The organism is Arthrobacter crystallopoietes, from assembly GCF_017603825.1.
Classification (GTDB): Bacteria; Actinomycetota; Actinomycetes; order Actinomycetales; family Micrococcaceae; genus Crystallibacter; species Crystallibacter crystallopoietes_B.
This window is the reverse complement of sequence record NZ_CP072014.1, coordinates 1-55464: the sequence shown is the minus strand read 5'-3', so window position 1 is coordinate 55464 and position 55464 is coordinate 1. Positions and strand designations below refer to the sequence as shown.

The following is a 55464-nucleotide window of genomic DNA, read 5'->3' as shown; positions in this document are numbered from 1 at the left end:
GATGCGGGAGTTCCAGGACTGGCGGTATTGGGACGAAGACCGGCTCCATATGTCCGCCGCTGGCCACACCCTCATGGCCAAGCGGGTGCTGGAGACGTTGCAGGCCGATGATCTCATCGAGCTTCCGGAGCTTCCGGCCCTGGGCACGCTGACGCGGCGTGAATCGCTGGTGGCCAACGCCCGCTGGGCCCGGGAGTACGTTGGGCCCTGGATTGCCCGCCGAGTGCGCGGCGTTTCCTCCGGCGACAGCCTGGCGCCGAAATACCCGCAACTCGCCAGCCTGGATTTGCGGGTGTAGCCGCGCCGCTTCGGTCAGGTTCCCGGGATCTGGCACCCGCCGCCGGAGCAGGGCTGAAAAGTTGAATCATCAAGTATGTGGCAGAATAGAGGTATGACTTCTGCACGTTGGCTTGATCCCGAAGAACGCCAGGCTTGGCTCGCCTTGCTGGCTGTCACCACCCTGCTGCCAGGCAACCTGGACGGCGCTTTGCAGCGTGAGGCCAAAGTCACGCTCTTCGACTACAACGTCCTGGCCATGCTCTCCGAAGCGGAGGACCGTTCATTGCCGATGAGTGAGCTGGCTTCACGCACCTACTCGTCCCTGTCCCGGCTCTCCCATGTGGTCAAGAAGCTGGAACTGCGCGGCTGGGTCAAGCGCAGCCCCTGCGCCGAGGATGCCCGGGTGACCATGGCCACCCTGACCGAAGACGGCTACTCCGCTATCGAGCAGCTTGCCCCGGCACACGTCGAGTCCGTTCGGGACGCGGTTTTTGACGGGCTCGACCACAAGGATGTTGCCGATCTGGAGCGGTTGGGTAAGAAAATCGTCCAGCGGCTGGAGCCGAGCAGTTGGGTACTGCGCGAACCCCGCATCAACAGCTGAGCCCGCAGGCACCGGACGCGTATCACCTGAAGTGTCCCCGGTTTGGCTGAAACGCCGCTGGGCCCTAAGATGGAGTGGTGTTAAGTCACGCAACCTGCGGGTTGCCCGTGTCGGCTGGGCAGGAATGTGCAGTTGGTCCAGGTCAGTCGGTAAGTTGCGTGAATTCCCGTGTCAACCTAGAATTTAAGGCTGTTGCTGAGCCGGTCCCTTCGGGGACCAGCGGTAGGCAGCGCCTGGACTTCACCGTCTTCCCCGCGGCGAGGCACTTCGGCTGGATCTCACCCCGCCTGGTTCACCTCCGGAAAGTCGCAGTAATAACGGTGTCAAAACTGGTGACGGGCGCTCTTACACGCAGATTCAGAGGCAGCTACACCGCTGTATCTGTGCAGGTCCGTCAATATTTACTAAAACTTGGAGGAGAGATCATGGCAGCTCATTGCCAGGTGACCGGAGCCGTACCCGGCTTTGGCCACAGCATTTCGCACTCGCACCGCCGCAACAAGCGCCGGTTCGATCCGAATATCCAGAAGAAGCGCTACTGGGTTCCGTCCCTGCGCCGCAACGTCACGCTGCAGCTTTCTGCCCGCGGCATCAAGACCATCGACGTCCGCGGTATTGACGCCGTCGTCGGCGAACTGATCGCGAAGGGTGTGAAGCTCTAGTGGCAAAGGACAAGGACGTACGTCCCATCATCAAGCTGAAGTCCACTGCGGGCACCGGCTTCACCTACGTCACGCGGAAGAACCGTCGTAACGACCCGGACCGTCTGGTCCTGAAGAAGTACGACCCGAAGATCCGCAAGCACGTCGAATTCCGAGAGGAGCGCTAAGACATGGCAAAGAAGTCCAAGATTGCTCGCAACGAGCAGCGCAAGGTCATCGTCGAGCGCTACGCCGAAAAGCGCCTTGAACTGAAGAAGACCCTGGTTGACGAAAACGCAACCGACGAGGCACGCGAAGCAGCCCGCCTGGGCCTGCAGAAGCTGCCCCGCAACGCTTCTCCGGTCCGCCTGCGCAACCGCGACCAGATCGACGGTCGTCCCCGCGGCACCCTCCAGAAGTTCGGCATTTCCCGTGTTCGCTTCCGCAACATGGCGCATGCCGGCGAACTGCCGGGCATCAAGAAGTCCAGCTGGTAAAAACCGGCAGGCAATAGCCTCATGAAAGGCGGCGGTCTTCGGACCGCCGCCTTTTCGCGTGTTCAGCCCGGTTTCGGCAGGTGATTATCGGGCTGAACCGACCAAACGTCGCCAAAACTGGCAGATTCCCCACAATTTCGGGGAAAAATCGCCAGATCACGCGGAATTTGCCGGAACTTGGCGGCGTAACTGGTAAGTTTTCGGACAGAAGCTTTTCACGACCGTGCAAGGCTCTAATAACCGAAGTAGTCCAGGAGGACATAAATTGGCTATCAACCGTAGTGAACTGGTCGCAGCAGTAGCAGAGAAGGCTGGCACCAGCCAGACTGCAGTGAACGGCGTTCTGGACGCTGTCTTCGACATTTTCGCAACCTCCGTTGCCAAGGGTGAGAAGATCACCATCCCCGGCTGGCTCGCCGTTGAGCGCACCGACCGTGCAGCCCGCACCGGCCGCAACCCGCAGACCGGCGAAACCATCCAGATCGCCGCAGGCCACAGCGTCAAGCTGACCGCAGGTTCGAAGCTGAAGGCTGCCGTCTCCAACAAGAAGTAGACTAAACGGACTTCTTACAAGGCCGCTGCCGGATCCCGGCGGCGGCCTTGTCATTTAAACCCAAGGACCGGAAGGTAGGGTGCTGCTGCGCGCAGATTGGCCGAAATTCTACTGGGGGTAGAGAATGGATACCGTGTCAGCACCATCAGCAAAGCAGTCTTCCCAGCAGCCCGCCGCCGGGGAGCCGCCGCGTCCTGCCGCGATCACGGCCGAGGGTATCGGCAAGCTATGGCTCCTTGCTGCAGCCGCAGTCGTCGTGCTTGCCCTCGTCGCCGCCCTGATCTACTCCGGTGCCGCAGCTACCCGCCAGCTCTCGGACCCTGGAGCGCTCACGCGCTGGGGTCTGCCCGCGGCGAAAGCTGTCCACAACCTCGCGCTGGCGGCCGTGATCGGCTCTCTGGTGTTCGCGGTGGCCATTGTGCCCAAGCGCCTGCGACGCTCGCGCAAGTCGGACCATGAGGACGACAGTCCGGAGCACCCGGCGTTCACCCGCGTACTGGCCCTTGCCGCTGGAGCGGCAATTGTGTGGACGCTGGCCGCCGTCGCTGTGCTGGTGCTGTCCTTCTCCGATATTTCCGGTTTGCCGCTGAGCGGAGATGCCGGATACACCTCGGCGCTGGTCGGCTACATGACGGACATCGCCACCGGGCAAGCCTGGCTTGCCATTACGATTGTCGCCGCGATCGTGGCCACCCTGACCTTCGGCGTCCGCTCGCTGACCGCACTGGCATTTACACTCGTGCTGGCGACCGTAGGCGGCCTGCTGCCCATGGCACTGACCGGCCACTCCGCCGGCGGCGACGACCACTACGGCGCGGTCAACTCCATCGGCCTGCACCTGCTGGGCGTCTGCCTCTGGGTGGGCGGGCTGATTGCCCTCGCCTTCCTGTCTGGCACGCTTGGCTCCAAGGACATCACCAAGCAGGTGCTCAAACGCTATTCGGCGCTGGCCCTGATCAGTTTCTTCCTGGTCTTCTTTTCCGGCCTGATCAACGCGGGCATCCGAATTACCTCGCTGGACCAGATCGCCAGCGACTATGGGGCCCTCGTTGTCTTCAAGACGCTGGCAACGCTGCTGCTGGGCGCCATTGGCTTCATGCACCGGCAGTGGATCGTGCCGCAGCTGGGGACCAAATCAGCGGCGCGGGTGCTGTGGCAGTTGATCGCCGTCGAACTGCTGATCATGGGCGCCATCTCCGGCGTGGCCGTCGCGCTGGCCAGGACCGCGCCGCCGACACCCGAGGAACTGCCGCCGGACGCATCGCCGGCCCGCATCCTGACCGGCTACGATCTTCCGCCCGAACTCGCTGGCTCCGCGTGGATCACCACCTGGCGCTGGGACTGGCTCTGGGTGGCCTTCACCTTGATCGTGGGCATCGCCTACCTCATCGGCGTGGTGCGGGTCCGCCGGCGCGGGGATTCCTGGCCGATTGCCCGCGCTGCCAGCTGGATTGTGGGACTGCTGGCGCTGACGTACGTTACCTCCGGTGCGCCGGCGGTCTACGGCATGGTGCTGTTCAGCGCCCATATGCTGGACCATATGGCGCTGACCATGGTGGTGCCGCTGTTCCTGGTGCTAGGCGCGCCGGTGACGCTGGCGCTTAAGGCCCTGCCGCCACGGCAGGACGGCAGCCGGGGTCCGCGCGAATGGATCCTGTGGCTAGTCCACTCGACCTTCTCCAAGGTCATCACGCACCCGCTCTTTGCCGCCGCCAACTTCGCCGGCTCCATCATCATCTTCTACTACTCGCCGGCCTTCAGCTTCGCCCTGCACGAGCATGTGGGACACGAGCTGATGAACGTCCATTTCCTGCTCACCGGCTACCTGTTTGTCCTGTCGATGATCGGCCAGGACCCGGTGCCGTACCGCGCGCCGTTCCCGCTGCGGCTGGTCCTGCTCTTCGCGACCATGGCCTTCCACGCGTTCTTCGGGGTTGCCCTGACGAGTTCGACGTCGCTGCTGCAGGCCTCGTGGTTCGGCAGCATGGGCCGGGACTGGGGACTTTCGGCCATGGAGGACCAGCGCCTCGGCGGCGCCATCATGTGGGGAGTCGGAGAAATACCGACGCTCTGCGTGGCCATCGGCGTGGCCCTGATGTGGTCACGAACGGACGCACGGGAAACAAAGCGTAAAGATCGGGCCGCTGACAGGAATAAGGATGCGGAGCTGGCTGCTTATAACGATATGTTTGCCAGACTGGCACAGCGGGACGAGCAGGTAACACGTACCCCGTCCCAGGCCCCCACAGATTCCAGCCGGAACCAAGGAGATACCCCATGACCGAGGCAGCCGAGACGTCCATCCGCACCAATTACCGCGTGCGGGCGTCCGAACTGGTGGGCCGCAACTGGCTCAATACCGGCGGCAAGCAGCTGGGACTGGAGGATCTGCGCGGCAAGATCGTTTTGCTCGACTTCTGGACCTTCTGCTGCATCAACTGCCTGCACGTGCTGGATGAACTGCGGCCGCTGGAGGAGAAGTACCGGGACGTGCTGGTCACCGTGGGCGTGCACTCGCCCAAGTTCGAACACGAGGCGGATCCGGTGGCCCTGGCTGCCGCCGTCGAACGCTATGAGATCCACCACCCGGTGCTGGACGATCCGGAGCTGGACACCTGGCAGGCCTATTCCGCCCGCGCTTGGCCCACCCTGGTTGTTGTCGACCCGGAAGGCTACATCGTGGCCCATCTGTCGGGCGAAGGCCATGCCGGCGGACTCGAGTCGCTGGTGGAAGAGCTGATCGCCGAACACGAGGCCAAGGGAACCCTGCACCGCGGCGACGGCCCCTACGTGCCGGCCGAAACCACCGCCGGTGTCCTGCGCTTCCCGGGCAAGCTTGTCCCGCTGCCGGACGGTGTTGGCTCCGCCGGCGAAACGTTCCTGGTTTCCGACACCGGGCACCACCGGCTGGTGGAACTGGCGGCGGACCTGGACACCGTGCTGAATATTTACGGCTCGGGGGAGAAAGGCTGGCAGGACGGCTCGGCGGATGCCGCGCGCTTCAACGAGCCCCAAGGCCTGGCGCTGCTGCCCGAAGACGTACGCGCAAAGGCCGGGTACGACGTCGTCATTGCCGACTCTGTTAACCACCGTTTGCGGGGACTCACCCTAGCGACCGGCGCCGTGGACACCATCGCCGGCAACGGCGTCCAGCGCCTGCTGGATGCGGAAAACCAGCGCGCGGCCGCGTCCCTGGCCGAGGCAGGGCCGGGCTCCGTGGCAGATGAGGCCGCCTCTGGCGAAGACCTCGGCGAGGAACTCGCGGAGGTGCTGGCTACAGCTTCCTCCTCGCTGGGGGAGGACCCGCTGGCCGTCTCGCTCAGTTCGCCTTGGGACGTGTTGTGGTCCACCGCGCTGAACAAGGTTGTGGTGGCCATGGCCGGCGTGCACCAGATCTTCTCCTTCGACCCGGCCAACGGGCAGGTAGCTGTCCTGGCCGGCACCGGCTTGGAAGGCCTGCAGGACGGCGAGGCTACCGCGGCCTGGTTCGCGCAGTCCTCCGGCCTGGCCCAGGACGCCAACGGCAGCATCTGGGTCGCAGACTCGGAGACGTCCGCGCTGCGCGTCATCTCCTTCCCCGAGGTCAAGGGCAGCGAGCGCGTGCAGGTGCAGACCGCCATCGGTACCGGGCTCTTTGATTTCGGTTTCCGCGACGGCGATGCCGAAGAGGCACGCCTGCAGCATCCGCTGGGCGTGACCGTGCTTCCCGACGGCTCTGTGGCCGTGGCCGACACCTACAACGGCGCGGTCCGCCGCTACGATCCCGCCACCGGGACCGTTTCCACGCTGGCCCGCGGCTTCGCCGAGCCCTCCGACGTGCTGATGGACACCTCCGCGGTGGCGGACGGGGGAGAGCCGCTGCTCATTGTGGTCGAGGCCAACAAGCACCAGCTGGTCCGCATCCCCCTCCCCAAGGAAGCGCTAACCGTGGACGAGGGTGCCTCGCAGACGCAGCGGCCGAAGACCGAGGTCTCGGCCGGTCCGCTGGCGCTGACCGTGCGGTTCGCCGCGCCCAAGGGGCAGAAGCTCGATGACCGTTGGGGCGATCCCACCCAGCTGAAGATCTCCTCCTCGCCGGAGAACCTGCTGGTGTCCGGCGGCGGCACGTCCGTGGGCCTGGTCCGCGAGCTGGTACTGGCTGAAGACGTTCCCGAAGGCGTCCTGCACATCACCGCCCGCGCGGCAGCTTGCGACGGCGAGCCCGGGGGCGAAATTCCCGACCACGCGGCTTGCCACCTGTACCAGCAGGACTGGGGCATTCCGGTAGTGCTGGGTAGCGGCAGCGGCGAGCTGACGCTGGACCTGCGCGGGCTGGACTAAAGAGAACGGTGCCGAGCGGCGCCCGGGGACTGCCGACGGCGGTACCCGGGCGCCGTCGTCGTTAGCAGGTTGCAGCAGTGAGGTAATCCCAGGCAGGCCTCCGCCGCGAGGCGGGGACGGCTGCGGTTGGCGGCTCAGTACTCCACAACGGGGGTGAGCGTGACGTTGCCGTCATTGACGGCGAGGCTGCCGGTGAAGGTGAAGTCCTGCTCCAGCTCGCGAGGAACGGCCTGGCCGGTGAAGAGATCGATCTCCACCACATTGAGCTTCGCAGTCCCGGTCAGCGGCTTCATGACCCAGGTGCCGTTGCTGGGCTCGATCGTTACCTCGGGGTAGTCCACGATGTCCCAGTTGATGCTGTCGTCCTGAACGCGGTTCATGGCCTGGCTGAAGGGGCAGCCGGCCGGCTGCAGTACCTTCTGCTCGGCGCAGCCGTCAAGGAAGCCGCGGACCTGCGCCGTGACTTCTTCCACGAGCTTGGGTGTTGCCTGCGTGGACAAGGACAGCCGGGCCTCGGCTGCCTCGGCCGGTTCGGTTACCACGGATTCCACGGCGGGAGCGGCAAAGAACTGGCTGGTGTAGTGCGCTTCGAAGGTGCCGGGCACAAAGACCGAGAACTCGCCTTTGCCTTTCGGCAGGGCAACGCGGGTGCCGTTGAGCGAGGCTTCGTCCTCATTCACCACGCTGATGTCGAGTGTGGGCAGCGTGGTGGGAACAAAGGCCCACTGGTTGAAGAACAGCCAACTGGTGCCGGACTTCTCCAGCTCGAAGGTCGTGGTCTGTTTGGTTCCGTCAATCGTGTAGTGGACGGGCAGTTCCACCCGGTTGCTGTCGATCTCCACGGGCTCGCCCACATCCAGATCTTCCAGGTCCGCCACGGATTGCTTGAGGGCGGGGCCGTCCAGCAAAGCCGCGTTGGCGTCCGGAACGGTGGCGTTCAGCAGCCCCAGCGCCTTGGACCCGTCGCCGTCCCGCAGGGCGTCGATATACGCACGGACCTGATGCTGAGGACTGTAGACATTGGCGTTAACCAGCACCACGGTCAGCACGGCGGCGGCTATGGCAAGCATTAAACAGAGCAGCCATGCAGCCACCGTCTTGAGCACCGTCGAATTTCCCACGCTCTTACGTTACCTGTTGGCGGGGCAGGAACCTTGACCGCTGTTAGCTACGTTACGCCCCGGCAAGGCAAGGCAACTACCAACGACGACGACGGCGCCGAGTGCCGAAGAGCCCGCGGACCAGTTCGCGTCCTAGAACCGTAGCCGCCTGGACGGCCACGTCCTTGATCAGATCCGCCGTGTCGTCCTTCTTGCCCGGCTTCCCGGACTGCCCCGGAGCCTGCCGCTCCGGGGCACGCCGTTCACGAGCAGGCTGCCCGGCTCCCGGCACAGGCGGATAATCCGGCGGCGGGGACGGTGTACTTGTTGCGGGGCGGCTCGACGGCCGGCCGAGGATGGCCTCCTCGATGCGGCGTGCTTCGGCATCGATATCCGCTTGCGTCCGCGGGACGGAGGCGCCGTTATTATCAGCGCGCGTGCCGCCGTGAGTGCCGGAGCCATCGTCGCCGATTCGCCCGGCTTTGGTGGCGGTGACGCTCCCGGAGCTGCCGGATCCGCCGTCGTGGTTAGGAGCAGGAATTCCGCGGAGCTTTTCGAAGGCGGAGTGGCTGTCCACGGCCGGCGCGTATACGGGCAGCAGCCGCGATTCCTGCACGATCCTGTCAACGGTGGCGACAGGCGAGGGGCCGATCGTGGATTCCGGCGCACAGATCTTGGTCCAGGCGACGGGTGACGGAGCGCCTCGCTCGGTCATCACCGTGACCACAGCCTCCCCGGTGCCGGCATTGGTCAGCACTTCCTCCAGGTCGTAGGCGCTGGACGGGAACGTGGACACCGTGGCTCTGAGGGCTTTGGCATCGTCGGGCGTAAACGCGCGCAGGGCATGCTGGATCCGGTTTGCCAGCTGGCCGAGCACCTCGGACGGCACATCCTTGGGCGTCTGGGTGACGAAGAAGATCCCTACGCCCTTGGACCGGATCAGCCGGACGGTCGTCATGATGGATTCGAGGAACGCGTCCGAGGCGTTGCGGAAGAGCAGGTGCGCCTCGTCAAGGAAGAACACGAGCTTGGGCTTCTCGGTGTCGCCGACCTCGGGCAGCTCGGCGAAGAGGTCCGCGATCAGCCACATCAGGAATGTAGAGAAAAGCGCAGGCCGCGCCAGCAGGGTCGGCAGTTCCAGGCAGGAGATGATGCCGCGGCCATCCTCGGCCAGCCGGAGGAACTCCGTGGTGTCGAACTCGGTTTCGCCGAAGAACTTGTCCATGCCCTGCGCTTCGAGCGTGACGAGTTCGCGCAGGATGACGCCGGCGGTGGACCTGGACAGGCCTCCCAGAGCCTCCAGCGAGTCCTTGCCCTTGTCCGAGGTGAGGAACGAGATCACGGCGCGCAGATCCGCCAGGTTGTAGAGTTCCAGGCCGTTCTTGTCCGCATAGTAGAAGACCAGCTGGAGGCTGGACTCCTGTGTTTCGTTCAGACCCATCACCCGGGCCAGCAGCAGCGGCCCAAAATCGGAAATCCTGGCCCGGACGGGTACACCTTTGCCATCGCCGCCCAGGGAGAAGTACTCCGCCGGAAAGGCCTTGGCGCTCCAGTCCTGGCCGACGCTTTGCGTGCGCTGGCGCAACCTGTCGCTGCCGGCGGCCGGAGTGGAGAGCCCGGTCAAATCCCCTTTGATATCGGCGAGGAAAACCGGCACGCCGTGGGCGGACAGCTGCTCGGCCATGACCTGCAAGGTGACGGTCTTGCCGGTTCCCGTGGCGCCCGAGACCAGCCCATGCCGGTTCATCATCGCGATCGGCAGCCGCACAGGCGCGTCCGGATGGATTTCGCCGTCGAGCATTGCGGCGCCCAAATGCACGGCCGGGCCGTCGGACGAGTAGCCCTTGCGGATCTTGTCCAGATGTCCGTCAGCGGGAGTCATCACCATAAACGCCAGCCTACACAGCCTGCGCCGGTTGGCGGCATGCCGCTAAAGACCCATGACGCTCGGCGGGTCAGGCCAGCAGCGCCGCCAGCCCCATCATGGCCGGCACTGCAACGATCGTGGTCAACAGGACGGTGTCTTTGGCAATGACGATGCCGCGCTCATAGCGCTGTGCCGTCACAAAGACGTTCTGGGCGGTGGGCAAAGCGGCAAGCACGACGGCGGAAAACAGCAGGTGCCCCTCCATCCCCAAGGCGAAACGCGCCACCAGATACGCGACGGCCGGTTGCAGCACCAGCTTGAAAGCCGATCCGAGCACCACGTCGACCCTGCGCCCGCCGCCGGCCTGCAAGGGTTTGGAGCCGTTGAGGGAAATGCCGAAGGCGATCAGCATCGCCGGCACCGCTGCTCCGCCGATCAGCCGGATGGGTTCCATGACCAGTTCCGGCGGCTGCCAGCCGGTGGCCGCGAGCAGCAGACCGATCCCGGTGCCGATGATCATCGGGTTGCGGACAATCTGGAACAGGAAGCTGAAAACAGTGGTCCGGTGCCGGCTGGTATTCGAATCCAGCAGCATCAGGAAAACCGGCGAGAAGAAAGCCAACTGGAAGATCAGGACCGGCGCCACCAAGGTGGCATCCCCGAGCACGTAGGCGGCAACTGGCAGACCGAGATTGGCCGAATTGACCAGCGAGGAAGACATGGAGCCGATCAGCGCATCGGAGAGGTCCCGTTTCAGCGACAGCCGGGCGATCAGCAGGAACACGATGGCCGTGACGACTGCGCTGGCCGCTGCGACGATCAGAGTATCGGAAAAAATGACTGCCAGGTCGGAGCGGCTCAGGGTCTCCAGCAGCAGGCATGGGCTGGCTACAAAGAAGGCCAACCGGCTCAACGCACGGCTGCCTTCGGGGCCGAGCACGTTGGCACGCCCGACCGCGAAGCCGGTCAGGATCACCACCCAGACAACGGAAAAGCCGGCGATGACCCCCAGCACGGCGGCGGTTCCGCGCCCTTACTTAATGGCGAACGGCGGGCGCATCAGGCCTTCGGTAAGAGCCTCGGCCGGATCCGTGCCCAGCTCGAGGATCTTGTTGGAGGCATCCACATGGACCACGGTGGGCACATAGGTCTTGGCTTCATCGGTGGTCATGTCCGCATAGGTGATGAGGATGACGGTATCGCCCTCATGCACCAGGTGCGCGGCGGGGCCGTTGATGCCCATGACCCCGGAGCCGCGTTCGCCGGCGATGGTATAGGTCTCCAGCCGGGCGCCATTGGTGACGTCCACAATGGAGACCAGCTCGCCTGGGAGGATGTCCGCGGCATCGAGCAGGTCGAGGTCAACGGTGACGGAACCGACATAGTGCAGATCGGCATGCGTGACCGTGGCGCGGTGGATCTTGGACTTGAACATTTTGCGGTTCATCGCCTTTAAGTTTAGCGGTAGCGGAGGGAAAACCTACGTTGTGTTGCGGCCGTCCGGCACACCGGCCCCACTTGCTGGCCTGCGTCCGGGGCCGGGACTAGGGTAGACGCAACAGGAGCACAAGCCTGCCGTAGCCAAGCGGCGATGGTAGCCATCGAAGCAGGAGGCCCGCAAGATGAGCGAAGACAAGGACCGGGACAAGAACGACGACGGCGCTCACCGGGGGAGCGAGAACCCCCTGTGGCAGGAGCAAGTAGCGGAATCCGGACGGCCGCCCGTGAACGAAGCGGACACGGCCGCACACACCTCCGTGTTGCATACCGCCGGTGGAAATGACCGGACCGCTGCCGGTGCCGAAAGCACGGAAACGAGACCAATTGACCGGCCAGCAGCACCGGTGGCCAGTTCCGGTACCTCAGGGACATCAGGCAGCAACGACACGACCGTCCTTGGTACCTCAGGAACCCCAGGCAGCAATGACACGACCGTCCTGAACACCTCCGGCGCGGCCGCAGCCGCTCCGACTCGCCGGCGTATCAGCGCTGAACGGGCTTATACCGGTGACCAGGCCGACGCCGACGAGCAGTCCGGCGATGAGTACCCGGCGCGGGATACCAACGCCTACCGGCCTGTGACGCCGCTGGACCGCGAGGCCGTGTTCGTGCGGCAGCGTGACGCGTTCGGGGGAGTGAAGCTGGGCTCCGCGTTTTTCGGGTGGCTCAGTGCCAGCGGCATGATCTTCCTGCTGCTGTCCATCACAACGGGTATTGCCTTTGCCTTTGGCATCACTGCCCTCAATGATGTCCAGAATCCGGAGGCGCTGGCCTCCGGCGGTGCGGCCGCGGCTATACCTGCCGCCGTTGTGCTGGGCGTCATTCTGCTGCTGTCCTATTTCGCCGGCGGTTACGTTGCCGGGCGGATGGCGCGCTTTGATGGCGTCCGTCAGGGATTGGCGGTATGGCTCTGGGGAATCGTGATGGCCGTCGTGGCCGGCGTCGTCGGCTTGGCAACCGGCGGTATGGATCTGATCAATTCGTTTACCGGCAATTCGGCCGTGTCTGCTGCGATCCAGGATCTGACGGTTCCGGGGCTGATTGCATTGGCAATCGTGCTGGTGCTGACGTTGGGCGGGGCTTTGCTGGGCGGGATGGCTGGAATGCGCTTCCACCGCAGGGTGGACCGGGCCGGATTCGGTCCGGATAAGGAATACTGAGCGGCCCACGCGCCGGGGCCCGAAACCGGCCCCGGCCGCTGTTCCTGCAATGGCCCCCACGGAGCAGACGCGGGAAAATTGGAGCGGGCGACGGGAATCGAACCCGCGTATCAAGCTTGGGAAGCTAGCGCTCTACCATTGAGCTACGCCCGCACGGGGACTAGCCAATAATCTGGCTAATAATCCCGACGAAAACAACGAGATTCAGCTTACCCCAGCCTTGGCCAACCGCGGAATTGCGACATGCAGGCGGTGCAGGGGTTCAGGACGCCCGTTGCTTTGTCGCCGCATCCCGCTCCCTGGCGTCGGCGATTTCCTCGGCCCGCGCAGTGTTAGCTTCTTCGGTCAGCGCGGCTCCTGCCGCGGCGTCCCGGGTCAGATTTTCGCCGGTTCCCGGATCGAACAGGTGGATCTTGCGGGTATCCAGCCACAGTTCGGCCGGCCGGCCACCGCGGATCCTGCTGGCAGCGTCGAGGGTGACCACGATCTGCGGCCTGAGCTCATCGGCGTCCATCTCGCGGGCGAGGTTGTCCAGGAGGTCGCGGACCTCAGGATCAGGGTCGAATTTGATGTAGCCGTACTGTTCGTTACCCAGCCACTCGGTGTGTGTCAGCTCCGCTGTGAAGGTGGAGCCGTGGTGGCGCTTGGCCTCATCCACCATGCTCGCGTCTTCGAAGTACTCCGGACGGACACCTACCAGGACCACGCGCTTGCCCTCTGCGACCCGGACTTTCTCTTCCGATACTTCAATGTCCCCAACGGGAGTCTTGAGCTTGTTTCCTTCCAGCGTTGCGGGCAGGAAGTTCATTGACGGCGAGCCGATGAAGCCGGCGACAAACAGATTGACCGGCTGCTCGTACAGTTCGCGCGGCGACGCAATCTGCTGCAGTTCGCCCTTCTTCAGCACGGCAACCCGGTCGCCCAAGGTCATGGCCTCGGTCTGGTCGTGGGTGACATAGACGGAGGTAACCCCGAGCCGGCGCTGCATCTGGGAGATTTCGGAACGCATCTGGCCGCGCAGCTTCGCGTCCAGGTTGGACAGCGGCTCATCGAACAGGAAGGCATCGGCCTGCCGCACGATGGCACGGCCCATCGCTACCCGTTGCCGTTGGCCGCCGGAGAGGTTTCCGGGCTTGCGCTGCAGGTGGTCCGTCAGCTCCAGGGTCTTGGCAGCCTCGGTCACCAGCCGCTGGACCTCATCCTCGCTGTGCCGTCCTTTGGCCAGCCGGAGCGGAAAGGCGATGTTTTCGAACACCGTCAGGTGCGGGTACAGAGCGTAGTTCTGGAACACCATGGCCAGATTGCGATCGCGCGGTGCCTTCTCGTTTACGCGCTTGCCATTGATCAGCAGGTCCCCGGAGGTAATGTCTTCCAGACCCACGATCATCCTAAGCAGGGTGGACTTGCCGCAGCCGGAAGGCCCGACGAGGATGATGAATTCGCCGTCGGCAATGTCGATGCTGACGTCGTTCACGGCGGGGAAGCCGTCCCCGTACTGCTTGACGAGGTTGTTCAAAGTAATCGAGGCCATGGTCGAATCCTTTTCTATGCGCGGCGGGTCAGCCCTTGACGGCGCCTTGGGTCAGGCCTGAGACAATCTGGCGCTGGAAGAGCAGCACCAGCAGGACAATTGGAATGGTGACAATAATGGCCGCCGCGGAGATGGCTCCGGTGGGTTCCTCGAATTGCGAGGCACCGGTGAAGAACGCCAGTGCCGCCGGTACCGGCCGGGCGGCCTCCGTCGAGGTCAGGGAGATGCCGTAGACGAAATCGTTCCAGGCGATGAAAAAGGCGATGATCGCCGTCGTAAATACGCCCGGGGCTGCCAGCGGAACAATCGCCTTGCGGAACGCCTGCCAGGTGGTGGCGCCGTCAACCTGTGCCGCCTGCTCCAACTCCCAAGGGATCTGCCGGAAGAACGCCGCCAACGTCCAGATGGAGATCGGCAGCGTCAACGACAGATAGGGGATGATCAGTCCGGGCCAGGTGTCGTAGAGGCCGATATTCCGCCAGAGGTTGAACAGCGGGGTCACGATCGAGATGACCGGGAAGATGGAGACCGCCAGCGCGGTAGTGAGGATCATCTTCTTGCCGGGGAAGTCCAGGCGTGCGATTGCGTAGGCGCATAAGGTCGCCAGGACGACGGCGATGAAGGTGGCGATCAAGGCGATGCCGATCGAGTTGCGCAGCGAACTGAGGAAGAGGCCCTGGGCGTCGCCGACCAAAATCTGTTCGTAGTTGACCGTGCTCCATTCAGTGGGCAGGAACTTGCCCGTGGTCAGGTCGCTTGGCTGCTTGAAGGAGGTCGCGAGGATGGAAGCCACCGGGAACAGCGCGTACAGCAGAACGAGCACGGAAATGACCGCCCACGTCACCCTTTCCTTGGTCGATGAATTCTTCATTACTTACTCCCTCGTGCGCCGGCAAGGTCGACCTTGAACAGCTTGATGGCTATGAAGCAGATCAGCAGAACGCAGATAAACAGCAGGACGGAGACGGCCGAACCCATGCCGATCTCCAGCCGGCTGATGGACGTGCGGTAGGCAAGCAGTGATAGGACTTCAGTGCCGAATGCCCCGTTGGTCATGATGAACACATTGTCGAAAATGCGGAATGCATCCAGCGCCCGGAAGAGTACTGCGACCATGATGGCTGCCTTCATGTTCGGCAGGATCACCCGGCTCATCCGTTCCCACCAAGTGGCGCCGTCCACCTCCGCTGCTTCCGTCAGTTCGTCCGGAACCTGGGCAAGCCCGGCCAGCAACAGCAGCGAAATGAACGGGGTGGTCTTCCAGATCTCCGAGGCCATGATGACAAAGAGCGAGGACCAGGTGCCGGCAAACCAGTTCAGGTCCGGATCGACGCCGGGCACCCAGTCGAACCAGTTGTTGATGTAGCCGGAATTGATGTCAAAGGCATAGAACCAGGCGAAGGCCGAGACCACCGTGATGATGCCGTACGGCACGAGGATGGCAGTGCGCAGCAGCCCTCGCACGGACTTGAGCGCTTTGTGCATGACAAGCGCCAGCGCGAAACCGAGGATGAGCTCAACCACCACCGTTACGACCGTGATCAGGAGCGTGACGCCCAGATCCCGCCACCAGACAAAGTCGGTGAGGATAACGCCGTAATTGCCCAGTCCGATGAACTCCCGCTCGGACGGTGCAGTCAGGCGGTAGTTGAACAGCGAGTCATAGGCGGCCTGGACGATGGGGTAGGCCGTAACGGCGAGCATGACAACGAACGCCGGACCGGCCAGCAGCCAGCCCAGCCGCCGCTCGCCCCTGGCCCGTTCGCTGTACGGCTGCGCCGCCCGCTTCTTGTTTCCAGTAGCCGGACTACTTGTTTTGACCTGGGTACTCACAGCAGGCTCTCCCCTCGGAGTACTGCAAGGATGAATTCGGCAGTCTGCTCCGGAGTGGTTGCCGGAACGACGGATCCGGGCGGCGCCCAGTTCTGCTGCAACCCGATGGAGACCTCGTTGTAGTACGGGGTCTGCGGCCGAGGTGCAGAAAGTTCGAGGGACTCCCGGATGGTGTCAGCCATAGGGAAAGCCTCTTCGATCCGGGGATCTTCGTAGGCTTGGGTGTTCGACGGCGGGTTGCCGTTGGTGATGAAGTATTCGGCCTGGTTCTCCGGGGAGACTATGCATTCGATAGCTTGGTAGGCCAATTCCGGATGTTGGCTCGCCGCGCCGACGCCGAGATTGATGCCTCCCAGCGGAGGCGCAGCCGGTTCGTTTTCATCGACCCGGGGATAGGTCGTCCAGCCGATGTCCTCGATCAGCTCTTCATCCAGCGAGCCTGCCTCAACGGCACTGTTGGTGGCTGGCCAGACAAACGGCCAGTTCACCATGAACGAGCCGTTGTCGCCTTGGAACAGGATCATGGAGAAGTTCTCGTCTTGGGTGGCCAGGCCGGGACCACCGAGCCCTTCGTCGCCGATCGTCGACACGATTTCCGCGGCCTTCGTTCCGGCCTCGGAGGCCAGGCCGAGCTCGACTTCCGCGGCAGGGGCTTCCGGGTTTTGGATGATCTGCCCGCCGCCGGATTCAATCAGCGCATTGACCCAGACGGTCATCGATTCCCCGCGCTGGCCCTGGACGCCCAGAAACTTGTCCTGGCTTGCCGCGGCATCCATGATCTGCTGCCACGTCACCGGCTGGCTCATGTCCAGTCCGGCTGCTTCCGCCACCGACTTGCGGTACCACAGCAGCTGGGTGTTGGCCCAGAAGGGAACGGTGACCAGTTCGTCCTTCCACTGTGCACCGGCCAAGGCGCCCTCGACCACGTTTTCCGTGGTCCGTTGGGCCACGTCCTCCGGTACAGGAGCCAGGAAACCCGGCTCCGCGAGTTCAGGGATGAAAGGTGGGTCCAGGCTCATGATGTCAAGGGAGGAATCTCCGGCTGCGAGCCGCCGCGCCAGCTGCTCGCGTTGCGAGGCCGCGTCGTTGGGGAGCAGCGAGGTTTCTATCCGGTAGGCGCCGCCGGAATCGGCGGTACATCTTTCGGCGATGGCGGCCTGGCCGCCGTCGTCGGGGTTGATGTACCAGGTCAGCGTCGGTACATTTTCCGTTTCGCTGCAACCGCTCAAAAGCATGGCGCCCAAGGCCAGTGTTACTCCGGCCAGGGCGCGCGGTTTCTTGCGGTTCCGGGGCTCAAACCTCTCGTGCTGTGGCATCGGTACTGCGCCTCCACATCCTCGTAGACGCTCAGACTGAATCCTCGGTGGAAGAGACGGTCATAAGCAACCTTTCGATTTGACCCTAAACCGAAAGTACGGCTGGCGCTATAAAGGGGCGACAAATTGGACCGAAATGGTGCACGATCGAGACATGATGCCTACCGCGGACGATCTGCGTGCTGTCACAGATGACGCTTTGGACCACTTGGCCGCGCTGCCGGACCCTGCCTGGGAGCAACCTGCCTATGGACTCGAGTGGAACTGCCGCGACACAGCGGCGCACTTAATGGACGATTTCGGTTTCTATGCCATGCAGCTGGCGGGGCGAAACCCGCCGCAGGACGATTATGTGGTGCTGCAGGACCCGCCTCCATGGAGGCAGGGCTCACCCGAGATCCTGTTCTGGCCGGACCCGGCCACCGGGACAGCCGGAATCATCAGTTGCCTCGACGCTACGGCGGGACTGCTGTGTGCCGTGGTCGCGGTAGCGCCGCCGGACAAACGTGGATATCACCCGGCCGGTATTTCGGACGCTTCGGGCTTCGCCGCCATGGGGATCGCCGAAGCGGCCCTGCACGCCTACGACATCCTGACTGCCCACGGCATTGACTATGAGGCCGACGGCGCAATCATCGCCAAGGTACTCGACCGGCTGTTTCCTGACGCTGCCAGAACCGCCGAGCCGTGGCAGGACCTGCTGCACGCCAGCGGACGGACTGCGGAAACCCGGGGCCGGGCATGGCGCTGGGATTCTTCCGTACGCTGAGTCAGCTCGCCGGCTCCGCTTCGGGTTGTCGGGATATCCGGCGGACGGCAGGCTCGGCAAAGCGGGTGGCTATCGGCCCGGCCACCGCCATGAGCATCACATAGGCCGTCACCACAGCAGCCAGTTCGGCTACTATGGCGCCCGAGGCCACTGCGAGGCCAGCAATGACAATGGAAAATTCGCCTCTGGCAATCAGGGCAGAGCCCGCCCGAAGCCGTCCCCAGCGCCCGATTCCCGCTTGCCGCGCTGCCCACCAGCCCGTCGCCATTTTGGTGCCCGCGGTCACCACTCCCAGCACGACGGTCCAGACCAGCACCGGTGGGATGGAGGCCGGGTCCGTGTTGAGCCCGAACACCACGAAGAACATGGCCGCAAAGATGTCGCGCAGCGGTGCCAGCACCCGAACGGCACTTTCTGCCGTTGCTCCCGATATCGCGATACCCAGCAGGAAAGCTCCGACGGCGGCCGAAACCTGCATGGCCGAGGCCAGGCCGGCCACCAGCAGCGCTACGCCGATCAATTTGAGCAGGAACGTTTCTTGTTCCGGACTGTGGATCCAGGCGGTGATCCGCTGGCCGTACCGGATGGCCAGGAACAGGACCACGCTCACGGCCAGCAGTGCTGCTCCGACGGCCTGCAGTCCGCCCAGGAACGAAGCGCCGGCAAGAACCGTCGTGAGTACAGGCAGATAGGCGGCCATGGCGAGATCTTCCAGGACCAGGATGGAGAGCACGACCGGTGTTTCACGGTTTCCCAAACGGCCCAGGTCCGTGAGGACTTTGGCTGCGATACCCGACGAGGATATATAGGTCACGCCGCCCAATACCAGGGCTCCGATTCCGCCCCAGCCGAGGATGAGCGCCAGCAGTGCACCGGGGAGGAAATTCAGCAGCAGGTCCACCACACCTGCCTGCCAAGACTGCCGTAGGCCTGTCGCGAGTTCACGGGCGGTGTATTCGAGTCCCAGCATGAGCAGGAGCAGGACCACACCGATCTCGCTGGCGATGTGGCTGAATTCGCTGATGCTGTCGAATTCGATCAATCCGCCGTTGCCGAAGGCCAGTCCACCCAGCAGATACAAGGGAACGGGCGACATGCCGATCCGGGCGGCCAGACGACCGAGGATGCCCAGCCCAAGAAACACCAGGCCGAGCTCAATCAGGACAACAGTCGTGCCACCCACGCCCGGCTATCCCCCGTGCAGGATCTTGGCAGCAGCATCGAGTCCATCTGGGGTGCCCACCACGATGAGCAGATCTCCGGGGTTCAGGGTGTCGTTCGGTGTGGGGGAAGGCATCACTTGGCCTTCCCGAACAATGGCGACCACGGACGCACCACTGCGGGTGCGGATCCTGGCTTCGCCCAGGGCAGACCCGGAGAAAGGCGAACCTTCGGTCACCGGGAACTGCCGCGTAATCACTCCCGGCAGTTCGCTGTGTTCTTCGGATAGCTGGGCCACCAGCTTGGGGCCGCCGAGCAGTCCGCCCAAGGTTGCGGCCTCTTCCACACTCATCGGAACTGATGCGAGACAGGCATCGGGATCGTCAAGGCGCGAGACGATCAACTCGGTCTGGCCGTCGCGATGGATGACTATGCCCACTCGCCTGCCGTTGTCCAGCACTATCTCCCGGCGAAGGCCGATTCCCGGCAACGGCGTTTCTTCCACTTCCATGGGACAACTGTAGACCCCTCAGCCCCTGCCTTAAGGATGCTGGCCGTAGGCTGGTAAGTAACCAAACCAACACAATGGAGTGCCATGACGGTGGACAAGAACACCCGGAAATTTGAAACCGGAATCGAGACCGATTTTTCCGACAAGATGAGCTACGGCTCTTACCTGCAGCTGGACGATCTGCTCTCCGCCCAGCGGCCGGTGAGCAGGCCGGAACACCACGACGAGCTGCTGTTTATCATCCAGCACCAGACCTCGGAGCTGTGGCTCAAGCTTGTCCTGCACGAGTTGCGCACGGTGCGGGAAAAACTGCAGGCGGATGACTTGCGGTTTGCGATGAAAGGCATTGCCCGGATCAAACACATCCAGCGCTCGCTGACGGAACAATGGTCCGTGCTCGCGACCCTCACACCATCCGAGTACGCGGAATTCCGCGGCCAGCTGGGCTCATCCTCGGGCTTCCAGTCCTACCAGTACCGGGCGGTTGAGTTCCTGCTGGGCAACAAGAACCGCAGCATGCTCGACGTGTTCGCGGCTGATCCCAGCGCCCAGGGCCTGCTCGGGGACCTGCTGGGGAAGACCAGTATCTACGACGAGTTCCTGGCGTTCCTGTCCCGCCGGGGCTACGCGGTTCCGGGGGAACTGCTGGAACGGGACGTCAGCGAAGCCCACGTATTCAATCCTGAACTGGTGCAGACCTTTAAATACGTGTATGAGAATGCCCACGAGAACTGGGATGTCTACGAAGCGTGCGAAGAACTTGTGGATCTTGAAGACAATTTCCAGCTCTGGCGTTTCCGCCATCTGAAGACGGTGGAACGCACCATCGGTATGAAACGCGGCACCGGCGGTTCATCCGGCGTCGGTTTTCTGCAAAAGGCCCTGGAACTGACGTTTTTCCCGGAGCTCTACGCCGTCCGCACCGAGATCGGCCAGCCATAGCCCAACCTGCGCGCGGCCGAGGGAAGGGCTGCCGGCGGTCGCCGTTCGTCTCGCCCACCGGCAGCGTCTGGTGAGCTCTACCGAAAAACGTTGTAAGAGGTAAAGCCTGTCCCTTCCTGGGTACGTATGCCGAAGCGGCCCTTGCTGTAGGGGTAATACTTCAATGTTCCGTCCGTGAACTTCCCGATGAAGCCGGCGGATCCCGACGAGGTGTAGCCGTAGAGCGGGGTCACGGTCGAGACCGTGTGCCAGCCGCTCTTGCCAACCAGTTGACGTTTTGAGGTGCTGATGCCGCCGGAGCCGTTTCCCGGGTAGAAGTAGAGCTCGCCGGTGTTCCGGATGGCGATCAAATCCTGGTTGCCGTCCTGGTTCCAGTCCAGCATCGTGGGACGGTAACGTCCCCAACCGCTGCTGATTGTCCTGCCGGCGGACAGGTAGGCCGAAGAGCCGTTGCGGTAGTAGAGCAGGGCGCCGTCCGACCAACGCTTGGCCACAATGCCCGGGTAGGTGTCTGCGCCAGCCCAGCGTCCAACGGTGAGATCGTACTTGGCGAAGCCGCGGCCGACTTCACGAGGAGCTTGGAAGCCGCCGCCGGACCGGCCGAAGTTCACCAGCAGCCGGCCATCCTTCATCTGGAGCAGCAGGTCGATGGTCCCGTCCTGGTTCCAGTCCACCGACGTGCCGGTCTTGACGCCGCCGTAGGCATAGTCGATTTTCACCCGCGGGTGCATCCTGCCGCCGCTGCCGGGGTAGCGCCAGAGGTCACCGGCGGAATCGGCCGCCATCACGTCCGAGTAACTGCGGATGCTCGGCTTGCCCAGCACGTAGTAGTGCTCCATGGTCGGGATCTTTTTGGTCCGCATTTCGGTGGCCAAAGCGACGCCGACATAGCGCAAATGCCAGGGCTCATAGGTGTAACCGGTGGTGGCTTCGTGGCCCTTGGGGTAGCGGACGATGAATCCGTATTTGTGCGCGTTGGCGGCCACCCACTTGCCCGCCGCGGTATCGCCGAAACACGCTTCCAGTCCGCAAGATCCGCTGGCCAGGCCAATGTCCACAGCAAGTCCGGTCTGGTGTTCGCTATAGCCGGGGCGGGCGGAAATCCGGTCCGCGTAGGTCTTGCCGTAGATTCTCACATAGTAGTTGTAGAGGTCGCGCTGTTCCGCGTAGGAACGGTAGGCACTGACGACGGCGATCGCATGGCCCGCGCTGTCGGCACCGGCAAAAAGGCTGGAGAGTTTGGTGCTGACATCCGGCCGCATCCGGTAGCCAGTGCTCTTCCACCGCGCCAGTTTTGGAGTGTAGGTGAGCGGGCTCAACGGATGGGCCTTGTTGACCAGAACCTTGATGTTGGCCGGGTCCCGGACAGGTTCGGCGGCTGAGGCGGGAGCGGCCGTCACGAGCGTGAACAGCAGCGCCGCGGCGGTGGCCATGACGACCAGCAGCGCGAGCTGTGGGCGATGCGAAGTGCTTCCGGTTTCCATGATTCCCCTGTCAATGAACTGGCGCCCTGCGCGGCCGTACCCTCTATGTTTCCACTGCGCCGTCTCGGGGAACAGAGGAGCGGCCGGTGGAGCCGCCGTCGGGAATTGAAGGCTCCCGCAGGCCATGCGTTATTTTTAGATGGTGCTGATCTCAGACCGCGATATCCGAGCCGAACTCGATGCCGAGCGTATTGTCCTGGACCCGTTTCTGCCTGAAATGATCCAGCCCTCCAGCGTGGACGTGCGGATTGACCGGTTCTTCCGGCTGTTCGACAACCATAAATATGCGCACATCGACCCGCAGCTGGAGCAGCCGGAACTGACGCGCCTTGTTGAGGTGGATCCCGATGAGCCGTTCATCCTGCACCCCGGCGAGTTCGTGCTGGGATCCACTTATGAAACGGTGACCTTGCCGGAGGACATCGCCGCCCGGCTGGAAGGCAAATCGTCGCTGGGCCGGCTGGGTTTGCTCACGCACTCCACGGCGGGCTTCATCGATCCGGGTTTCTCCGGCCACGTGACGCTGGAGCTGTCCAACATGGCTACATTGCCGATCAAGCTCTGGCCGGGCTCGAAGATCGGCCAGCTGTGCTTCTTCCGCCTGACCTCACCGGCTGAACACGCCTATGGGTCGGGCCAGTACGGCAACCGGTACCAGGGCCAGCGGGGCCCGACGGCGTCGCGCAGCTACCTCAACTTCCACCGCACCACCATAGAGCGCTAGTCAGGCCGACGGCGTTTGGGCCGTGGGGACCTCGCGCGGCTCCTTGACCGGCAGCAGTGCCAGCAGGCCCGCCAGCAGCACGATGAGGATGCCCAGGATGCCGAAGCGCTGGGACCCGAAGATGGTGATGCTCAGGCCGAAGAGTGTGGGTGCCAGGAAACTGACGGCCCGGCCGGTGGTCGCGTACAGACCGAAGAACTCTCCCTCCTCGCCTCTGGGCGCCAGCCGTGCCAGATAGGCGCGGCTGGAGGACTGGGCGGGGCCGACGAAGAGGCACAGCATCAGCCCGAAGATCCAGAAAGTGGTGTCTCCGGTTAGGGTTGCGCCGAAGATGCTGTAGGTGTCGGCTCCGAGCACAAGGACAGCAGCGCCGGCAACGATCAGTCCGATCAGGGAACCGACGATGATCTTCTTCGGTCCGATCCGGTCATCGAGGATCCCGCCGATAACTGCGCCAAGGGCGGCGACGACGTTCCCCGCGATGGCGAAGAAGATGACTTCGGTCAAGGTGAAGCCAAAGGTACCGGCGGCAATCACACCGCCGAAGGTGAAGACGGCTGCCAGCCCGTCCCGGAAGATCGCGCTGGCCAGCAGGAAGAAGATGGTGTGCGGACTCGTCCGGTAAATGGCCTTAATCCGGCGGAACAACAGCCCGTAGGAGGCGAAGAAGCCCAGCCGGGCAGTCTTCGGCTGGCGAGGAATTTCCGGCACGGTAAGAAGCACCGGCAGCGCAAAGATCAGGAACCAGACGGCCGAGAACACCGCGACCAGCCGGATGTTCAGCCCGTTTTCGGCGGTGGCTCCGAACCAGCCGGTCTCGGGGAGAACAAAGCCCATCAGCACCAGCGCCAGGGCCACGATGCCGCCGACATAGCCCATGGCCCAGCCGAAGCCACTGACCTTGCCGACGGTGGACGGCGTGGAGATCTGGCCGAGCATCGCGTAGTAGTTGACGTTGGCGAACTCGAAGAAAATGTTGGCCAGCGCGATTAGCGCGACGCCGACGAAGAGGAACCCGGGGGAGGGGTAGACAAAGAAGCAAAGCGCCGTCAGTGCTACGACGGCCATGGTGTTGACGCCGAGCCAGTACCTCCGCCGTCCGCCGGAGTCCGAGCGCTGGCCCGTGATCGGAGCCAGGAGCGCGATGGCAACTCCGGACGCGGCCAGGCCGTACCCGAGGATCTGCGAGGCATAATCTTCGCCGCCGAAGGGGTCGCTCACCAGATAGACAGTGAAGACGAACGTCGTCATGATCGCGTTGATGGCGGCCGAGCCCCAGTCCCAAGAGGCCCACGCGAGCACGTGCTTCTTGTTGATTCTCCCTTCCGCGGGAGAGCCGGCATTCGTGGATGGTGCCGGATTTCCTGACCAGTGGCTCATAAACGAATGCTAGCTTCTTCGCTCTTCGTGAACAGCTTAAGCCGCTGACCAGTGGATGAATCGGCGGTAAAACAACGAATGGAGGGGCTTTCCTGAGGGCGATTGTGTCGGGCGGCGTCGGAGCCGGACGTATGCCATGGGTAGAATGAAACCAGGCTTTTTCGCCTTTTTACCGCCAATCCCAGAAGGAAGCCCCGGAGAATATAGTGCTTGTTGTGCTCACCCTGCTCTTCGTGGTGGCCTTCATCGCGCCTTGGATCTTCAGGAAACTCGGTCGTTCAACCTTCTACATTCTGGCCGCTGTGCCGGCCGGTTGCTTCATCTGGCTGCTGGCCACTTTCGACCGGTACACGGGCTCGGATCAAACTGTACTCTCCGGCGGGCCCAATGCGCCGCCGTCGGTAATCATCCCGTGGATTCCCGAGCTAAGGCTCGAGCTGGCCTTCCGGATGGACACCCTGTCCGCCGTGCTGGCAATCCTTATTCTCGGTGTCGGCGCCCTGGTCCTCTTCTACTGCGCACGCTACTTCAAGGCCGATGATCCCAACATCGGTCCGTTCGGTGCGCAACTGCTTGCCTTTGCCGGCGCCATGTTCGGCCTGGTCATCACCGATGACCTGCTCATGCTCTACGTCTTCTGGGAACTGACCACCGTTCTGTCCTACCTGTTGATCGGGTACGCACGGCACCGGTTGGCGGCCCGGCGTTCCGCACTGCAGGCACTGATTGTGACCACCTTCGGCGGCCTGACCATGCTCGTCGGCTTGATTATGGTTGGGCAGACAGCGGGAACTTACCGCATTTCGGAAATCATGGCCGCAGCCCCGGAACTGATCCAGCACGGGATGTTGATCGACGTCGCCATCCTGCTGATCCTGGTGGGGGCCATCAGCAAGTCGGCCCTGGTGCCGTTCCACTTCTGGCTGCCTGCCGCCATGGCCGCGCCCACTCCGGTCAGCGCCTACCTCCATGCCGCAGCCATGGTCAAGGCCGGCATTTACCTGGTGGCACGCTTCGCGCCGGGCTTCTCGGACACCCGGTACTGGGAGGGGACCGTGATGGTCCTGGGCCTGGCGACCATGCTGGTCGGCGGCTGGCTGGCGCTGAAGCAATTCGACCTGAAACTCATCCTGGCCTACGGCACAGTCAGCCAGCTGGGCTTCCTCACCATGGTGGTGGGACTGGGCAGCCGCGACGGTGCGCTGGCAGGCCTGGGACTGCTGCTGGCACACGGCTTCTTCAAGGCAACACTCTTCCTGGTCGTCGGCATCATTGACCATCAGTCCGGCACCCGCGACATCCGCAAGCTTTCGGGAATCTACCGGACGGCGCCGGTCCTCTTCGCAGTATCGCTGATCGGTGCCGCCTCCATGGCAGGGGTACCGCCGCTGCTGGGCTTCGTTGCCAAGGAATCGGTTTACGAAACTTTCGTCCACCGCGCCTCCGAAGGCGGCTGGACCGGGCCGGTCCTGCTGGCCGGCGTCGTCGTCGGTTCCATGTTGACCTTTGCCTACAGCGCACGGTTTGTCTGGGGCGGGTTTGCCTACAAGCCCAACGTCAAGAAGACGCCGTTCAAACGCATTCCCGGCGGGTTTATCGCATCGCCGATGCTGCTGACGGTCGCCACCGTGGTGTTTGGCCTCTGGCCCGCCCCGCTGGACACGATCATCGCCCCCTATGTTTCGCTCTTCCCCTCGGACGGCGAGCCCGACGGGCACCTGGCTCTGTGGCACGGGGTGACTCCGGCGCTCGGACTGACGGTGCTGACGCTGGCCGTGGGCACGCTGCTGTTCCTGTTCCGGAACGGGGCCACCGCGTTTCAGGACCGTTTCTCCGGCGGGCTGACCGGTGAACGCGCCTACCGCGGGATCATCGGCGTGCTCGATGAGGTGGCCGTCTGGGTCACAGGCCGCACCCAGCGCGGTTCGCTGATTTTCTACCTCGTGGTCATTCTCAGCGTCTCGGTGATCACTCCGCTGAGCGCCGTGTTCCTGATGGATGCGCCCTGGCCCGACAGCTGGATCGCGTACGACTCTCCCGCGCAGCTGATCGCGGGACTGGGTATCATCGTGGCGGCCATCCTCGCCATCAGGGCCAACAAGCGGTTCATGGCCGTGCTGATGGTCGCTGTCACCGGATACGGCATCGCGCTCATCTTTGCGCTGCAGGGCGCACCGGACCTGGCGTTGACCCAGATGCTCGTGGAGACCATTGTGCTGGTCGCGATCGTCCTGGCACTACGCTCCCTTCCAGCGCGGCTTTGGCTGCGCACCCCCAGCAGTTTCAAATGGCTCCGGGCCGCGATCGGTGCGGCGTTCGGCCTGGCCATGGTGCTTATTGCCATGACGTCCATGGCTGCGCGCACCCAGCTGCCGGTCTCCTTGGAATACCCGCAGCTGGCGTACGACGGCGGCGGCGGAGCCAACATTGTCAACGTCACCTTGGTGGATATCCGCGCGTGGGACACCTACGGTGAAATCTCCGTACTGGCGGTCGCCGCCACGGGCGTGGCCAGTTTGATCTTCGTCCGCAGCCGCGGTGATAAGCGCATGCGCGCCTCAACCGTTGCCTCCGGGTCCGTGGACCGCCTCACCGAAATGCCCGAGCACACCGGTCGGGACGCCGCAGCGCTGGTGACTGCCCGCCGCTTCGCCACCGTGGCCAGGGATGCCTGGCTGGTTGCCGGGCGGACGCTCGCCCCTGAGCGGCGTTCCATCATCTTTGAGGTCGTCACCAGACTGCTGTTCCACTCGTTGGTGATTTTCTCGATCTACCTGCTGCTTACCGGACACAACCTCCCCGGTGGCGGCTTCGCCGGCGGACTGCTGGCAGGCATCGCCCTGGCAGTCAGGTATCTGGCCGGCGGGCGCGTGGAGCTGGCCGAAGCCACCCCGGTCAGCGCGGGCTTCCTGCTCGGTGCCGGTCTGGGGATCGCCTCCTTGACCGCCATGGCGCCACTGTTCTTCGGCGGCCAGGTTTTCCAAAGCGCCATCATCCATTTCAGCCTGCCGGTATTCGGCGACCATAAGTTCGTGACGTCAACGCTCTTCGACATCGGGGTCTACCTGGTGGTGGTGGGCCTGGTGCTCGACGTTCTGCGCAGTTTCGGTGCGGAAATAGATGAGCGCAGCCAGGAGAAGGCACCAAAACCGGATGAGGGTCTGCCGCAGCAGGCACCGGACTCCATCGAGGAAGGAGTAGCACGATGACAGTGAACATCACGCTGCTCGTCGTCATGGGAGTTCTCGTGGCGGTGGGCGTCTATCTGATTCTCGAACGGAGCCTGACCCGGGTCATGCTCGGCCTGATGATGCTGGCCAACGGCGCCAACATCCTGCTGCTGACCACCGGTGGGGCCGCTGGTCTGGCGCCGCTGTACGACGCGGATATTCCTGCCGGGGAATACAACGATCCGCTTCCACAAGCGTTGATCCTGACCTCCATTGTGATTTCCTTCGCGGTGACCGCATTCATGCTCGGCATCATCTATCGTTCCTGGGTGCTGGGCCGCCAGGACGAAGTCCAGGACGATATTGAGGACCGCCGCGTGGCGAACCAGCCCAGCTTCGACGCCGAGGACGATACAGCCATCCCGGTGGAGACCACTGAATTCGTCATGCCGGCAGACGCCGAGGAACGGCCGGCAGCACCGAAGACCAGAGTTCGGGGACAAGAATGAACGCCGCTAGCCTGGCCCCGCTGGCCGTTGTCCTTCCCTTCCTGGGCGCTGCATTTGCGTTCATCCTGATCCGTCGGCCGGTTGCGCAGCGGACGGTGGCCATCGGCACGCTCGCCCTGACCCTGTCCGTTGAACTGCTCATGCTGTGGTCGGCCTGGACCCAAGGCGTACAGGCTGTGTTCCTTGGCGGCTGGGTGCCGCCGTTCGGCATCTCCCTGGTGGTGGACGAACTTTCAGCCCTGATGCTCGTGATCTCCTCTGCCGTGAGCCTGGCGGTGTTGGTCTACGCGTCCGGCCAGGGCATGGCGGATGGGGACGAGGACGGGCCCATCTCGATTTTCCATCCCACTTATTTGATCCTCGTGGCGGGGGTGTCCAACGCTTTCCTTACCGGGGACCTCTTTAACCTCTACGTAGGTTTCGAGATTCTGCTGACCGCCAGTTATGTCCTGATGACCATGGGCGGGACAGGCCCCCGTGTCCGGGCTGGAGTGACGTATGTGGTAGTCAGCGTTATTTCCTCGATGCTGTTCCTGCTCTCCATTGCGATGATCTATGCGGCGACCGGCACCATCAACATGGCCGACCTGGCCGTGAAGCTGGGCGAGCTGGATGAATCCACGCAAATGATTCTGCACCTGATGCTGGTGGTGGCGTTCGGCATCAAGGCCGCGGTGTTCCCGCTATCCTTCTGGCTGCCCGACTCGTATCCCACCGCGCCCGCCCCGGTGACCGCAGTGTTCGCCGGCCTGCTGACCAAGGTGGGCGTCTACGCCCTGATCCGGACCGAGACGCTGCTCTTCCCGGGGGACCGCATCAACACCTTCCTGATGATCGTTGCACTACTGACCATGGTGGTAGGCATCCTCGGCGCGCTGGCCCAGATCGACATCAAACGTATGCTCTCGTTCACGCTGGTCAGCCATATCGGCTACATGGTTTTCGGCCTGGCAATGAGCTCCGTGGTCGGTCTGGGATCGACGATGTACTACGTGGCGCACCACATTACTGTCCAGACCAGCCTGTTCCTGGTGGCCGGTCTGATCGAACGCCGCGGCGGCACCTCCAACATGGACCGGCTGGGTGGCATGGCAAAGCTCTCGCCGCTGCTGGCGATCCTGTATTTTGTGCCGGCCATGAATTTGGCGGGCATCCCGCCCTTCTCTGGCTTCCTGGGCAAGCTCGGTCTGCTGCAGGGCGGCGTCGATCTTGCGACCCCGGTGTCGTACACGCTGGTCATCGGCAGCGTCGTCACGTCCCTGCTGACCTTGATGGCCATGGCCCGCGTCTGGAACAGAGCCTTCTGGCGGACTCCCGAGGACGCCGAGCACCCGGATCCGGTGTTGCTGGCCAGCAAGCCGGACGGGTCCACGCTGCGTACTTCCAAGTACGTGACGGACAAGCCCACCGGCCGGTTCTCCGGCAGGGGGACCATCCACCTGCTGCCGAAGAGCATGGTCGGAGCCACCATGGGCCTGGTGGCACTCGGTGTGGCACTGACCGTCTTCGCCGGCCCGCTGTTCCAGCTGAGCGATCAGGGCGCCCGGGCGATGCTCGAGCGCACACCCTACATAGAGGCCGTCCTGGGCACCGGCGCGGCACAGGGGGTTGAGCAATGACCCGTTCCCGGATTCCGCTGCTCGTCGAAATTCCGCTGCTGGTCTGGCTGGTGGTTCTCTGGGGAGCCCTCTGGCAGGATTTCAGCGCCGGCAACCTGCTTTTCGGACTGCTCATCGCCCTCGCCGTCGTCAATATCTTCTACCTGCCGCCGGTAGAACTGGCCGGACGGCTGAATCTGTGGGCGGCCACCGTGTTCGTGGCGGCGTTCCTGGTGAACGTAGCCAAGGCTAGTTTCGAGGTCTTCTGGATTGCGCTCACCCGTGGACCGCGCACGATGAACGGTGTGGTGGCCGTCCAGCTGCGCAGCCATTCGGACTTGCTGGTCACCGCCACGGGGCACACAATCTCGCTGATTCCCGGGAGCCTCGTGGTGGATGTGGACAGGTCCACGTCGACGTTGTACCTGCACGTCCTGAACATTCCGGATCCCGACAAGGCGGACCGGTTCCGTGAACAGGTCCGCAGGATCGAGGCCGGGCTGATCCGGGCCATCGGCAGTAAAGAGGAAGTCGCGATGGTCAAAGCGGAGGCAGCCAACCGGCGGAATGGAGGAACCAGTTGAACAGCCCATTCATGGAAGTAGTCCTGGTCGTCGTCACTGTCGTCCTGACCTTCTCGGCCGCCGTCGCCATCTCCCGGATTGTCAAAGGTCCCTCCATCCTGGACCGAGTGATCGCTATCGACGTTTTGCTGGCCATCGTCTGCGCGGGCCTGATAGCGGACATGGCCGTCAGAAAGCATCAGGCCAATCTGACCTTGGTGATCATCATTTCTCTGATCGGCTTCATCGGCTCGGTCACGGTTGCACGCTTCGTCATCGACAGGCGGACCCATGAACACTGATCTTGTACTCGAAGTCGTCGCCGGACTCTGCCTGGTTCTCGGGGCACTGATGTCCCTGGCCGCCGCTATCGGGCTGCTCCGGTTTCCGGACCTGCTCTCGCGCATGCACGCGGCCACCAAGCCCCAGGTTTTCGGGCTGCTGCTGCTGCTGATCGGTCTGGCCCTCCAGCTTCGCAGCTGGGCAGCGGTGCCGGTGCTGATTATCGCCTGGTTGTTCCAGTTGCTGACGGTTCCGGTGTCGGCGCACATGGTGGGCCGTGCCGGCTACCGTACCAAGCACCTGCACCGGGAAACACTGAGCGTGGACGATCTGGATGCCGTGGTCCAGAAAGCCGCGGATGAAGAAGCCGAACGCCGGAAGGCGGACGCGGAGGAAGAGGCGGCCCTGGCTGCCGATCCCGAGTTGGCGGCGGAACTGGACGCCAGCGGGAACGCTGAGGAAAAGCCTGTAGGAAAGCTGAAGAGCGCGCTGCGCATCAAGGAGCCAAAGGAAGCGGCGGCGAAGGCTTCCGCCAAACGCCGCCGCGAATCCTGAAACGGCCCCAGGGACTAGACCATGTCGCGGGTCCGGTTGAAGCGGTTGACTGCCTGCATGGTTCCGCGCTGGGAAAGCACACGGATGATCGCGCTGACCGTGCCGGAAATCGCGGCAAAGGCGAGGGTAGCGCGCAGGCTGTTTTCCATGTCGTCGTCATGCTTGGGGGAGTCCTCCCCGGTGACAGCCTTCCACAGGATGTCGATGAGCTTAGCGCCGGCCAGACCAGCCGCGATACTCACCAACGTACCCAGAAGCTTCAAAACAGTACTCATGTGCCCTGCCCTTCGTCGGTAATGTCATCTGCCACCCAGCCTAGCGTTTTCCGGGTCGGCTGCCACCCGCCGTCGTCAGTAGTACACTGGAAGTCGCTTGAAAAAGCACACATGACGACAGGGGAGCGTCCGTCACGGTAACCACGGCAAACAGCCGTACCGGGTCGGGACGCTGAGAGTGCGGACAGCCGCAGACCCTCGAACCTGCTCCGGTTAGTACCGGCGAAGGGAGTCGAGATCTCAGGGTGTGCCCGGAAAAGCCGGGTTGCCCTCCCCTCCTGAACCTCAGGAGGATTTTCCATGAACACCGTTACACCATCCGCGCAGGCTGCGCGTAAACCCCGTTACACCTGGCGCGTTGTCGATATTGTGGTGGCGTCCGTGATCGGCGTGGCCATCGGGGTCATCTTCTGGGCCTGGTCCGCCGGCTATTCGGGCATCGCGGTGCTGACCGCGGCCTTCCCGCCTGCCGGCGGGCTCTATGCCGGGGGCTGGCTCACGGCCGGTGTGCTGGGCGGGCTGCTCATCCGCAAGCCCGGCGCCGCGATCTACTGCGAGGTCCTGGCCGCCGCCGTGTCGAGCCTGCTGGGCACGCAGTTCGGCCTCACCGTGCTCCTCTCCGGCCTGATCCAGGGCGTCGGCGCGGAACTGGTCTTCCTGCTCTTTCTCTACAAGAAGTTCAACCTCGGCGTGTCGCTGCTGGCCGGGTTGGCTGCCGGCCTGGCGCTGGCCATCGGCGAGAACTTTATGTGGAACGTGGAATGGGCAACCGACTGGAAGCTCTGGTACACCCTGTTCGCCGCCATTTCCGGCGTGATCATCGCCGGTCTGCTGCCCTGGCTGGCGATGAGGGGACTGGCCAAGACGGGCGTGCTCTCATCCTTTGCCGCCGGCCGGACGGCTGACGTATAGGCCATGGCAAACACTCAAAGTACGACGGCGGAGCGCGGCCGCCCGGCCGCTGTCACCGCCGAGGGGTACGGTTGGCGCCATGCCGGCCGCAAGGATCCGGCGGTCAGCGACGTGAGCTTCAGGATCGAACCGGGGGAGCGCGTGCTGCTGCTCGGTGCCTCCGGTGCCGGCAAGTCCACGCTGCTGCATGCCATCGCGGGTGTGCTGGGCGACGACGGCGAAGGCGACGAAGCGGGCCGCCTGGCCGTTGACGGCATGCACCCGGTCCAGTCCCGCGGCCGGACGGGACTGGTGCTCCAGGACCCGGAGTCCCAGGTGGTCATGGCGCGGGTGGGGGACGAGGTCGCCTTCGGCGCGGAGAACATGGCCCTGCCGCGGGACGAAATCTGGTCGCGCGTGCGCGAATGCCTCGCCGACGTGGGCCTCGAGGTTCCGCTGGACCACGCCACTACGGCGCTCTCCGGTGGGCAGAAACAACGGCTTGCACTAGCGTCGGTCTTGGCGATGCGGCCCGGTGTCCTGTTGCTGGACGAGCCCACGGCGAACCTGGACCCGGACGGCGTGCTGGAGGTCCGGGACGCGGTGGTTGGTGTGCTTGAGCGCACCGGCGCCACGCTGATTGTGGTGGAACACCGCGTGGCCGTCTGGGCGGACGTGGTAGACAGGGTCATCGTACTGGCGGCCGACGGCGGTATTCTCGCCGACGGTCCGCCGGCGGAGGTGCTCAACGCCGCAGGTACCAGGGAACGCCTGATCGAAGCCGGTGTCTGGGTCCCCGGTTACACGCCCCGGCTGCGCACGCCAGGGCCCACCGGCGGTGACCGCGGCAACAGCGGCGGCCACAACAAGCCGGGCACGGGTCTGCTCCGGGCGGCGGACCTGTCCGTGGCCAGGACCCGCAGGGCGGGCGCGGTAGTCAACGGAGTCTCGCTGGAACTGGCGGCGGGCGATGCGCTGAGCATCACCGGCCCGAACGGCGCCGGCAAGTCAACCTTGGCGCTGACGCTGGCCGGGCTGCTGAGCCCCGCGGGCGGCAGGCTTGAGGCCGCGCCGGAGCTCCGCCGAGGTGCGGCCAGCACCGTGCACAAGTGGAAATCGGCCGAGCTGGTCACCCGGATCGGCACCGTCTTCCAGGAACCAGAACATCAGTTCCTGACCCACCGGGTGATCGACGAACTCGAATTCGGTCCGCGGCGGGTCGCCCGGCTTCCGGAGGACGAGGTACGACGCCGCGTTGATGCCATTGCGGAGCGGCTGCGGCTGACCAAACTCCTGCAGGCCAATCCCTTTACCCTTTCGGGCGGGGAGAAGCGCAGGCTGTCCGTGGCGACCATGCTGGCCACCAGTCCGGACATCCTGGTATTGGATGAACCGACGTTCGGGCAGGACGCGAACACCTGGGCCGAGCTGGTCTCGCTGCTCGGCGGCCTGATCGCCGAAGGCCACGCCGTGGTCTCCGTGACTCACGACAGCGACTTCACTGCGGCGCTCGGCGGCAACGTCCTGCGCGTGGCCGAGGGAACAGCGCAGCTGCAGGCAGCGGTCGCGGGCGGGAGGGCTGCATGAGCCTGGACATCATGACTCCACGGCTGACTGCCTCGCCCTTCACCCGTGCCAATCCCCTCTCCAAGCTCGCCGCCGTTGCCATGGTCACCGTGGTAGTGATGCTCAGCGTGGACTGGGTGAGCGCCGGCGTGATGCTGGCCGCGGAACTACTGCTGCTGCCCGTTCTGGGCATCAGCGCCTGGGCGTTGTTCAGGCGCGGCTGGCCACTGGTGGTGGCGGCCGCGGTCGGCGCCTACGGAACGGCGTTGCTGGCGGAGAAAACCGGCGCGGTGGTCTTCGAAGCGGGCCCGCTGCTGTTCACCGAGGATTCCATCAACTCGGGCGTCGCCATCGGGTTGCGGTCCCTGGCGGTGGCGCTGCCCGGAATCTTCCTGCTGCTGACCACCGACCCCACGGATCTGGCCGATGCGCTGGCGCAGAAGCTGAAGCTGCCGCACCGGTTTGTGCTCGGGGCTCTGGCCGGCCTCCGGCTGGTGGGTCTGCTGGTCGAGGAATGGCGGACCCTGGGACTGGCCCGCCATGCCCGCGGAGTCGGCGCCGAGAACAAGCCCCTGGCCAAATTCGCGGCGTTCCTCGGCCAAGCCTTCGGGCTGATCGTCCAGGCGATCCGGCGCGCCACCCGTTTGGCCGTGGCGATGGAGGCCCGCGGTTTCGGCGGGGCGCAACGCACCTGGGCGCGGGAATCGACGTTCAGCAGGGTGGATATCTGGGTCTTCCTGGGCGGTGCCTTGGTCTCGGCCGCGGCCGTTGCCGCGGCCGTCTCCGCAGGGACCTGGAACTTCATCCTCGGGTGACCTGGCAGCCGGCCGGACCACAACTGGTCCGGCCGGCTACGGGCCGGCCAGAGCCCGGTCCAGGTCCTTGAGCAGGTCCTGGGTGGCTTCCAGCCCCACGGAAAGCCGGACAAAACCGTCGCCGAGCCCGATCGCGGCCCGTCCGTCGGGTCCCATCGCGCGATGCGTGGTGGTGGCCGGATGGGTGATCAGGGACTTGGCATCACCGAGGTTGTTCGAGATGTCCACGGTGGTCAGCGAGTTCAGCAGCCGGAACGCGGCGGCCTTGGCGTCCGCGCCGCTGGCAGTGCCAGGCTCGAGTTCAAACGTAACCACGGTTCCGCCCCCGCTCATCTGGCGGCGCGCCAGTTCATACTGCGGATGCGATTCGAGGAAGGGGTAGACCACTCGCCGTACCGCCGGCTGTGTTCGCAGCCAACGGGCGATCTCCAGAGCGGATGCGGTCGAATAGTTCACGCGCAGGGACATTGTCTCCAGCCCCTTGAGCAGCGTCCAGGCGTTGAACGGGCTCAGTGAGGGACCGGTGTGGCGCATCAGCTGCTTGACCGGGCCGTTGATGAAATCCGCTCGCCCCAGTACGGCACCGCCAAGCACGCGGCCCTGCCCGTCCATGTGTTTGGTACCCGAATAAACAACGACGTCGGCACCCAGTTCCGTTGCCCGCTGCAGCAGCGGGGTAGCGAAGACATTGTCCACCACCACCTCCGCCCCGGCGGCGTGCGCTAGGTCCACCACCGCGCGGATGTCCACCAGCTCCTGCAGCGGGTTGGACGGCGACTCGAAGAACACCGCAGCGGCCGGGGTGGCAAGCGCCTGCTCCCACTGTGCGAGGTCGTGCCCGTCCACGAAGACCGTCTCCACGCCCCAACGCGGCAGGATCTCGTTGAGAATGACAAAGCAGGAACCGAAGAGGCTCCGCGCCGCAACCACCCGGTCGCCGGCGGCGAGCAGGGCCCCCAGCGCGGTGAAGACCGCGCTCATGCCGCTGGCGGTGGCGAAGCAGGCCTCGGCGCCCTCAAGCAGCCGGAGCCGTTCCTGGAAGGCGGCGACCGTCGGGTTGCCGTAGCGGGAGTAGACGAAGCGCTCCACCTCGCCGTTGAAGGAGGCTTCGGCTGCCTCGGCAGAATCGAAAACGTAGCCGGACGTCAGGAATAAGGCTTCCGAGGTTTCCTGGAAGCCCGTGCGGTCAAGGCCGCCGCGGACTGCCCGCGTCTGAGGGTCCCAGTCGGCGGGCAGTTCCACTGGGCCCGGCCCCCGGCCCGCCGGCTCCGCGGGCACCACCGGCTAGCCCCGCTTCCAGGGCAGATCGCTCTGCTGCCAGCCGCCGGCGGCTTCGAAGCCACCCAGCACGTTGTACGCGGTATGGCCGGCGGCGGTGGCGCTGATAGCGGCATCGATGGAGCGCCGACCTGAACGGCAGATCAGCAACAGCTCCTTGCCACGTAGCGACTGCAGTTCGTTGAGGAACCCGGTATTGCGGCTGCCGTCAATCCGGTTCCACTCGATGAAGCGCGCGGGAGCGCCGTCGTCGTTCGTCAGGGGCACGCCCACCTGCTGCCATTCGGTCTCGGTACGGACATCCACGAGGACGGCACCGCCGCGCAGCTTCTCCACGGCTTCTTCCACGGTGAGGTCTCCGGCGTAGCTCATGCGCTGTGTCCCTTCAGCACCACGGCCTGGGCGGCGATGACGCGCTGGCCGTCGAAGGCGATCGAAGGGTTGCCGTAGAGTTCGTAGCCCTCCGCCAACGCCGCGCTGACCCGCGCGCAGAAGGACCTGTCGTCCGGCCCGGTCAGCAACCGGTAGGGCAGGGGCCGGCCCGCCGCAATGTCAACGGGGGACTGGTCGGGTTGTTCCAACGGGGACATGGGGCACTCCTGATCACGCTTGCAAATGAACCAAATGAACACTGCCGAGTAGTCACCTGAGGCACCCCGCCGTGAAGAGGGTTGCCGGCCAGCACAGTCAGGGCTTGACGCTGGACCTCGTTACTCTGCTCAAGAAAGTAGCACGGCGCCGTCCCCGGCACCCAAGCCGGGGCGCCGCCGTCGTCATCATTGGTAACCGTTACGTAGGTTTACGACGGCGGAAGGCCGCAGCCCTCGCCGCCACGGGAAACGTTTGGCCTAGTCCCGGCTGCCCTTGGCCAGCAGCGCCGTCAGTTCCTCCGTCATCTCGTGTGACACCGGGATGGCCTGGCCGTCGATGGACTTGACCGGTGCCAGCAGCCGGATGCTGGAGACCAGCCACACCGCATCGGCCGCCAGCAGATGGTGCGGTTCCAGCGGCCCGTAGCCCAGCTGCCAGCCGGCCTCCGCGGCCGCGTTGAACAGGGCGCCCTGGGACGTGCCGGGCAGGATGCCGTTTTCGAGCAGCGGCGTGGTGAGCTTCCGGACGCCGTCGCGCACGGTCGCCATCAGCACCGTGGAGGTGGGGCCCTCCAGCACCAGTCCATCGGTGGAGGTGAAGATGACATCGTCCGCCCCACTGGCCTTGGCATAGCGCAGGGAGGCCATGTTTACGGCGTAGGAGAGCGTCTTGGCGCCCAGCAGCAGCCACGGCGCGCGCTCGGCGATGTTGCTGTCGTAGCCGCGGTCCAGCAGCAGTACATCGAGTCCCTCCTGCCGCTGGTCCCGGCCGGTGGAGCCGGGAAGCGAGGCCTGCACCCACGCGGTGGGACGCTCCGCGCCCTCCACGCCGCGCGTGACCAGCAGCTTGAGCACCAGCTCTTCGGCCGGGGCATGCTCGGCGACCGCGGTGGCGATGGCCCGCTCCCAGGCATCGGCCGGCGGGATGTCCAAGTCCATGATGCGGGCCGAGGACGCCAGCCGGTCCAGATGCGCCTGCACCTTGCGGGGAACACCGTCCACCGCCAGGAGCGATTCGAAAATACCGTCGCCGCGGGTAGCACCCAGATCGGTCGCCATCAGCTGCGGCTTTGTGGCATCGGCGATGCGCCCGTTGTCCAGGGCAGGGTCGAGAAACACCAAAACTGTCATGGGATCAGCATAGATTGCCGCGCGGGCACATTAGGCTGTACAAGGACAGCGCCGGTGACCGGCGGGAATAGGGAGGAGTTCGCTGCCGTGTTGTGGTCGCTTGCGGGTCTGGGCACGTTCCCGGACTGGGTTGTCGTGGTGGCTTCGATACTGGACATGGGAATCCGGATCGCGGCGCTGGGCATTGTGCCGGGCAACCGCCGCCCCACCACTGCCATGGCCTGGTTGCTGGCCATCTTCTTCATTCCGCTGGTTGGCATTGCCCTGTTCTTCATGTTCGGCAGTTTCCGGCTCTCGGACCGCCGGATCGCCAAACAGACCGAGATCAACCGGAAAGTCTGGGCAGCCACGCAGGACATGGAAGAACCGCGCAGCGAACGAGAAGCACCCGCCTGGGTCCATTCGGCCGCTGAACTGAACCGTTCGCTCGGCTCTTTCCCGATGGTGGACAGCAACCACGTGGAGCTCTATCCGGACTACGAGGGTTCCATCACGGCGATGGCCGCTGCCGTCCGCAAGGCAGAGGAATTCGTCAACATCCAGTTCTACATCATGGCCAAGGACGAGATCACCGAGGAGCTCTTCGTGGCCCTGCAGGAGGCCGCAGCACGCGGTGTCCGGGTCCGTCTGCTCTTCGACCATCTCGGCACCATGCGGATCAAGGGCTACCGGAAGTTCCGGCGCTGGCTGCAAGGCAGCGGGATCGAGTGGCAACGCATGCTCCCGCTGCTTCCCGTGAGGGGCCAATGGCGCCGAATCGATCTGCGCAACCACCGAAAGATCCTCGTGGTGGACGGACGGGTTGCCTTCACCGGGTCCCAGAACCTGATCGAGCCCGGCTACCACCGTGCCTCCAGTGAGCGCACCGGACGGCAATGGGTGGAGCTGATGGCCCGCTATGAAGGCCCTATCGTCACCGCGCTCAACGTGGTGTTCGCTACTGACTGGTCCAGCGAAACGGACGACATCCTCGGCAGCGAGTTGTTCACGCCGGCGCCCGTCCGCGAGCCGGGCCCCATGACCTGCCAGGTGGTTCCGAGCGGCCCGGGCTTCGCCACGGAGAACAATCTGCGCCTGTTCAATACGTTGATCTACGCGGCGGTGGAACGGCTGTCCATCTGCAGCCCGTACTTCGTGCCGGATGATTCGTTGCTCTATGCGATTACGACGGCGGCGCAGCGTGGTGTTGACGTGGAACTTTTCGTCTCGGAACAAGGGGATCAGTTCCTGGTCCACCATGCCCAGCGTTCCTACTACCAGGCCCTGCTGGAAGCCGGCGTGCGCATCTACCTGTATCCGAAACCGCTGGTGCTGCACGCGAAGCACTTCACCGTGGACGACGAGGTCGGTGTCCTTGGCTCAAGCAACATGGACATGCGCTCCTTCTCCTTGAACCTGGAAGTGTCGGTCATGCATCTCGGCGGAGACATCGTTGGCAAGATGCGGGAAATCCAGCAAAGCTACCGCGAGGTTTCCCGGGAGATCACGCTGGAGGAATGGGGCCAGCGCACTCGATGGGAGCGCTATGTCGATAACGTGGCCCGCCTGACCGCGACCCTCCAATAGCTCCGCGTCTGCTGGGGCCGGACGGGATGCTCAGAGCGCAGCCCCGATTTTACCGACGACGGCGCCGCTGACCAGCCTGCTGACGCCCGGTACCTTGATCAGCCGCATCGAGAGCCGCCGCAGCAGCAGGGCGCGGCCGTCCGCTGGAACGAACCACTTTGCTGCGGACACCCCGGCCTTCTGCTGCTCGGCGACGTACGGGCGCCAGCGTGCCTCGAAAGCGGCGAGGGCGGTCGGTACGTGGTCCTGTTTGGGCAGTTCGTCGGCGAGCACATAGGCGCCGGCCATGCCCAGCGATGCGCCCTGGCCGGCCAGCAGCGACACTGCCGCAGCGGCATCTCCCAGCAGCACCACCCTGCCGCGGTGCCAGCGCGGCATGCGGATCTGCGCCACCTGGTCGTAGTAGAAGGATTCGGGACAGTGCTCCAACGCCAGCGGACACAACCAGCCCAGGGACCGGTAGCGCTCGCGAAATTCCTGCTGGATGTCGCGCGGGCGCTCCTGCCTGTCCGTGCGGTGGACGCCCAGCGCGGAAATACTGCCCTCCCGCAACCGGTAGAAGAACATCGCCTCGTTGCAGGTGTCAGTAATGGCATAACGGTTGGCCAGAACGTCCTGGGCCCGGTTGTCGCGGAAGGAATACGCGCCGACGTGGAACCCCAGGAAATTGAAGTAGCCGGACTCGGGCCCGAAGACCATGCCGCGGACGTCGGAGTGGATCCCGTCGGCCCCGATCAGCAGGTCGGCGGTGAGTCGCCGGCCGTCCGAGAGTTCCACGTCCACCTTCCCGCCGGACACGGTCGCGGCCGTGGACGAGTCATGGATCGAGCTGATCGTGGTGGAGTAGCTTAGCTCCACCGAGTCCGGCAGCACTTCGCGGATGGCCTGTTCCAGATCGGGGCGCAGGATGCTGCGCAGCCGGTCGCCGACCACCTTGGTGAAGCTCTCGTAGCCCAGATGGGCCGTACTTCGGCCGTTGCTGTCCACGTAGTCGATCCGGTTGACGTCGTATCCCAGATCCCGGATTCTGCCGATAACGCCCATGTGGATTGCCGCCTGCCAGCCGGGGCCGAAGAAATCGATCATGTAACCTTCTGGCCGCGGCCCGGCCGAGCGTTCCACAAGGGTGACGTCCCAGCCTTTGGCGCTGAGGAAATTGGCGGCGGATAAACCGGTGATGCCGGCACCGCAGATAATGGCTTTCATCGTGTAGTTCCTTCTTTTGCGGCAGTGGTGCCCAAGGCCCTGCGCAATACAGGGAACGCGACGCCGGCAGTGAGCCCGGGGTCAAGCGCCCGGTGCAGCATCAGCCCGTCGATCGCGGCGGCCAGAACGGCGGCCGTGGCGTCGGCATCGCCATCGAAACCCACTCCGGTCTACCACGCGCCCCTGTCCAAAAAACAGTCCTGCAGCGGATTTTTACCTGAAGAAGGCAACGGACTGGAGCGGAGGAGTGGTGTGCCGGCTTCAGTCGGGAAAAACGCTGCCGAGCCCGGAGAGCACGCCGAAGGCCTTGGCCCGGACCTCGTCCCATTCGGCTTCCGGATCGGAATCGGCCGTGATGGCACCGCCGACGCCCAGCGTGAGCTGGTCCCCCTGCCGGACCAAGGTCCGGATCACCACGGACAGGTCAGCGGCACCGTTGAGCGAGAAGTACCCCACCGCCCCCGAATAGACGCCGCGGGCACCGGACTCCAACCGGTCCAGGATGTCCATCGTGCTGATTTTCGGGGCACCCGTCATCGAGCCGGCCGGGAACGCCGCAGCAACGGCCTCCGCCCGGGACGCGTCCTGACGCAAGCTCGCGTCAATGGTGGAAACCATCTGGTGCACGGTGGCATAGCTTTCGATCGCGCATAAGCGGCTGACCCGCAGCGAACCGGGCACGGCAAAATGGCTCAGGTCATTGCGCAGCAGATCCACGATCATGATGTTCTCGGCGCGGTCCTTGAGGCTGCTTGCCAACTCGGCCTTCAGCGCCGCGTCCTCCGCCGGATCCGCGACCCGACGCCGGGTACCCTTGATCGGTTCGGCGCGCAGGGCACCATCGGCGGCCAGGCTCATGAACCGCTCCGGCGAGGTACTTGCGACGGTCAAACTGCCAAAGCGCAGGTAACTGGCGAACGGGGCGGGATTACGACGGCGCAGGGACAGATATGTTTCCAGCGGATCCGTCCCTGCGGCAGCGGTGGCGGACAGCTCTGTGGTGAGGCAGATTTCGTAGGAGTTGCCGTCGTGGATTTCCGCCTGCGCCTGCCGGACCTTGAGCAGATACTGGTCCTTGCTGTCCCGCACTGTGAAGGCTGGGCCGATTTCCGGGCAGCCGCTCGCCGCCGCGGCGGAATCGTTCGCGCCCAGGGCCACAGATTCTACGGCGGCCCGGGTCCGGGCGAACCACTCGCTGGCTTCGTCCCTGGATGCGTCGCTGGCCAATGCCAGAAGATAGGTGCAACGGCGGGCGTGGTCGAGCAGGATGCCTCGGCCGGCAAAGATCAAGGCGGCGTCGGGAGTGGCGGCCGGGACGTCGCTGCCGCCGCATTCGCGCTTGAGCTCGTAGCCCAGGTATCCCAGCCAGCCCAAGGCGAATCCGCCCGGAGCATCAATGGGGCCGGTGACAGCGGGAGTGCCCCACACACCATCCAGCCAGCGGAAAAAGGGCGAGCGGATCCGGGTGGTGACAGCGCCGTCGGCAACCGAGGTGATGCCCGAGCGATGTTCGGCATAGCGGCCGAAGGACCCGCCGTCGTCGGCCATGATGCTGTATTCGTTGCGGTCCGGCACCGCAGTAGCCCCGGCATTGGAGCTGTCCAGCCAGACAGCGCGGTTGGAAGCGGCATAGAGGGCGCGGAAGAGCGAGGCCCCGTCAGGCAGGGCATCAATCCGTTCGGTCAGTAGTTGAGGGGCAACACCATGGGAACGCTCCACCGAGAGCAGCGCATCCAATTGCGGAAGCGAGGCCAGGGCCTTCAGTACACCGGCGGCCGCCATGGCACCGGTTTGCCCGTGCACCAGCAGGTCTGCGGCGCGGGGGACGTCATCGCCGTCGAGCCAGGCTTCTTCCTGCGCCGCCCACACCTCCCAGAACGGTTCGTAGCCGGCACCGTCGCGGGCAATAGCCCGGATCCGGCGGTCCACCGCTTCGGCCTGGATCCAGATAACGACGTCGGTGAGTTCGCGAGCGGCGGCGTGGGCGGCACCAACTCCTTCCACCAGCACGATCTCGGCAGGCTCCGTGAAACGGCGCTCGCCGTCGCCGTTCTGCTCCCAGTCCCAGGCCGTCCAAGCTGCGCGCTCGCCGCCGGCAAGAGGCTGCAACACAGTTTCCAGATAGCGCTGCTGTCCGTCGGCCAGGCCGTGCCAGCCCGGATAGATGTCTTCCAGGTGGAAGAGCGAAACGGTGTGATGCTCGCGCAGGAGGGCGGCCAGTTCCACCGCAAAAGTGGTCTTCCCCGCCCCGGAGCGTCCGTCCACGGCGATGATGACCGGTTTGTCAGTGGGTGGCAAGCTGCGCCCTGACATGTTCCACAATGCCCGGCACCGCTGCACTGATCAGGTTCCAGCTGACATCGAAGTCGGCTTCGTCGCCGAACCACGGGTCGTAGATTCCCTGTTCGGCGGGTCCGTGGTCCGCGACTTTGGGATCAAAGGAGCGAAACATTCGGACCTTGTTCCGGACGCTATCGTCCGGTGCGTCGCCACGCAGCTGTTCATAGTGGTCCACGTCCAGAGCCAGGATCAGGTCCCGGTCCGCGTACCAGGCAGGCTCGAACTGCCGGGCACGATGGTTTGCGGTGAGCAGGTCGGCTTGTTTCAGCCGGGCGGCGGCGCGCTCGTCGATGGGACGGCCGGTCTCCCATCCGGTAGTGCCTGCCGAGTCGACGGACACCTCGTCGGACAGCCCGGCATCTTCGAAGGCCTTGATTAGGATGTACTGGGCCATAGGGGAGCGGCAGATATTGCCTGTGCAGACAGTAATTATCCGGTACATAGCCAAGAGTCTAACTAGAAGAACGCCAGCAGCAGGCCGACACCGATGAACAGGACACCAAAAACGTAACCGAGCATCCGCTGGCCGCGTTCGGTTCTGGTGAACCGGTGGAAGGAGCGCGCCGCTGCGGCAAAGAAGAACCACATGACCAAGATGTCGATGATGACAATGGTGCCGGCCAGGACCACATACTGCGGGGCCAGCGGCTGTTCGGGGCGGATGAAGCCGGGCATGAAGGCCAGGAAAAACACGATCGCCTTCGGATTGAGCAGATTGACCCACAGGCCGCGCCGGAACATCGACCACGCGGATTCGTTTCGTTGGGCCTGGATGAGTTCCTGGTCGGCCGAAGGTTTGGCCAGCAGTTGCCGGATGCCCAGGTAGACGAGGTAGGCCGCGCCAGCGTACTTGATGACGTAGAAAGCTGTAGGGGAACTGGCCACCAGCAGGCCAACGCCGAGGGCCACAATGAGGATGTGGATGATCAGTGCCGCCTGCTGCCCGAGGATGCCCCACAGGGAACGGCGGAAGCCTGCATTGAGGGCATTGCTCATGGTGTTGATGGCACCCGCGCCCGGAGTGAAACTGATAACGGTGCCCGCGCCTACCAGCGCCAGCCACAGGGAAATCTGCACCAGATGATATTACGCGCCGCGGGCCCCGCTTCACCATACTGTCTGAAGCAACTCGAAATCGTGCAACGCCGTATCCGCGGTGATGACCGTGAATCCCTCCACGATCGCCTGTGCCGCGATCATCCGGTCGAAGGGGTCACGATGAGGCCATTCGAGCTCCGCCCAGATGGTCCCGGCGTTCAAGGACCAGCACGGACCGGCCTGCTTTGCAAGGTAGGCTCCGGCGACCAGCCCGTTGTGGCCACCGCCGACGATCACGACATTGAAATGCTCGTGCTGCAGCGGCTGCCCGGCCATGTGGCTGTTCTCTTACGGTTTGCGGGCCAGGATTTCGCCGTTGGGAATCAGGAACCAGCCGTCCGCGGCCATCGCCCATTCCCGCCAGCCCTGCGCAATGCGGTCCAATCCTGCCTGGTCGGTGATGCCGCGTTCGAGCGCTTGTTCCGCATAGGCCGAATGCAGCACCCGCTCCGACCACACGTTGCCCTGCCAGGCGCGCTGCTCGTCCGTAGCGTAGAGCCAGTTGGACGAGGAAGGCGTGATGTCGCGGAACCCGGCGGCCATGGCCCAGGAAATCAAGTGCCTGCCGGCGTTCGGCTCCGCGTGGTTGCCGCGGGCAATCTGCTGGTAGGTGTCCATCCAGTCATCCAGTTCCGGCAGCTGCGGGAACCAGCTCATGCCGTGGAAGTCTGCGTCCCGCACAGCCACGAGGCCGCCTGGTTTGGTGACGCGGCGCATCTCGTACAGGGCGGCAACCGGATCCGTCAGGTGCTGGAGGACTTGGTGGGCGTGGACCACATCGAACGTGTCGTCGTCGTAATCAAGGTCGTAGATGTTGCCGCTGACGAAGGTGACGTTCTCCAGCCCCCGCAGCGCCGCCAGTTCGGCAGCCTGCGTGAGTACATCATCGGAGCGGTCAAGCCCGATGACCTCGCCCGGAGCCACCAACTCGGCCAGGTCCGCGGTGATACTGCCCGGACCGCAGCCGACGTCGAGCAGGTTCAGGCCGGGCTTGAGATGGGGGAGCAGGTAGGCTGCGCAGTCCTCAGCAGTGCGGACTGCGTGTGCGTTGACAACGCTCTGGTGGTGGCCGTGGGAGTACACCTCATCCTTCATAGTGGGCAGACTACTCTGATTCGGCCTCCTCGAGACAGCGACGTGCCCGTTCTGTTGCGCAAGGTGTCGCCGGGCCGCGGTTCAGCCGGGTACTGAGCGCACCACGCGCGCAGGCGAGCCCACCACAATGGACTTCGCCGGTACGTCTTTCGTAACCACGGATGCGGCCGCTACGACGGCATCATCACCGATGGTCACGCCCGGCAGGATGGTGGCGTTGGAGCCAATCCAGACATTGCGGCCGATGACGATGGGCGCCGGGTGCATGTCTGCGCGGCGGCTCGGGGTGAGGTCGTGGTTGAGCGTGGCAAACACCGTGTTGTGCCCGATCAGGCAGTCGTCCCCGATGGCCACACCGCCCTGGTCCTGGAACTTACACCCGGAATTGATGAAGGTCCGCTCCCCGAGGGTGATGTTCTTCCCGAAGTCGGAGTAGAGGGGAGGGAAGACCGTCACAGATTCATGAACTGGCTTGCCGGTCAGCTGGGCCAACAGCTCCCGTACGTGCTCCGGCTCCTGATAGCTGCCGTTGAGTTCAGCGGTGATGCGCAGGGCATCCTGGCTGGTCCGGTGCATCACTTCATGGAACGGCGAATCCCCGGTGATGGTCTGTCCTGCGTTCAGTGCCTCAAGGAGGTCGTCGAGTTCCATGCTGTCCTTTCTATCAAAGCTCGGACGGCAGACTCCGTTGCAGAGCTGGATGGGGAAGAACGAACTATCTCGATCATGGAAACAGTTTATAGTGGAGACAACTTTTTCTCCCCTCAAAGGAACGCATGAAGCGCTGGCTTAGAACCTTGTTCCCTGTGTTGATCGTCCTCGTTTGGCTCGCTGCGGCGGGTGCCGGCGGGCCTACTTTTGGCAAACTTTCGGATGTCTCCACCAATGACCAGGCCGGGTTTCTGCCGCAAAGCGCGGAGTCCACGGAAGCCGGCGCGTGGCAGGAGAAGTTCCTCGATTCCGACGCCGTGCCCGCCGTCGTCGTTATTGAGTTTGACCAACCGATCGAGCCTCAGGAGCTGCGGAACTATGTCCCGCTGGCTGACAAGCTCGGCGAGGCGGCAGGCGTGGCCGCGGAGTCAGAGAGCCAGGTTGCCGGCCCGATTCCTGCAGCGGATTTCGAAGCGATCGAGTTCGTCGTCCCGATCACGGGAGACGCGGGAAATGCAGTTGAGGAACTGCGGGCAGTGCTCCAGGCTGAACTGCCCACGGAGGCCACCGCTTACGTCACCGGACCGGCAGGCTTCATCGCCGATCTGGTCGAGGCCTTCGCCGGGATCGACGGCCTGCTGCTCGGAGTGGCGCTGCTGGCTGTCTTTGTCATTCTCCTGATTGTCTACCGGGCGCTGCTGCTGCCCTTCCTGGTCCTGCTGACTTCCGTCTTCGCCCTTTGTGCCGCCATCCTGGTGATTTATTGGTTCGCGCTGATGGGCTGGATCCAGCTGAGCGGGCAGAGCCAAGGCATCCTGTTCATCCTGGTGATCGGCGCCGCAACGGATTACGCGCTCCTTTTGGTTTCCCGTTTCCGGGAGGCGCTGGCCGAGCGGGACTCCAAATGGGCTGCGATGAAGACGGCGTACAGGGGTTCGCTGGAGCCGATTGCGGCTTCCGGCGCCACGGTGGTCCTGGCGCTGCTGTGCCTTTTGTTTTCGGACCTCAACTCCAACCGCAGCCTCGGTCCCATCGCCGCCATCGGCATTGTTTTCTCCGTCCTTGCCGCGCTCTCCCTGCTGCCGGCTCTGCTGCTGATCTTCGGCCGCGGTGCCTTTTGGCCGATTGTTCCACGTCCCGGACACCGTGCGCATCGGGCGGAAACCGGAACGGTGCCGGCGGGAGCCCAGGGCCTGCGCGGTACCTGGCGCCTTGTTGCCGGGCTGATTGCCAAGCGTCCGCGTGCAACCTGGCTCGTCTCGCTGCTGGTCCTCGTGGCGGGATCCCTGGGCGTCCTCCAGTTGCAGGCGCACGGCGTGGCGCAGTCCGAACTGGTGATGGCGCAAACGGACTCGGCGGACGGGCAGGAGGCGCTGGCCCGCCATTTCGACGCCGGATCAGGCTCTCCGGCCGTGATCGTGGCGGACGGCTCGGTGCGCGACGATGTCCTCAACGCCGTACGCGGACATGGTGGGGTTGCCGAAGCCGATTTCTTCAGCGAAGACGGCGAAGTGGTTGAACTGGATGGGCGCGTGATGATCAACGCCACGCTGGAGAAGGCAGCCGATTCGGAAGGCGCGGAGAACGATGTCGACGATCTCCGGACGGATCTGGACGCCGTGGATGAAACCGCGCTGGTAGGCGGGGTCAGCGCCGTCGCACTGGATACCAACGTGACCGCCCAGGCCGACCTGCTCAAGATCACGCCCATCGTGCTGCTGGTCATCCTGGTGATCCTGATGCTGCTCCTGCGCGCCGTGGTGGCGCCGGTGCTGCTGATCCTAAGTGTTGCCCTGTCCTACCTGACGGCACTCGGCGTCTCCGCGCTGGTGTTCAACCACATCTTTGGCTTCCCCGGCGCCGATGCTTCCGTGCCCCTCTATGGTTTTGTCTTCCTGGTGGCTCTCGGCGTGGACTACAACATTTTCCTCATGACCCGCGTGCGTGAAGAATCCCTGAAAACCTGCACGCGCCCGGGGATCCTGCGCGGGCTGGGAGCCACCGGCGGAGTCATCACCTCGGCCGGCATTGTCCTGGCAGCCACTTTCGCCGCGCTGGGTGTCATTCCCATCCTGTTCCTGGGGCAGTTGGCCTTCATCGTGGCCTTCGGGGTCCTGCTGGATGCCGTGCTGGTGCGCTCGCTGCTGGTCCCCGCGCTGTCGTACGATCTCGGGCGGCGCATCTGGTGGCCGAGCAGGCTCTCGCGGACTTCGCCGAGCGCTGAATCCGCGGCGCCGAAAGTGGGCGCGAGAACCTGAGTTCCGGACCCAAAACCGCGCGTTGGCGGTCTTTATCGCACACTGGCGGGCTCAATCCTTTCAGCCAAACTTGAGTCGTGCTCACTCAAGTTGAATTGACATCATTCCGAGTCTGAGTAAACTTGAGTGCAGAACGCTCAATATGGTTCACGCCCTGCCAAGACGGGGCTCCGCCGGTTCGATCCTCAGGGAACCGGCCGGCGGCGGGACCACTATTTCGGGCCGGTCTTCGGTTCATCAAGAAAGGACAAGCGTATGTCTCGTGCAGTAGGTATTGACCTCGGTACCACCAACTCCGTGGTTTCCGTGCTGGAAGGTGGCGAGCCCACCGTTATCGCTAACGCCGAGGGTGGCCGCACCACCCCGTCGGTCGTGGCATTCTCCAAGTCCGGCGAGGTCCTCGTCGGCGAAATCGCCAAGCGCCAGGCCGTCAACAACATCGAGCGCACCATCTCCTCGGTCAAGCGCCACATGGGCACCGACTGGAAGGTCGAGGTCGACGGCAAGAACTACACCGCGCAGGAAATTTCCGCCCGTGTGCTGCAGAAGCTCAAGCACGACGCCGAGTCCTACCTGGGTGAGAAGGTCACCGATGCTGTGATCACCGTGCCGGCATACTTCAACGACGCAGAGCGCCAGTCCACCAAGGAGGCCGGTGAAATTGCCGGCCTGAACGTCCTGCGTATTGTCAACGAGCCGACAGCTGCCGCACTGGCCTATGGCCTCGACAAGGGCAAGGAAGACGAACTCATCCTGGTCTTCGACCTCGGCGGCGGCACCTTCGACGTCTCCCTGCTGGAAGTCGGCAAGGACGAAGATGACTTCTCCACCATCCAGGTCCGTGCCACCTCGGGCGACAACCGCCTTGGCGGCGACGACTGGGACCAGCGCGTTGTGGACTTCCTGCTCCAGCAGGCAAAGTCCAAGGGTGCAGACCTCTCCAAGGACAAGATCGCCCTGCAGCGTCTGAAGGAAGCTGCTGAGCAGGCCAAGAAGGAACTGTCCTCGGCGTCCTCCACGAACATCTCCCTGCAGTACCTCTCGGTGACCCCGGAGGGCCCGGTCCACCTGGACGAGCACCTCAGCCGTGCCAAGTTCCAGGAACTGACCAAGGACCTGCTGGACCGGACCAAGAAGCCGTTCCACGACGTCATCAAGGAAGCCGGCATCAAGGTCGGCGACATCGACCACATCGTTCTGGTCGGCGGTTCCACCCGTATGCCCGCCGTTGTCGACCTGGTCAAGGAAATGGCCGGCGGCAAGGAGCCGAACAAGGGCGTGAACCCGGATGAGGTCGTCGCTGTGGGCGCTGCCCTGCAGGCCGGCGTGCTGAAGGGCGAGCGCAAGGACGTGCTGCTCATCGACGTCACCCCGCTTTCCCTGGGTATTGAAACCAAGGGCGGCGTGATGACCAAGCTGATCGAGCGCAATACGGCCATCCCGACCAAGCGCAGCGAGACCTTCACCACCGCGGATGACAACCAGCCATCCGTGGCCATCCAGGTCTTCCAGGGCGAGCGCGAGTTCACCCGGGACAACAAGCCGCTGGGCACCTTCGAGCTGACCGGCATTGCTCCTGCTCCGCGCGGCGTGCCCCAAGTCGAGGTCACCTTCGACATCGACGCCAACGGTATTGTCCACGTGTCCGCGAAGGACAAGGGCACGGGCGCTGAGCAGTCGATGACCATTACGGGCGGTACCGCACTGTCCAAGGATGATATTGACCGCATGGTCCGGGAAGCCGAAGAGCACGCAACCGAGGATAAGAAGCGCCGCGAGGCCGCTGACGTCCGCAACTCGGCCGAACAGCTGGCCTACTCGGTCGACAAGCTGCTCGCCGACAACGACGACAAGCTGCCCGAAGAAGTCAAGACCGAGGTCAAGACGGACGTCGACGCCCTGAAAGCCGCCCTGGAGAAGCAGGACAACGACGACGAGGTGAAGTCCGCGTTCGAGAAACTGCAGGCTTCCCAGACGAAGCTCGGCGAGGCTATCTACTCCCAGGCCCAGGCCTCGGGCGCAGCCGGTGAAGGCGCACCGGGAGCCGAGGGCGCCGCGGGCGAGGGCTCGGCCAAGGCTGACGAGGACATTGTCGACGCCGAAGTCGTCGACGAAGACGAAGAGAAGAAGTAACTATGGCGAACCACGGTAACGAGCACGAGCACGAGTCAGAGCCGGTGAGCTTCCGCGACAACCGCAAAATTGACCCGGAGACGGGCAAGGTCCGTGGCCAGGAAGCACCTGCCGATGCGGAGGCAGCCGACAAGGCTGCCGCCGCGGAGGCACCCGCACCCGAAGGTGTTGACGGAGATGCGCTGTCCCAGGCAGAGGCAATCCTGAACAGTACCGATGTCCCCGCAGGGGAATCGGTAGCCCAGGGCGTGGATTCGGAACAGGCCGCCGAGTTGAGGAATGACCTGCTGCGCCTTCAGGCGGAGTACGTCAATTACCGCAAGCGTGTGGAGCGGGACCGGGCGGTGGCTGGCCAGATGGCCATCGTCGGCGTCCTCAACTCGCTGCTTCCGGTACTCGACGACATCGACGCCGCACGCCAGCACGGTGACCTTGAGGACGGACCCTTCGCCGCAATAGCGACGAAGCTGGAAAACGCCCTGAAGGTCTACGGACTGGAACCGATCTCCGAGACGGACGTGGAGTTCGACCCGAACGTCCACGAAGCGCTGATGCAGCAGCAGAGCGCAGATGTCCAGGTTGACTCGGTCAGCCAGATCCTGCGGACCGGGTACAAAGCCGGGGATCGCGTCCTGCGTGCGGCCCAGGTGATTGTGGCTGTACCGGCCGAGTAGCTCCGTATGAAGCCGGGGACGTCGTAAGGCGTCCCCGGCTCTCATGGGCTCGTGGCCCACCATAGACTTTGAACTACGTGAAAGGAGGCGCTTGAATGGCTAGCCAGGATTGGGTCGAGAAGGACTTCTACAAGATCCTTGGTGTCTCCAAGGACGCGTCGGACGCCGACATCAAGAAGGCGTACCGCAAACTTGCCCGGAAATACCATCCGGACACAAACTCCTCCGACGCCGCGGCCGAAAAGATGTTCAAGGACGTCTCCGAAGCGTATTCGGTGCTCTCCGATCCGGAGGAGCGCCAGCAATACGACGCCATCCGGGCGATGGGCAGCGGGGCTCGGTTTACGGCCAGCGGGGCAGGTGCACCGGGTGGTGGCGGTTTCGAGGACATTTTCGGCAGCATGTTCGGCCAGAGCACGCGCAGCCGTTCAGCCGGCGGGTTCGGTAACGGCAATATTCCCCCCGAGTTCGCCGACCTCTTCGGCGGCGGTTTCGGCGGCGGCGGATTCCAAGCTCCGCAGGCACCCCCGCGCAAGGGCGCGGACCGGACCGCCGCCACCAGTATTTCGTTCGCTGGTTCCATCAAAGGGACCACCATCGGGCTGCGCGAGCCCTCCGGAGAAGTCATTGAGGTCCGGATTCCTGCCGGTATCAAGGACGGACAGAAGGTCCGCGTCCGTGGAAAGGGCCAGCCCGGCCCGGCCGGCAACGGCGATCTGATGGTGACTGTGAATGTCCAGCCGCACAGCTTCTTTACGCGTGACGGGGACAATATCCGCATCCATGTCCCGGTCTCCTTCGACGAGGCCGCGCTCGGCGCGCAGATCGAAGTACCAACCCTGAACGGCGAAACGGTCAAGGTGAAGGTGCCTGCCGGAACTCCTTCCGGACGGACCCTGCGCGTGAAAGGCCGGGGCGTGAACACGTCCAAGGCAACGGGGGATCTGCTGGTGACTATCGACGTCGTTGTTCCGCAGAACCTGAACAAGGAAGCTGAGGAAGCCGTCAAGGCCTTCGCCGCGGCCACATCGGGTGCTAATCCGCGCGAGAACCTGGCGGCCAAGGCCAGGCTGTAGCCGGCAGAAAGGAGAAAGCAATGGGTATTGACCGCAACGCCCCTATCTTTGTGATCTCCGTAGCGGCCGAACTCGCCGAGATGCATCCGCAGACTCTGCGCCAGTATGACCGGCTGGGACTCGTCTCGCCATCCCGCCAGCGCGGCCGCCAGCGGCGCTATTCGCAACGCGACGTGGACACTCTGCGTGAGGTCCAGCGGTTATCGCAGGAAGGCGTATCGCTGGAGGGCATCAAGCGGATCCTTGAACTGGAGAACCAGGTGAACGCCCTGCGCCTCCGGGTGCAGGAACTCGCTGCCGAGCTCGAAAGCACGCGTCGGCAAAGCGGAACGGAAGCCAGCCGGGTGTTCGCTGCCGGACTGGCTGGCGACGTGGTCACGCTGGCCCGCGGGAAGCGTCCGCGGCCGCGGAGCCAGGCCTTGGTGGTCTGGCGTCCGCACTCCTGAGGCCTGCCCGCCGCGCCAGTTCCATGGCGCCGGCGATCCGGGCTGCGAGCGCAGCGCCGACACCTGGCACTTCCTGAAGTTCCACGGGGTCGGCGAGCTGCAGCCCGGCCGGACCACCGAGCCTTTTCAGGATCGACCGGGCCAGTTCCAGGCTGCTGGCATCCCGCGTCCCGGAACCGATGACCAGCGCCAGCACCTCCGCATTCCTCAGCCGCCTGATGCCCATCCGGGCCATGCGCTCCCTGGGCCGGTCTTCCGCCTGCATCTGCGCAATTGCCAGATGGTTCTTTTGGCTTGTGCTCATACCGCCAACGCTAGGCGCAGGCAGTCCCGATCCGAAGGCCGTGCCAAGGCCATGTGGACAGCGCGGGCATGGAGCCGTCCCTGTGGAGGTAGACAGAGCTTCCGGTCCACGGCCGTGGCTCTATGGCCTATGACGCCCTGGGACGCCAGCCAGACGGAGAGTCCCGCGCGGGTGGGTGCCCCCGGCTCTGGTGACTCGTCCACCCGCGCGTCGGATCCTCAACTTATCTTTCAGCGGATCATTTCACCGTCCGGGGCCACTACATACCAGACGTCGTTGACGCCCTGGCCGTCGACGTCTCCCGGGGCCTTGTCGTTCTGCCAGTAGTAGATCGGCATGCCGTCGATGGTTACCTGCTTCTTGCCGTCAGGGGTGTCGATGGTTCCGACTTCCGCCGTGATGCCTTCGACTTCCGGGGCATCGCCTTCGGTCAGTACAGGAGGCCATGCGACCAGGCAGTCCCCGGTGCAGTTGCTGACGCCGGAGTCCTTTTCGTCCTTAGTGAAGTAGTAGACGGTCATTCCTTCGCCATCGACCACAATCTCACCGAGATCGGTTTCGGCAGTCATGAGCTGGGAGCCAGCCATCGCTCCGGCTTCACCGGAGGCCGGGGCACTTGCCCCGCCCGGTGCCGATTCGGTGGTCTCGGGCATTGCGGTCGTTTCTTCGGCCGGCGGCGGAGCCTCCGTGCCTGATTCGTCGCCGCCTCCGCATCCGGTGAGGCCGAGAAGGGCTGCGGTCATAAGGGCAGCAGCACCACTGAGTTTGATTTTCATGAGGAATTCCTAACGATCAACCGGGCTGCGCTCGGTCCCGGCCCGCCCGTTGCAGGCCGCTATTGGCAAAGACGTAGTGCCGGGCGAAAATGGTTCAAAGCTTGGGGGAATGTTCTTCTTCCTTGCCGGTGAACCATTCCGCCGTTGGGCACGTCTTCCTGATTGCGGAGCGCTCCGGAACCCGGGCTGTCCGGTCAGGAGGAACGGCGATGTCGATGGAAGAAGAAGCGGTCGCGCAGTTGTACCGCGACCACGCGGCGGCACTTAGGCGGTTCGTGCTGGCCGCCACTTCAGACCCGGACCAGGCCGAAGACGTAGTGCAGGAGACGATCCTGCGCGTCTGGAAACTGGGCCCGGAGGTCGAGAACATGCGCGGTTACCTGTACCGGACCGCGCGGCACGTCATTATCGACAATCACCGGCGCCGTAGCAGCAGGGCACAGGAAACAAACCTGCCGGAAGAAGAGTTGGCAACGGCCGACCAAGTGGACGGGCTCTTGCTCAAGGTGATTATGGAGGAAGCCCTGACAAGGCTCAGCGTGGACCACAGGAACGTCATTCTGGCGTTGCATTACCAACGGCTGACCGCCGCCGAGGCAGCCAAGGAACTGCACCTGCCGCTGGGGACGGTCAAGTCGCGCGCCTTTTACGGTGTGAAAGCGCTACGGTCCGTGCTGGATGAGATGGGAGTCAAGCGATGAAAGCCGACCATGAGCAGTTGCGCGAATTGCTCGGGCTTTACATCCTCGGCGGTCTCCGGCGGGATGAGGCCAGGGCCTTCGAGGCACATCTCAACGATTGCCCGGTCTGCCGCCAGGAGGCCACGGAGTTGGAGAGCCTTCCAGGCATGCTTGACGCCGTGCCGCGGGACGAAGCGCTGGAGCTGGCACAACCACCCATCGAAGAAATCCAGCAGAATACCAAGCGGCTGTTGAACGAATTGGCGGTGCGCCGCCGCAAAGCACGACGCCGGGTGGCTGGTTTGGTTGCCGCCGTCGCCGCCGCATCGCTGATCATCGGTGCGGTTGTGGGACCGGTGGTCACTGCACCGAAGCAGGAGATGGACAGCTATACGATGGCTTCCTCCCGCGGTCTGCAGGTGGATCTGGACCTGGTGCACAAGCGGTGGGGCACCGAGCTGGCTGTGGACGGCGAACAGTTGCCCGACAGCGGTGTGCTGTCCCTCTGGGTCACCGATTCCACAGGCGAGGCCCGCCAGGTGGCCACGTGGAAAGCAACGCCCGCAGGCCGGGCACGGCTCACGGCAGCTACCGACGTCGGAACTGAAGAGATCGTCAGGGTCGAGATCAAGAACGATGACGCTGTCCCGGTCGCCTCGGTAGTCACGCGGGACTGAACGCCCGGGCCTGGGGCCAGCGGCTACGGCTGCCTGCGGCGATACGTCAGATCGAAAATCTCCCGGCCCGCCTCATGCGCCTTCTGCTCGAAGCTGGTCAGCGCCCGGCCCTCGAAGCGAGGCGCCCAGCCGCCGATGTCGTCCATGCCTTCACCTTCGCTTGCGTTGCCGGTGCTGACCGGCAGCTTGCCCTCGCGGACCGGGGCACCACCGACCACTTTTTCGACGCCGCTTTCCCAGACTCTGGTCAGCGGACTGTCCGCCCCTGAACGTTCGCCGACGTGGACATTGTCAAAGTCCTCCGAAGCATCGGCCACGTCGCGCATCTGGATTGCATAGGAAGACCAGTCCGTGGCCAGCCGCCACAAGCCCCCCGGCTCCAATACGCGTGCTGCCAAACCGACAAAGTTTTCCTGTACGAGGCGGCGCTTGTGGTGCCGCGTCTTGTGCCACGGGTCCGGGAAAAAGACCCACAGCTCGTTGACCGAACCGGCCGGGAGCATGGTGGCGAGCACCTCCGGCGCGTTGGCCTGGACCACCCGGACGTTGCGCAAACCCTTTTGCCCGACCCGGAGCAGTGTTTGCGCCAGTCCAGGCTTATAGACCTCCAGCGCCAGGAAGTTGCGCGCGGGATCCTGCTCGGCGGCATGGCAGACGGCTTCTCCCAGCCCGGAACCGATTTCGACGACGAGCGGCGCTTCACGGTCGAAAGCGGCGTCCGCGTCGAAGACGAAGTCCGGATGCACCGACGTGTCGGTCTTGTCCCGGGGGACGTCGATCACGTACTTTTCCGCATAGTCGTTCCAGGCCTGCTGCCGGCGTCCCTGCAGCCGGTTGCCGCGGCGGACAAAGCTAACCGTACGGGTCAGGAATGGCTCCGCTGCATGCGCGGTTTCGGTGACGCCGTCAGCGTTGCCGGTGCCGCCGGAAGAAGGAGTGTGGGAAGAACTGGTCTCGTGAGTCATCTCCTTCAGAATAGCCGTGGTCGGGAAGGTGCCGTGGGACTGGTAAACTTGACCTACTTGGAGCGTGCATTGGTGTTCGTTCCCTGCGTCGATGAACGCTTTCACATTTCTCCCGCAGTTCCAT

Annotated in this window: 56 protein-coding genes, 1 tRNA gene, 1 pseudogene and 2 riboswitches (1 of these 60 only partly in view); of the genes and pseudogenes, 29 read left to right on the top strand and 29 right to left on the bottom strand. The window is 64.3% G+C overall.

All coding sequences use genetic code 11. The features are described 5' to 3' along the window. The 8 genes from J5251_RS00290 to J5251_RS00255 form a co-directional block, all read left to right on the top strand. A protein-coding gene (locus tag J5251_RS00290) for an SGNH/GDSL hydrolase family protein (RefSeq protein WP_208574909.1) crosses the window boundary here: on the top strand, positions 1-298 show its 3' end. 476 nt of this gene lie to the left of the window's left edge; the window shows 298 of its 774 coding nt (coding positions 477-774); the start codon falls outside the window, past its left edge; its stop codon occupies positions 296-298. 93 nt (positions 299-391) lie between these two features. Continuing rightward, positions 392-883 carry a MarR family winged helix-turn-helix transcriptional regulator gene (locus J5251_RS00285; protein ID WP_139004483.1) on the top strand — a complete coding sequence of 164 codons (492 nt, stop codon included), beginning with the start codon at positions 392-394 and terminating at the stop codon, positions 881-883. A 425-nt stretch (positions 884-1308) separates the two neighbouring features. Continuing rightward, the gene (gene rpmB / locus J5251_RS00280) at positions 1309-1545 is read left to right on the top strand and encodes a 50S ribosomal protein L28 (RefSeq protein WP_074701032.1); all 237 of its coding nucleotides are present in this window, start codon (positions 1309-1311) and stop codon (positions 1543-1545) included. After that, positions 1545-1712, top strand: coding sequence for a 50S ribosomal protein L33 (gene rpmG, locus J5251_RS00275; RefSeq protein ID WP_005266311.1), 168 nt, complete (start codon positions 1545-1547; stop codon positions 1710-1712). The genes rpmB and rpmG overlap by 1 nt, the downstream gene beginning before the upstream one ends. A 3-nt stretch (positions 1713-1715) precedes the next feature. Further along, entirely contained in the window at positions 1716-2021 is a 306-nt protein-coding gene (gene rpsN, locus J5251_RS00270; RefSeq protein ID WP_074701033.1) for a 30S ribosomal protein S14, read from the top strand. Positions 2022-2286: 265 nt separating this feature from the next. Further along, a complete protein-coding gene (locus tag J5251_RS00265) occupies positions 2287-2574 on the top strand; it encodes an HU family DNA-binding protein (RefSeq protein ID WP_074701034.1) in 288 nt (95 codons plus the stop codon). Between the two features lie 124 nt (positions 2575-2698). Continuing rightward, positions 2699-4855, top strand: coding sequence for a cytochrome c oxidase assembly protein (locus J5251_RS00260; protein WP_139004484.1), 2157 nt, complete (start codon positions 2699-2701; stop codon positions 4853-4855). Next, positions 4852-6894, top strand: coding sequence for an NHL domain-containing thioredoxin family protein (locus tag J5251_RS00255; RefSeq protein WP_139004485.1), 2043 nt, complete (start codon positions 4852-4854; stop codon positions 6892-6894). The genes J5251_RS00260 and J5251_RS00255 overlap by 4 nt, the downstream gene beginning before the upstream one ends. Positions 6895-7028: 134 nt before the next feature. Here J5251_RS00255 and J5251_RS00250 read toward each other — a convergent pair whose 3' ends face one another. The 4 genes from J5251_RS00250 to panD form a co-directional block, all read right to left on the bottom strand. Next, on the bottom strand, positions 7029-8015 hold the full coding sequence (locus J5251_RS00250; protein WP_240792986.1) for a hypothetical protein: 987 nt from the start codon (positions 8013-8015) through the stop codon (positions 7029-7031). A gap of 76 nt (positions 8016-8091) precedes the next feature. Further along, positions 8092-9882, bottom strand: a complete 1791-nt coding sequence (locus tag J5251_RS00245; protein ID WP_208574908.1) for a helicase HerA-like domain-containing protein — start codon at positions 9880-9882, stop codon at positions 8092-8094. Between the two features lie 67 nt (positions 9883-9949). Then, entirely contained in the window at positions 9950-10876 is a 927-nt protein-coding gene (locus J5251_RS00240) for an AEC family transporter (RefSeq protein ID WP_139004487.1), read from the bottom strand. 18 nt (positions 10877-10894) lie between these two features. Further along, complete coding sequence (panD, locus tag J5251_RS00235; protein WP_171059299.1) at positions 10895-11308, bottom strand: aspartate 1-decarboxylase; 414 nt, start codon at positions 11306-11308, stop codon at positions 10895-10897. Between the two features lie 175 nt (positions 11309-11483). On the opposite strand from panD, the gene J5251_RS00230 reads away from it, so the two are divergent. Next, positions 11484-12521: a hypothetical protein gene (locus J5251_RS00230; RefSeq protein WP_208574907.1), complete on the top strand. Its 1038-nt coding sequence runs from the start codon at positions 11484-11486 to the stop codon at positions 12519-12521. 79 nt (positions 12522-12600) lie between these two features. On the opposite strand, the gene J5251_RS00225 is transcribed toward J5251_RS00230, so the two are convergent. The 5 genes from J5251_RS00225 to J5251_RS00205 all read right to left on the bottom strand — a co-directional run bounded on the left by J5251_RS00225 (position 12601) and on the right by J5251_RS00205 (position 17201). Continuing rightward, positions 12601-12674, bottom strand: a tRNA-Gly gene (locus tag J5251_RS00225). 109 nt (positions 12675-12783) lie between these two features. Next, positions 12784-14052 (bottom strand): ABC transporter ATP-binding protein, encoded by a 1269-nt coding sequence (locus J5251_RS00220; RefSeq protein ID WP_208574906.1) that lies wholly within the window; start codon positions 14050-14052, stop codon positions 12784-12786. 28 nt (positions 14053-14080) lie between these two features. Continuing rightward, entirely contained in the window at positions 14081-14923 is an 843-nt protein-coding gene (locus J5251_RS00215; protein ID WP_208574905.1) for a carbohydrate ABC transporter permease, read from the bottom strand. Next, positions 14923-15885: a carbohydrate ABC transporter permease gene (locus J5251_RS00210; protein ID WP_208574904.1), complete on the bottom strand. Its 963-nt coding sequence runs from the start codon at positions 15883-15885 to the stop codon at positions 14923-14925. The genes J5251_RS00215 and J5251_RS00210 overlap by 1 nt, the downstream gene beginning before the upstream one ends. Continuing rightward, the gene (locus tag J5251_RS00205) at positions 15882-17201 is read right to left on the bottom strand and encodes a sugar ABC transporter substrate-binding protein (RefSeq protein WP_139004492.1); all 1320 of its coding nucleotides are present in this window, start codon (positions 17199-17201) and stop codon (positions 15882-15884) included. The genes J5251_RS00210 and J5251_RS00205 overlap by 4 nt, the downstream gene beginning before the upstream one ends. 154 nt (positions 17202-17355) lie before the next feature. Here J5251_RS00205 and J5251_RS00200 point away from each other — a divergent pair, with 154 nt between their 5' ends. Beyond that, positions 17356-17970, top strand: coding sequence for a DinB family protein (locus J5251_RS00200; protein WP_208574903.1), 615 nt, complete (start codon positions 17356-17358; stop codon positions 17968-17970). A gap of 1 nt (position 17971) precedes the next feature. Here J5251_RS00200 and J5251_RS00195 read toward each other — a convergent pair whose 3' ends face one another. Further along, entirely contained in the window at positions 17972-19153 is a 1182-nt protein-coding gene (locus J5251_RS00195) for a cation:proton antiporter (protein ID WP_139004494.1), read from the bottom strand. 6 nt (positions 19154-19159) lie between these two features. Beyond that, positions 19160-19642, bottom strand: a complete 483-nt coding sequence (locus J5251_RS00190; protein ID WP_139004495.1) for a cation:proton antiporter regulatory subunit — start codon at positions 19640-19642, stop codon at positions 19160-19162. Between the two features lie 84 nt (positions 19643-19726). Between J5251_RS00190 and J5251_RS00185 the strand changes: the two genes are divergently transcribed. Beyond that, positions 19727-20584 (top strand): tryptophan 2,3-dioxygenase, encoded by an 858-nt coding sequence (locus J5251_RS00185; protein ID WP_208574902.1) that lies wholly within the window; start codon positions 19727-19729, stop codon positions 20582-20584. A gap of 77 nt (positions 20585-20661) precedes the next feature. On the opposite strand, the gene J5251_RS00180 is transcribed toward J5251_RS00185, so the two are convergent. Next, on the bottom strand, positions 20662-22068 hold the full coding sequence (locus tag J5251_RS00180) for a M15 family metallopeptidase (protein WP_208574901.1): 1407 nt from the start codon (positions 22066-22068) through the stop codon (positions 20662-20664). Positions 22069-22210: 142 nt separating this feature from the next. On the opposite strand from J5251_RS00180, the gene dcd reads away from it, so the two are divergent. Further along, complete coding sequence (dcd, locus tag J5251_RS00175; protein ID WP_139004498.1) at positions 22211-22792, top strand: dCTP deaminase; 582 nt, start codon at positions 22211-22213, stop codon at positions 22790-22792. On the opposite strand, the gene J5251_RS00170 is transcribed toward dcd, so the two are convergent. Further along, the gene (locus J5251_RS00170) at positions 22793-24172 is read right to left on the bottom strand and encodes an MFS transporter (RefSeq protein WP_208574900.1); all 1380 of its coding nucleotides are present in this window, start codon (positions 24170-24172) and stop codon (positions 22793-22795) included. It lies immediately after the preceding gene. Between the two features lie 206 nt (positions 24173-24378). Between J5251_RS00170 and J5251_RS00165 the strand changes: the two genes are divergently transcribed. The 6 genes and pseudogenes from J5251_RS00165 to mnhG all read left to right on the top strand — a co-directional run. Then, positions 24379-27381 (top strand): Na+/H+ antiporter subunit A, encoded by a 3003-nt coding sequence (locus J5251_RS00165; protein WP_208574899.1) that lies wholly within the window; start codon positions 24379-24381, stop codon positions 27379-27381. Continuing rightward, on the top strand, positions 27378-27851 hold the full coding sequence (locus J5251_RS00160) for a Na(+)/H(+) antiporter subunit C (protein WP_139004501.1): 474 nt from the start codon (positions 27378-27380) through the stop codon (positions 27849-27851). Before J5251_RS00165 ends, J5251_RS00160 begins: the two co-directional genes overlap by 4 nt. After that, on the top strand, positions 27848-29470 hold the full coding sequence (locus J5251_RS00155) for a Na+/H+ antiporter subunit D (RefSeq protein WP_139004502.1): 1623 nt from the start codon (positions 27848-27850) through the stop codon (positions 29468-29470). Before J5251_RS00160 ends, J5251_RS00155 begins: the two co-directional genes overlap by 4 nt. After that, entirely contained in the window at positions 29467-30033 is a 567-nt protein-coding gene (locus tag J5251_RS00150) for a Na+/H+ antiporter subunit E (RefSeq protein ID WP_208574898.1), read from the top strand. The genes J5251_RS00155 and J5251_RS00150 overlap by 4 nt, the downstream gene beginning before the upstream one ends. 11 nt (positions 30034-30044) lie before the next feature. Then, positions 30045-30314 (top strand): monovalent cation/H+ antiporter complex subunit F, encoded by a 270-nt coding sequence (locus tag J5251_RS00145; protein ID WP_139004641.1) that lies wholly within the window; start codon positions 30045-30047, stop codon positions 30312-30314. Next, positions 30304-30681: pseudogene (mnhG, locus tag J5251_RS20215) on the top strand (monovalent cation/H(+) antiporter subunit G); the annotation flags it as partial. The gene J5251_RS00145 and the pseudogene mnhG, both read left to right, overlap by 11 nt. 182 nt (positions 30682-30863) lie before the next feature. Here mnhG and J5251_RS00135 read toward each other — a convergent pair. Next, a complete protein-coding gene (locus J5251_RS00135; RefSeq protein ID WP_139004505.1) occupies positions 30864-31124 on the bottom strand; it encodes a DUF4235 domain-containing protein in 261 nt (86 codons plus the stop codon). 109 nt (positions 31125-31233) lie between these two features. After that, positions 31234-31372, top strand: a riboswitch (TPP riboswitch). Between the two features lie 52 nt (positions 31373-31424). On the opposite strand from J5251_RS00135, the gene J5251_RS00130 reads away from it, so the two are divergent. The 3 genes from J5251_RS00130 to J5251_RS00120 are packed head-to-tail and all read left to right on the top strand — an operon-like array spanning position 31425 to position 34396. Next, on the top strand, positions 31425-32036 hold the full coding sequence (locus tag J5251_RS00130) for an ECF transporter S component (RefSeq protein WP_139004506.1): 612 nt from the start codon (positions 31425-31427) through the stop codon (positions 32034-32036). Between the two features lie 3 nt (positions 32037-32039). Further along, positions 32040-33602: an ABC transporter ATP-binding protein gene (locus tag J5251_RS00125; RefSeq protein WP_139004507.1), complete on the top strand. Its 1563-nt coding sequence runs from the start codon at positions 32040-32042 to the stop codon at positions 33600-33602. Next, positions 33599-34396 (top strand): energy-coupling factor transporter transmembrane component T family protein, encoded by a 798-nt coding sequence (locus tag J5251_RS00120; RefSeq protein WP_139004508.1) that lies wholly within the window; start codon positions 33599-33601, stop codon positions 34394-34396. The genes J5251_RS00125 and J5251_RS00120 overlap by 4 nt, the downstream gene beginning before the upstream one ends. A 36-nt stretch (positions 34397-34432) precedes the next feature. On the opposite strand, the gene J5251_RS00115 is transcribed toward J5251_RS00120, so the two are convergent. The 4 genes from J5251_RS00115 to J5251_RS00100 form a co-directional block, all read right to left on the bottom strand. Continuing rightward, positions 34433-35638: an O-succinylhomoserine sulfhydrylase gene (locus J5251_RS00115; protein ID WP_139004509.1), complete on the bottom strand. Its 1206-nt coding sequence runs from the start codon at positions 35636-35638 to the stop codon at positions 34433-34435. A gap of 42 nt (positions 35639-35680) precedes the next feature. Further along, positions 35681-36046 (bottom strand): rhodanese-like domain-containing protein, encoded by a 366-nt coding sequence (locus J5251_RS00110; RefSeq protein WP_139004510.1) that lies wholly within the window; start codon positions 36044-36046, stop codon positions 35681-35683. Next, positions 36043-36264: a DUF1737 domain-containing protein gene (locus J5251_RS00105; RefSeq protein ID WP_139004511.1), complete on the bottom strand. Its 222-nt coding sequence runs from the start codon at positions 36262-36264 to the stop codon at positions 36043-36045. The genes J5251_RS00110 and J5251_RS00105 overlap by 4 nt, the downstream gene beginning before the upstream one ends. Before the next feature lie 10 nt (positions 36265-36274). Further along, positions 36275-36389: riboswitch (SAM riboswitch) on the bottom strand. A 133-nt stretch (positions 36390-36522) separates the two neighbouring features. Next, positions 36523-37395, bottom strand: coding sequence for an aminodeoxychorismate lyase (locus J5251_RS00100; protein WP_139004512.1), 873 nt, complete (start codon positions 37393-37395; stop codon positions 36523-36525). Positions 37396-37551: 156 nt separating this feature from the next. On the opposite strand from J5251_RS00100, the gene cls reads away from it, so the two are divergent. Then, positions 37552-38961: a cardiolipin synthase gene (cls, locus tag J5251_RS00095; protein WP_139004642.1), complete on the top strand. Its 1410-nt coding sequence runs from the start codon at positions 37552-37554 to the stop codon at positions 38959-38961. Between the two features lie 30 nt (positions 38962-38991). Here the strand turns inward: cls and J5251_RS00090 are convergent, their stop codons facing one another. From J5251_RS00090 to J5251_RS00055, 8 genes are all read right to left on the bottom strand, one after another. Then, a complete protein-coding gene (locus J5251_RS00090) occupies positions 38992-40167 on the bottom strand; it encodes an FAD-dependent oxidoreductase (protein ID WP_139004513.1) in 1176 nt (391 codons plus the stop codon). Further along, positions 40164-40331: a hypothetical protein gene (locus J5251_RS00085; RefSeq protein WP_171059284.1), complete on the bottom strand. Its 168-nt coding sequence runs from the start codon at positions 40329-40331 to the stop codon at positions 40164-40166. Before J5251_RS00085 ends, J5251_RS00090 begins: the two co-directional genes overlap by 4 nt. A 97-nt stretch (positions 40332-40428) precedes the next feature. Next, entirely contained in the window at positions 40429-42465 is a 2037-nt protein-coding gene (pabB, locus tag J5251_RS00080; RefSeq protein ID WP_244250738.1) for an aminodeoxychorismate synthase component I, read from the bottom strand. Further along, a complete protein-coding gene (locus J5251_RS00075) occupies positions 42452-42949 on the bottom strand; it encodes a low molecular weight protein-tyrosine-phosphatase (RefSeq protein ID WP_139004515.1) in 498 nt (165 codons plus the stop codon). The genes pabB and J5251_RS00075 overlap by 14 nt, the downstream gene beginning before the upstream one ends. A gap of 14 nt (positions 42950-42963) precedes the next feature. Further along, on the bottom strand, positions 42964-43584 hold the full coding sequence (locus J5251_RS00070; protein ID WP_139004516.1) for a LysE family transporter: 621 nt from the start codon (positions 43582-43584) through the stop codon (positions 42964-42966). A gap of 30 nt (positions 43585-43614) precedes the next feature. Further along, positions 43615-43881: a PIN domain-containing protein gene (locus J5251_RS20210; protein WP_240792987.1), complete on the bottom strand. Its 267-nt coding sequence runs from the start codon at positions 43879-43881 to the stop codon at positions 43615-43617. Positions 43882-43893: 12 nt separating this feature from the next. Beyond that, positions 43894-44700 carry a class I SAM-dependent methyltransferase gene (locus tag J5251_RS00060; protein WP_139004517.1) on the bottom strand — a complete coding sequence of 269 codons (807 nt, stop codon included), beginning with the start codon at positions 44698-44700 and terminating at the stop codon, positions 43894-43896. 81 nt (positions 44701-44781) lie between these two features. Further along, positions 44782-45351 carry a DapH/DapD/GlmU-related protein gene (locus J5251_RS00055; protein WP_139004518.1) on the bottom strand — a complete coding sequence of 190 codons (570 nt, stop codon included), beginning with the start codon at positions 45349-45351 and terminating at the stop codon, positions 44782-44784. A gap of 125 nt (positions 45352-45476) precedes the next feature. On the opposite strand from J5251_RS00055, the gene J5251_RS00050 reads away from it, so the two are divergent. From J5251_RS00050 to J5251_RS00030, 5 genes are all read left to right on the top strand, one after another. After that, positions 45477-47609 (top strand): MMPL family transporter, encoded by a 2133-nt coding sequence (locus tag J5251_RS00050; protein ID WP_208574896.1) that lies wholly within the window; start codon positions 45477-45479, stop codon positions 47607-47609. Positions 47610-47864: 255 nt separating this feature from the next. Next, entirely contained in the window at positions 47865-49742 is a 1878-nt protein-coding gene (dnaK, locus tag J5251_RS00045) for a molecular chaperone DnaK (RefSeq protein WP_139004520.1), read from the top strand. A 2-nt stretch (positions 49743-49744) separates the two neighbouring features. Next, positions 49745-50416 (top strand): nucleotide exchange factor GrpE, encoded by a 672-nt coding sequence (locus J5251_RS00040; protein ID WP_139004521.1) that lies wholly within the window; start codon positions 49745-49747, stop codon positions 50414-50416. Positions 50417-50511: 95 nt separating this feature from the next. Then, positions 50512-51492, top strand: a complete 981-nt coding sequence (locus J5251_RS00035) for a DnaJ C-terminal domain-containing protein (RefSeq protein WP_139004522.1) — start codon at positions 50512-50514, stop codon at positions 51490-51492. A gap of 20 nt (positions 51493-51512) precedes the next feature. Beyond that, the gene (locus J5251_RS00030) at positions 51513-51938 is read left to right on the top strand and encodes a heat shock protein transcriptional repressor HspR (protein ID WP_139004523.1); all 426 of its coding nucleotides are present in this window, start codon (positions 51513-51515) and stop codon (positions 51936-51938) included. Here the strand turns inward: J5251_RS00030 and J5251_RS00025 are convergent. Beyond that, entirely contained in the window at positions 51868-52242 is a 375-nt protein-coding gene (locus J5251_RS00025; RefSeq protein WP_139004524.1) for a UPF0758 domain-containing protein, read from the bottom strand. The two genes, J5251_RS00030 and J5251_RS00025, sit on opposite strands and share 71 nt — an antisense overlap. Positions 52243-52472: 230 nt before the next feature. Beyond that, a complete protein-coding gene (locus J5251_RS00020) occupies positions 52473-53018 on the bottom strand; it encodes a COG4315 family predicted lipoprotein (RefSeq protein ID WP_139004525.1) in 546 nt (181 codons plus the stop codon). A 209-nt stretch (positions 53019-53227) separates the two neighbouring features. Here J5251_RS00020 and J5251_RS00015 point away from each other — a divergent pair, with 209 nt between their 5' ends. Together J5251_RS00015 and J5251_RS00010 are read left to right on the top strand one after the other, a co-directional pair. Beyond that, a complete protein-coding gene (locus J5251_RS00015; RefSeq protein ID WP_139004526.1) occupies positions 53228-53719 on the top strand; it encodes a sigma-70 family RNA polymerase sigma factor in 492 nt (163 codons plus the stop codon). After that, positions 53716-54375 (top strand): zf-HC2 domain-containing protein, encoded by a 660-nt coding sequence (locus J5251_RS00010; protein WP_139004527.1) that lies wholly within the window; start codon positions 53716-53718, stop codon positions 54373-54375. The genes J5251_RS00015 and J5251_RS00010 overlap by 4 nt, the downstream gene beginning before the upstream one ends. 23 nt (positions 54376-54398) lie before the next feature. Here the strand turns inward: J5251_RS00010 and trmB are convergent, their stop codons facing one another. Further along, positions 54399-55340 (bottom strand): tRNA (guanosine(46)-N7)-methyltransferase TrmB, encoded by a 942-nt coding sequence (gene trmB, locus J5251_RS00005; RefSeq protein ID WP_139004528.1) that lies wholly within the window; start codon positions 55338-55340, stop codon positions 54399-54401. Positions 55341-55464: the final 124 nt, after the last annotated feature.

Bases quoted from the DNA above. Each gene is read 5' to 3' on its own strand.
- J5251_RS00205 (WP_139004492.1), bottom strand. From the start codon at position 17,201: ATGCCACAGCACGAGAGGTTTGAGCCCCGGAACCGCAAGAAACCGCGC.
- trmB (WP_139004528.1), bottom strand. From the start codon at position 55,340: ATGACTCACGAGACCAGTTCTTCCCACACTCCTTCTTCCGGCGGCACC.
- J5251_RS00035 (WP_139004522.1), top strand. From the start codon at position 50,512: ATGGCTAGCCAGGATTGGGTCGAGAAGGACTTCTACAAGATCCTTGGT.
- J5251_RS00145 (WP_139004641.1), top strand. From the start codon at position 30,045: ATGGAAGTAGTCCTGGTCGTCGTCACTGTCGTCCTGACCTTCTCGGCC.
- J5251_RS00025 (WP_139004524.1), bottom strand. From the start codon at position 52,242: ATGAGCACAAGCCAAAAGAACCATCTGGCAATTGCGCAGATGCAGGCG.
- J5251_RS00170 (WP_208574900.1), bottom strand. From the start codon at position 24,172: ATGAGCCACTGGTCAGGAAATCCGGCACCATCCACGAATGCCGGCTCT.
- dnaK (WP_139004520.1), top strand. From the start codon at position 47,865: ATGTCTCGTGCAGTAGGTATTGACCTCGGTACCACCAACTCCGTGGTT.
- J5251_RS00125 (WP_139004507.1), top strand. From the start codon at position 32,040: ATGGCAAACACTCAAAGTACGACGGCGGAGCGCGGCCGCCCGGCCGCT.
- J5251_RS20210 (WP_240792987.1), bottom strand. From the start codon at position 43,881: ATGGCCGGGCAGCCGCTGCAGCACGAGCATTTCAATGTCGTGATCGTC.
- J5251_RS00120 (WP_139004508.1), top strand. From the start codon at position 33,599: ATGAGCCTGGACATCATGACTCCACGGCTGACTGCCTCGCCCTTCACC.
- J5251_RS00130 (WP_139004506.1), top strand. From the start codon at position 31,425: ATGAACACCGTTACACCATCCGCGCAGGCTGCGCGTAAACCCCGTTAC.
- J5251_RS00200 (WP_208574903.1), top strand. From the start codon at position 17,356: ATGATGCCTACCGCGGACGATCTGCGTGCTGTCACAGATGACGCTTTG.
- J5251_RS00245 (WP_208574908.1), bottom strand. From the start codon at position 9,882: ATGGTGATGACTCCCGCTGACGGACATCTGGACAAGATCCGCAAGGGC.
- J5251_RS00180 (WP_208574901.1), bottom strand. From the start codon at position 22,068: ATGGAAACCGGAAGCACTTCGCATCGCCCACAGCTCGCGCTGCTGGTC.
- J5251_RS00050 (WP_208574896.1), top strand. From the start codon at position 45,477: ATGAAGCGCTGGCTTAGAACCTTGTTCCCTGTGTTGATCGTCCTCGTT.
- J5251_RS00105 (WP_139004511.1), bottom strand. From the start codon at position 36,264: ATGTCCCCGTTGGAACAACCCGACCAGTCCCCCGTTGACATTGCGGCG.
- J5251_RS00110 (WP_139004510.1), bottom strand. From the start codon at position 36,046: ATGAGCTACGCCGGAGACCTCACCGTGGAAGAAGCCGTGGAGAAGCTG.
- J5251_RS00020 (WP_139004525.1), bottom strand. From the start codon at position 53,018: ATGAAAATCAAACTCAGTGGTGCTGCTGCCCTTATGACCGCAGCCCTT.
- J5251_RS00220 (WP_208574906.1), bottom strand. From the start codon at position 14,052: ATGGCCTCGATTACTTTGAACAACCTCGTCAAGCAGTACGGGGACGGC.
- rpsN (WP_074701033.1), top strand. From the start codon at position 1,716: ATGGCAAAGAAGTCCAAGATTGCTCGCAACGAGCAGCGCAAGGTCATC.
- J5251_RS00030 (WP_139004523.1), top strand. From the start codon at position 51,513: ATGGGTATTGACCGCAACGCCCCTATCTTTGTGATCTCCGTAGCGGCC.
- J5251_RS00090 (WP_139004513.1), bottom strand. From the start codon at position 40,167: ATGAAAGCCATTATCTGCGGTGCCGGCATCACCGGTTTATCCGCCGCC.
- J5251_RS00060 (WP_139004517.1), bottom strand. From the start codon at position 44,700: ATGAAGGATGAGGTGTACTCCCACGGCCACCACCAGAGCGTTGTCAAC.
- cls (WP_139004642.1), top strand. From the start codon at position 37,552: ATGGGAATCCGGATCGCGGCGCTGGGCATTGTGCCGGGCAACCGCCGC.
- J5251_RS00055 (WP_139004518.1), bottom strand. From the start codon at position 45,351: ATGGAACTCGACGACCTCCTTGAGGCACTGAACGCAGGACAGACCATC.
- J5251_RS00100 (WP_139004512.1), bottom strand. From the start codon at position 37,395: ATGACAGTTTTGGTGTTTCTCGACCCTGCCCTGGACAACGGGCGCATC.
- J5251_RS00160 (WP_139004501.1), top strand. From the start codon at position 27,378: ATGACAGTGAACATCACGCTGCTCGTCGTCATGGGAGTTCTCGTGGCG.
- rpmB (WP_074701032.1), top strand. From the start codon at position 1,309: ATGGCAGCTCATTGCCAGGTGACCGGAGCCGTACCCGGCTTTGGCCAC.
- J5251_RS00075 (WP_139004515.1), bottom strand. From the start codon at position 42,949: ATGTACCGGATAATTACTGTCTGCACAGGCAATATCTGCCGCTCCCCT.
- J5251_RS00155 (WP_139004502.1), top strand. From the start codon at position 27,848: ATGAACGCCGCTAGCCTGGCCCCGCTGGCCGTTGTCCTTCCCTTCCTG.
- J5251_RS00260 (WP_139004484.1), top strand. From the start codon at position 2,699: ATGGATACCGTGTCAGCACCATCAGCAAAGCAGTCTTCCCAGCAGCCC.
- J5251_RS00135 (WP_139004505.1), bottom strand. From the start codon at position 31,124: ATGAGTACTGTTTTGAAGCTTCTGGGTACGTTGGTGAGTATCGCGGCT.
- J5251_RS00285 (WP_139004483.1), top strand. From the start codon at position 392: ATGACTTCTGCACGTTGGCTTGATCCCGAAGAACGCCAGGCTTGGCTC.
- J5251_RS00015 (WP_139004526.1), top strand. From the start codon at position 53,228: ATGTCGATGGAAGAAGAAGCGGTCGCGCAGTTGTACCGCGACCACGCG.
- J5251_RS00010 (WP_139004527.1), top strand. From the start codon at position 53,716: ATGAAAGCCGACCATGAGCAGTTGCGCGAATTGCTCGGGCTTTACATC.
- J5251_RS00150 (WP_208574898.1), top strand. From the start codon at position 29,467: ATGACCCGTTCCCGGATTCCGCTGCTCGTCGAAATTCCGCTGCTGGTC.
- J5251_RS00040 (WP_139004521.1), top strand. From the start codon at position 49,745: ATGGCGAACCACGGTAACGAGCACGAGCACGAGTCAGAGCCGGTGAGC.
- J5251_RS00185 (WP_208574902.1), top strand. From the start codon at position 19,727: ATGACGGTGGACAAGAACACCCGGAAATTTGAAACCGGAATCGAGACC.
- J5251_RS00230 (WP_208574907.1), top strand. From the start codon at position 11,484: ATGAGCGAAGACAAGGACCGGGACAAGAACGACGACGGCGCTCACCGG.
- panD (WP_171059299.1), bottom strand. From the start codon at position 11,308: ATGAACCGCAAAATGTTCAAGTCCAAGATCCACCGCGCCACGGTCACG.
- J5251_RS00255 (WP_139004485.1), top strand. From the start codon at position 4,852: ATGACCGAGGCAGCCGAGACGTCCATCCGCACCAATTACCGCGTGCGG.
- J5251_RS00190 (WP_139004495.1), bottom strand. From the start codon at position 19,642: ATGGAAGTGGAAGAAACGCCGTTGCCGGGAATCGGCCTTCGCCGGGAG.
- J5251_RS00215 (WP_208574905.1), bottom strand. From the start codon at position 14,923: ATGAAGAATTCATCGACCAAGGAAAGGGTGACGTGGGCGGTCATTTCC.